This window comes from Agrobacterium sp. 22-3639C2 (genome assembly GCF_053522105.1).
The window spans coordinates 170,702-227,221 of record NZ_JBNWDB010000007.1 but is presented as its reverse complement, the minus strand read 5'-3'; the positions used below and the strand labels follow the sequence as shown (position 1 = coordinate 227,221).

The window sequence follows — 56,520 nt, the reverse complement described above, 5'->3', positions numbered from 1 at the left end:
ACCCACGAGACGCTGCTTGCCTATCTTGTCCGCCGTCTGCTGGAAAACGGCGCGAACTCCTCCTTCGTCAACCGCATAGCGGATCCCGCCGTACCGGTGGCTTCCCTGCTGGAAGATCCGGTCACCGTGGTCAAGGCCTACCCCGTTCCCGGCGCACGGCACGACCGCATTGCTGCACCCGCTGGTCTCTTCGGCCCCGAACGGGCAAATTCCGCCGGCCTCGATCTTTCGAATGAAACGGCACTTGCCGCGCTAGACAACGTCCTTAAGGCAGGTGCGACGACGGAATGGAAAGCCGCAGCACCGCATGCAGGCGGAAAGACACGCCCGGTCCTCAATCCGGGCGACCACAATGATGTCGTCGGTTATGTAACCGAACCGACAGAGGCCGATGTCGAGGCGGCAATGCAACGGGCCGCAGCCTCCAACTGGTCTTCCACGCCGGTCGAGGAGCGCGCCGCCTGCCTGGAGCGCGCTGCCGACCGGATGCAGGCCGAGATGCCGGCCCTGCTTGGCCTCATCATGCGCGAGGCCGGAAAATCCATGCCGAACGCCATTGCCGAGGTGCGCGAGGCGATTGACTTCCTGCGTTATTACGCAGCGGAAGCCCGGAAGACCTTCAAGGCCAACGAGACACCGCTCGGCCCGGTCGTCTGCATCAGCCCGTGGAACTTCCCGCTTGCCATCTTCATCGGTCAGGTAACGGCAGCACTGGTTGCCGGTAATCCGGTACTGGCAAAGCCCGCCGAAGAAACCCCGTTGATTGCCGCGCAGGGTGTGCGCCTGCTGCATGAGGCAGGCGTTCCGCAGGACGCCGTGCAGCTTCTGCCAGGTGACGGCAAGACCGGTGCGGCACTTGTCGGCTCAGCGCTCACGGCGGGTGTGATGTTCACCGGATCCACGGAAGTGGCGCGGCTCATCCAGGGTCAACTCGCAGGCCGGGTTCTCGCAAACGGCCAGCCCGTTCCCCTGATTGCCGAGACCGGCGGCCAGAACGCCATGATCGTCGATTCCTCAGCGCTTGCCGAGCAGGTCGTCGCCGACGTCATCGCCTCTGCCTTCGACAGTGCCGGCCAGCGTTGCTCGGCGCTTCGCATTCTCTGCCTGCAGGAAGATGTGGCCGACCGCACCCTGACGATGCTGAAAGGCGCGCTGCACGAATTGCGCATCGGGCGCACCGATAGCCTTTCCGTCGATGTCGGCCCCGTGATCACCGCTGAAGCTAAAGGCATCATCGAAAAACACGTTGACAGCATGCGCGCACTCGGCCACCGGATCGAGCAGATTTCGCTTGCCGGCGAAACCGGCAAGGGCACCTTCGTGCCACCGACAATCATCGAGATGAAATCGCTCGCCGATCTGAAGAAGGAGGTCTTCGGGCCGGTGCTGCACGTCATCCGGTTCAAGCGCGACAATCTCGACCGGCTGATCGACGAGATCAACGCCACCGGCTATGGCCTGACCTTCGGCCTGCATACGCGTCTTGACGATACCATCCAGCATGTCCTGTCGCGCGTCGCGGCCGGTAATCTCTATGTGAACCGCAACATCATCGGCGCCGTGGTCGGCGTCCAGCCCTTTGGCGGGCGAGGCCTCTCCGGCACCGGCCCCAAGGCGGGCGGTCCGCTCTATCTCGGCCGCGTCACACAAACCGCGCCGAAGATCGACCGCGTTGCCAGCCAGCAGGACCAGGCGGCTGTCGATCTCGCCCGCTGGCTGGATGAAAACGGCCAGAGCGTTGCAGCCGAAGCCGCAAGACAGGCCGCAGCCCTCTCCGGCCTCGGTTTCGAAACCGAACTGGCAGGCCCAGTCGGCGAACGCAACGTCTATGCGCTGCATCCGCGCGGCAAGGTGCTGCTTATTCCGGCCACCGAGCAAGGGCTCTATCGCCAGCTTGCGGCAGCGCTTGCCACCGGCAACTCGGTCGTCATCGATAATGCGTCGGGGCTGGAAAAGTCGATCTACGGATTGCCGGCAACCGTCACCTCGCGCATCACATGGGCTGACAGCTGGGAAAAATCCGCACCGTTCGCCGGCGCGCTGATCGAGGGCGATGCGGAACGTGTCGTTGCGATCAACAAGAAAATCGCCGCCCTGCCCGGTCCTCTGGTTCTGGTTCAGGCCGCCACGACGGAAGCGCTTGACCGTGAAACCCAGCCCTACAATCTCGACTGGCTGGTGGAAGAAGTCTCCGTCAGCGTCAACACAACGGCTGCCGGCGGCAATGCCAGCCTGATGAGCATCGGCTGATTATCTGGTTCCGGTAGGGTCTCGACCCTGCCGGTCCATCACATCACCCACCGATTTCACCACGACCGAAAAGCTGGTTCAGAACCTGCTCTTCAAGCCGCGCGAATTCCGGGGTGCCGTGCCGGCGCGGACGCGGCAGTTTCACATCGAGATCAAGCGCGATGCGCCCCTCATCAATCACGACGATGCGGTCTGCAAGTGCGACGGCTTCCGAAACATCGTGCGTAACGAGAACGGCGGTGAATTTCTGCTTGCGCCAGATGCGCTCCAGCAGAAGCTGCATTTCGATGCGGGTGAGTGCATCGAGCGCCCCGAGGGGTTCATCCAGCGCCAGAATTTGCGGATGCGCCACCAGCGCGCGTGCCAGCGCCACGCGCTGCTTCTGGCCTCCAGACAGGACATAGGGCCACTCGCCCGCCCGGTCCTTTAGCCCAACCTCTTCGAGAATGGCAAGCGCCTGCTCGTTGGCCGCCTCACCTTTGGCGATGCCGGTCAGGCCCACGGATACATTGTTTGCGATCCGCTCCCATGGCAGAAGGCGCGGCTCCTGAAACATCATGCGAGTGCGGCTCGATGCGTCTTTCGAAACGGTGCCGCTTGTGGGCGCATCAAGACCGGCCAAGATACGCAGAAGCGTGCTCTTGCCGCATCCACTCTTGCCGATAATAGCCAGAAACTCGCCTTCCCGCACATCGAGATCGATGCCGCGCAGAACCGGTTTATCGCCAAAGGTCTTGGTCACATTGCGGAAGCTGAAAGCGACCTTGCTGTCGTTCTGCTTGCCGCGCTGTTCAACCTTTGTCTCTGCCCCGGAACGGGAGGATGATGGGGCATCGGGGCGTCTCAACGTCGTAACATTGCTGGTCGACATGGGTTACCTCAGACTTTCTTGAAGGCTGGATGCCACTGCAGGAAGATGCTTTCGAGGAAGCGGGCGAAACTGTCCGCCAGCTTGCCAAGAAGCGCGTAAATAAGGATCGACAGCACGACGACATCGATCAGCAGGAACTCGCGCGCCTGCATGGCCATGTAGCCGAGGCCGGAAGAGGAGGAAATCGTTTCCGCCACGATAAGCGTCAGCCACATGATGCCGAGCGCATAACGCAGGCCGGTGAAAATGGACGGCAGCGCGCCGGGCAGGATCACCCGCCGGAACAGGGTGAAGGGCGACATGCCATAGGTACGCCCCATCTCCACCAGTTGCGGATCGACCCCCTGAATGCCGAGCAGCGTGTTGATGTAGATGGGGAAAAACACTCCGAGTGCCACGAGGAAAAGCTTTGCCTCCTCGTCGATGCCGAACCAGAGGATGACGAGCGGAATGAGCGCCAGATGCGGGATGTTGCGGATCATCTGCAGCGTCGTGTCGGTAAAGCTGCGGGAAAACCGCGACAGTCCGTTGGCCAGCCCGAAGATGAAACCAATCGCGCCGCCAACGGCGAAACCGGCCAGAGCGCGAGCGGAGCTGACACCGATATTGGCGATAAGTTCTCCCGAAAGCAAAAGCCGCCAGAAGGCTTCCGCGACGGCAGAGGGAGCCGGCAGGACGTTTGCCGAAATGAGACCGACGCGGGCAGCAAGCTCCCAGCCGGCAAGAATGATGGCAGGAAGCAACCAGCCCGTGATGCTTCCAGCCTCGATACGCCTTCTGATGCTCATCGCGAAGCCCTCCGTATCCGGGATCAGTTTGTGGCGCCTGACCAGACGGCATCCTTGATGCTGATCTGCTTAGGGATCAGGCCCAGGCGATAAAAGCGGTCGGCAGTTTCCTGCTGGCTGGCAATGATCTTGTCATCGATTTTCGAAATACCGAATTCCGAACGGTTTGCAGCCAGCGTCTGCGCTTCCAGCGGTACACCTGTCACCTCATGCAGGGCTGCTGCAACCTTGTCGCGGTTGGCGGCGGACCATTTGGCCGCCTCGCCCAGGGCATCAAGCGTGATATTGATGGTGTCGGCATGGGATTTGGCATAGTCGCGGTTGGCGAGGAAATAGGTGCTCACGTTGAGAACCTCGCTGGTGCGGGCCAGAGTGACGGGCTTATAGCGGGTCTCGGCAATTGCATAGAACGGATCCCAGACGGCCCAGGCGTCGATCTTGTCGCTGGCAAAGGCTGCCGCCGCGTCAGCCGGGCTGAGATAGACCACGTCGATATCGCTAAATTTCAGGCCGTTCTTCTCAATTGCCGCCACCAGCAGATTGTGGGCGCTTGTGCCCTTGCCGACGCCGACCTTCTTGCCCTTCAGATCGGCAACCGACTTTATACCGCTCTCGGGCTTGGTGAAGATCGCCTCACCCTTACCGTTCGAGGGAAGAGCCGCAACGTAAACGATGGCCGAACCGGCCGCCTGACCGAAGATTGGCGGCGCATCGCCCGTCCAGCCGACATTGATGGAGCCAACATTCAAGGCCTCCACCAGCGGCGGGCCTGCGGTGAATTCGACCCACGAAACCTTGACGCCCTTGGCCTCAAGCGCCTTTTCGATGACGCCCTGTTGCCTCGCGATCACCGGCAGGCCGGTTTTCTGATAACCGATCTTCAGCTCTTCCGCCGCCTGCGCCCGCAAGGGCAGCACGGATAATGCAGCGGCAACAAGAAAACTGGCGAAGAGGGCACGACGGGTAATGGCTGGCATTTTAGCTCCTTGTCGCCGACCCCTGGGGCCGGTTTGCGATATGGAGCAATGCTAGGGTTTTCGATGAAAACGATAGAGAGAGGATAATTCAATATCAGCGATATTGCGGGAATAAAATTCCGCAGAGACGCCTCTTTCCCGTAAATCATCGCAGGAGGCATCATCCAGCCTACTTAACAGACGAATGCCGGTGCGGACTGGCCGCACCGGCATGATGGATCAATATCGCTATCGAACGCGCAAACTTGCGAAGCGATTTACTCGATATCGAAGGAAACGCCCTGCGCCAAAGGCAGCGCCTTGGAGTAGTTGATGGTGTTGGTGGCGCGGCGCATATAGGCCTTCCATGCATCCGAACCGGATTCGCGGCCACCGCCGGTTTCCTTTTCACCACCGAATGCGCCGCCGATTTCCGCGCCCGAGGTTCCGATATTGACGTTGGCGATGCCGCAATCCGAGCCTTCCGAAGACAGGAAACGTTCCGATTCCTGAATGTCACGGGTGAAGATCGACGACGACAGACCAGCGGCAACGGCGTTATGCGCGTCAATCGCCTGATCGAGATCGCTGTACTTCATCACATAAAGGATCGGCGCGAAGGTCTCTTCCAACACCGGCCCTGCCTGTTCAGGCATTTCGACAAGTGCCGGCTTTACATAATAGGCATCCGGCGCACCCGTATCCACTCGCCCGCCGCCATTCACCACGCCGTCATGCGCCTTGGCCGCTTCGAGCGCCTTCTGCATGCCGTCGAAAGCCGCCTTGTCCACCAGCGGTCCTACAAGCGCCGATGTTTCGAGCGGATTGCCGACGGAGACGGAGGCGTAGGCCTTTTTCAGACGCGGCACGAGCTGGTCGTAAACACTGTCATGCACGAAGAGACGGCGAAGCGTGGTGCAGCGCTGGCCGGCCGTGCCCATGGCGCCGAAGGCAATGGCGCGCAGCGCCATGTCGAGATCGGCAGACGGGCAGACGATGCCGGCATTGTTGCCGCCCAGTTCCAGAATGGCGCGGGCGAAGCGCTTCGCCAGACGCGGGCCGACATCGCGGCCCATGCGGGTGGAACCGGTGGCAGAAACTAGGGGAACCTTGGGGTTGTCCACCAACGCTTCACCAACGGCGCGGTCGCCGATCAGAAGCTGCGACAGCCCTTCCGGCGCATCGCCAAAACGGGCTACGGCACGTTCGAAGATGCCCTGAACCGCAAGTGCCGTCAGCGGGGTCTTTTCAGATGGCTTCCAGACCACCGAATTGCCGCAGACCAGCGCGAGCGCCGCGTTCCACGACCAGACCGCGACCGGAAAATTGAAGGCGGAGATAACGCCGACAACGCCGAGCGGATGCCAGGTTTCCATCATACGGTGGCCGGGGCGTTCGGTGGCGATGGTGAGGCCGTAAAGCTGGCGGGACAAACCGACCGCGAAATCGCAGATATCGATCATCTCCTGCACTTCGCCGAGACCTTCGGACGGGACCTTGCCCGCTTCCAGCGAGACGAGCCGACCGAGATCTGCCTTGAAGGAGCGCAGTTCTTCGCCCAGAAGCCGGATCAGTTCGCCACGGCGCGGAGCAGGCACGTTGCGCCAAATCTTGAAGGCGGCATCGGCCTTGTCGACCACGGCTGCGACACCCTCGACCGAAATGGTCTTGAGGCTTGCGATCTGTTCACCCGTTACCGGGCTGAACGACGCCATATCGCCGCCGGTATAAAGATCGCGGGCGACGCCCATTCTGTCGAGCAGGGCCGCGGCTTCCTGTTTCACGTCAAGCTTCGTGGTCGCATCCATGTCAAATTATCCTTTTTGGCTCAAAAGGGAGGAAAGGCCGTTTTTGATACGGCGCTTTCAACTCCCGTCGCTGTTCTTTCCCCGAATTTATCATTTTGTGAAACGGGGCCTCAGTCGAAGCCGGCAAAACACCGTTCCATTCTTTCCCGTAATCATATATGGCCATAATGACCCTTTTCCAATGAGGAAAGCGGGTAAGTTGATGCGAGAATGGTATGGATCCGCGCAGAAGACTGGTCCCTGATATCGTAACCCTGCAAGCATTCGAGTGTGCCGCTAGGCATGGGAATTTTACCCGTGCGGCGGAAGAACTCAACCTCACGCAAAGTGCGGTCAGCCGGCAGATCGGCGAACTTGAGGCGCAGACCGGAATGCAGCTTTTCGAACGCATCCGCCGGCGCGTCGTCCTTTCGGAAGCGGGCCGCAAATTCCTGCCAGACGTGCGGCGCCTGTTGCAGCAATCCGAACAGCTGATGGTGCGCGCGGTCTCGGCCGGAACATCTCATGCATCGCTCTCCGTCGCCACCCTGCCAACCTTCGGCAGCCGCTGGCTAATGCCGCGTCTGCACCGCTTCATCGACGCCAACCCGGAAATGACCATCACCATCGGCTCGCGCTCGCACCCCTTCGATTTCGATGAGGAAGGTTTCGACCTGGCCATCCATTACGGCCAGCCGGTCTGGGCGCACGGCACCTGCACCTTTTTATGCAACGAAGTGATCGTGCCGGTCGCCAGCCCCGCTCTGCTTCAGCGCGCGGGAATGAGAGAGCCGGAGGATTTTAACCGCCAACCGTTGCTGCACGTGACCACACGGCCGAAACTATGGACTGAGTGGCTGGAGATGAATGGGGTAACGGCGGAGAATGCCTATAGAGGCAGCCGTTTCGACCAGTTTTCTATGATCATTGAAGCAGCTATAAGCGGCATCGGCTTCGCCCTTCTGCCGAAATATCTGATCGAGGCGGAACTCGTCTCCGGCCGTCTCGAAATCGTCTTCGACATTCCACTGCAAACCGACAAGAGCTATTACGTCGCCCTGCCGGAAGGGCGGCAGGACAATGTCCTTGCCCGCGCCTTCCAGGCATGGCTTCTCGATCAGGTCGGCAAGCCGGCCTAGATATTCACACAGTGCCGCCGATGGAAACCTCGTCAAGCCCCGGCAGATCGGGGCCGACCGGCACGATCCGGGTCGGATTGAGCGCCTTGATCGAATAATAACCGCGCTTGATGTGGTCGATATTGACCGTGTCACGCACGCCCGGAATGTTCAGCACCCGCATCATATAGGCCTGCAGGGCCCGATAGTCGGCAATGCGGCGAAGGTTGCACTTGAAGAGGCCGTAATAGGCGGCATCGAAACGCACCAGCGTCACGAAAAGCCTGACATCCGTTTCCGTCAGGCGATCGCCGAAGAGGAAGGGACCGCCTGATGCCAGGCGAGTTTCAAGTTCCTGAAGTGTCGCGAAGACGTCGGCAAAGGCTTCCTCATAGGCAAGCTGAGTGGTGGCAAAACCGGTTCTGTAGACACCGTTGTTGAGGCGGGGATAGATATGGTCGTTGAGCGCATCAATCGCGTCCCGCAGATCTTCCGGATAAAGATCGATGCCGTTATCGGCCAGATCGCCGAAGCCGGAATTCAGCATGCGGAGAATGTCGGCGGATTCGTTGTTGACGATGGTTTTCGTCTTCTTGTCCCAAAGAACCGGAACGGTGGCACGGCCGGTATAATGCGGATCGGCGCTGGTATAGGCTTCGTGCATATAAGCGAAGCCGTTCAGCCCGTCGCGGTCCGAACCTGGATAATCGCCGAATTTCCAACCCTCGTCGGAGAGCGCCGGCTCCACAATTGAGACCGAAATGACATCTTCAAGCTTCTTGAGCTTGCGGCCGATCAGCGTGCGTGAGGCCCATGGACAAATCAGCGCGACATAGAGATGATAGCGCCCAGCCTCGGCCTTGAAACCGCCCTCTCCCGTCGGGCCTGCTGAACCATCAGACGTTACCCAGTTGCGGAAGCCGGATGTCTGGCGAACGAAACCACCCTTCTTGTCGGTCGCCTGCACCGGGTGCCATTCGGCGGTCCACTTTCCATCCACGAGCATTTTGGGCTCTCCATTCATCTATCGATGAAAAGCTTATGGGGCCGTCTGCACCCACCCCGCAAGCCGCGCTTCGGTTGACGCACTGTTTCCGATCGATGGATGACTTCAAAGCCGATTGCGGAAAAACGGATTCCAGCGAACTGTGCCGAGCCTGACCCTTTCGCGGATCATCGTCAGAAGTCCCGATGCGGCGATGACACCCAGCCCAAGCACCGCGATCGCATCTGGATATTCGTGGAAGAAAGTCATGCCGATCGCCACGGCCCAGAGGATCTGAGAATAATGCGAGGGTGCAATCTGGCTGGCCGGCGCGATACGTGTTGCGACGAGCAGCGTTATCTGTCCCGTCGCCGTGCAGAGGCCGATGAAGGCAAAGGCGGCGAACTGGTGCAGATTGGGCATGACGAACTCGGGAATAGAGGCAATGCCGTTGAAGGTGAGGCCGTAGACCAAAAGCACGCCCATTATCGAGGTGCGCTTCTCCTTGCCCGCAAGCGAGCGGAGCAGCACGATAGTCATTGCTGCCAGGAATGCGACACCGATGGCTGCGACGTGCCCGAGTTCCAGCGCCTTGAAGCCGGGCCGCACGACGAGCAGAACACCGACGATGCCGGCCAGAACGGCCGCCCAGCGCCATGGCCCTATATCTTCCTTCAATACGACAGCCGACAGCACTGTCACAAACAGCGGTGAGAGAAAGATCAGCGCATAGGCTTCGGCCAGCGGAATGGTGGTGAAGGCATAGATGCCGAGAATACCGGCGAACAGGCCGGAAATCGCCCGCCCGTGCACCGCAAACGGACGGCTCATGCGCCAGAATTCACGCCACCTTTCCTCACGAGGCTTGCTGAAGAAGATGAAAATGCCGGAAAACAGGATGCTGAAAAAGCCGATCTCGAAAACGCTGATCTGTGATCCAAGCGACTTGATCGTGGCATCGCCCAGGGAAAAGGTCGCATAAGCGAACAGACCGAGCAGAAAACCCTTTTGCATTTGAACTTCCCCGAACAGCGACCGCAACGCAAAGCGCACCCCGGCCGCTTAAAGCAACCCGGACGCCCCTTAAGGGACAGACAGTCTGGCAGATTTGATCCTCACCCTATGGCTAGACCCGGCTACCTATGAGTGCAAGCCGCAAAAGCCGCAAAAACATCCGATCCGACCGCATCGATGCAGATGGCCGCAAGGTGCGGCAAATTTGTCCCGCCGACGCCATCATATCACCGTCACGGAAAGAGGTTAGCCCGTGTTGATCGTGGCGCTTGGCGGCAAGCGTGAAGGCGGCTAAACAATGTGGTGTGATTGCACCCGCTGATTTCGCCTGAAGCTTGCTGCGCGAACATCGCCTCACGAACCGAAAGGAAGAAGAATGCGGATAGTGATGATCGGTGCCGGTTATGTCGGCCTTGTTTCCGGTGCGTGTTTTGCCGATTTCGGCCATGACGTGATCTGCGTGGACAAGATGCCGGAGAAGATCGAAGCGCTGAAAAGCGGCCATATCCCGATCTTCGAACCGGGTCTGGAGGTCATCGTTGCCAACAACGCCAAGGCGGGCCGATTGAGCTTCACCACCGATCTCTCCTCCGCGGTTGCCAATGCCGATGTCGTGTTCATCGCGGTCGGCACGCCCTCGCGGCGCGGCGACGGCCACGCCGATCTCGGGTATGTCTATGCGGCGGCGAAAGAAATCGCCCATTCGCTTGACGGCTTCACCGTCATCGTCACCAAGTCTACCGTCCCCGTCGGCACGGGGGACGAGGTGGAACGCATCATCCGCGAAGAAAACCCCTCGGCCGATTTTGCCGTGGTTTCCAACCCGGAATTTCTGCGGGAAGGCGCGGCCATCGAGGATTTCAAGCGACCGGACCGCATCGTCGTCGGTCTTTCCGACGAGCGCGCCCGCCCGGTGATGACGGAGGTTTACCGTCCGCTCTATCTCAACCAGTCGCCTTTGCTCTTCACCACCAGGCGCACTTCGGAACTGATCAAATATGCCGCCAACGCCTTTCTGGCGATGAAGATCACCTTTATCAACGAAATGGCGGATCTGTGCGAAAAGGTCGGCGCCAATGTTCAGGATATTTCGCGCGGCATCGGCCTCGATGGCCGCATCGGCGCGAAGTTCCTGCATGCCGGCCCCGGTTATGGCGGTTCCTGTTTCCCCAAGGATACGTTGGCGCTTGCCAAGACCGCACAGGACTATGACGCGCCTGTGCGGCTGATCGAGACCACCATTGCCATCAACGACAACCGCAAGCGCGCCATGGGCCGCAAGGTCATCAACGCGGTGGGTGGCGACGTGCGCGGCAAGAAGATCGCCGTCCTTGGCCTGACCTTCAAGCCCAATACCGACGATATGCGCGACAGCCCGGCAATTGCAATCATCCAGACCCTCCAGGACGGTGGCGCCAAGGTGGTCGGCTACGATCCGGAGGGAATGGTGAATGCCCGCCATGTCATCGAGGATATCGACTATGCCAGCGGTCCCTACGAGGCTGCCGAAGGCGCCGATGCCGTCGTGATCGTGACGGAATGGAACCAGTTCCGCGCACTCGATCTGCCGCGCCTGAAGGCCATCATGAAAAACCCCGTTCTGGTGGATCTACGCAATATCTACCGCACGGACGAGGTCACCGGGCACGGCTTCGTTTATGCCGGCATTGGCCGCCCGCACGACAGCAGTTCCGACAAGGGCCAATAGCGGTTTCGCCTTCGAAGTTTCATTAAAACGGTTTTTGCGCTTCGGTTCGGCCGCAAACGCACCAACGGATTTGGGATATAGTCATCATGCGTTATCTGGTTACCGGCACCGCGGGCTTCATCGGTTTTTACGTTGCCAAACGGCTGCTCGATGCCGGCCATTTCGTAACCGGTTTCGACGGCATGACGAAATATTACGATGTCAGCCTGAAAGAAAAACGCCATGCGATCCTTTCCCGCTCCAACGGTTTCAGGGCCGAAATCGGCATGCTGGAAGATACGGATGCGCTGAAGCGCGCGGCAGAGGCTGCCGAACCGGAAATCATAATTCACCTCGCCGCGCAGGCGGGTGTTCGCTACAGCCTCGAAAATCCACGCGCCTATATCGATTCAAATCTCATCGGATCGTGGAACATGCTGGAGCTTGCCAAGAACCTGCGTGTCAAACACCTGATGCTGGCTTCGACTTCCTCCATCTACGGCGCCAATGAAAAAATTCCCTTTGCGGAAAGCGACAAGGCCGACGAGCCGATGACGCTTTATGCGGCCACCAAAAAATCGATGGAATTGATGGCGCACAGCTACGCCCATCTTCACAAATTGCCCACCACAGCCTTCCGTTTCTTCACGGTTTACGGACCGTGGGGACGGCCGGACATGGCGCCAATCAAATTCGTCGACGCCATCTCGAACGGCGAGCCGATCGATATTTACGGCCAAGGCAATATGAGCCGCGACTTCACCTATATCGATGACCTCGTTGAAGGTATCGTCCGGCTGAGCCAGGTCATTCCGTCCGAGGAAAACCGGGTAACTGAGGAAGGCGTCACCGACACGCTGTCGCACCACGCACCCTTCCGCATCGTCAATATTGGCGGCGGCCAACCGGTAGAGCTGATGCACTTTGTCGAAACGGTCGAAAAGGCGGTCGGCAGGCCGGCAATCCGCAACATGTTGCCGATGCAGCAGGGAGACGTTCCCCGCACCTTCGCTTCACCCGATCTTCTGAGGGCCTTGACGGGCTATGTGCCGCAAACCCCGGTTGAGGAGGGCATCAAGGCCCTCGTCGCCTGGTATCGTGACATGCAGTCGACGGAGCTGCGCGAATAAATCAAAGCGTCGCCAGCAGACGATTTGAAAGCATACCGCCGGAGGCGCTCTGCATGGCGATCTTGGTTTCCACGGCTTCGATGATCGTATCGCTGAAATCGACATCGGTGAGGTCGCGAATGTTGGAGAGACCGCCGGGCGAAAACACGTTCACCTCCAGTATCTTGTCGCCGACAATATCAAGCCCGACCAGGAACATACCGTCTTCCACCAGCTTCGGCCGCATCATTTCGGCAAGCGCCACAATCTCGTCCGTCACCTTCACGGCCTCGGCAGTGCCCTTGGCGTGAATGTTGGAGCGCAGATCGCCTTTTGCCGGAACGCGGCGCAAAGCCGCATATTGTCCGTCACGCATCAGAGGCTTGCCATTCATCATGAAGAACCGAATATCGCCATCCTTGGCGGCCGGCAGATAGGCCTGTGCGATCAAGTAACCTTCGAGACTGACCGCCTCGAAAATCTGGTTGAGATTGGCCTCCTTGCTGGAGCCGATCTTGAAGACGTTCTTGCCGCCTGAACCCTGCAGCGGCTTGACGATGACACCCTTAGGGTGGGTATCCGCAAATGCGCGTATTTCATCGACATTGCGCGAGATGATCGTGGTCGGGCGTACGATTTCCGGAAAGCTCTGGAAATAGAGCTTGTTCTGCGCCAGCGCCAATCCTTCCGGGTCGTTCAAAACCACAACGCCGCGCTGTTCTGCCAGCCGCCCGAACAGAATGCCGGCATGCACCGCCCATGGCCGCGTCGTCTGATCCAGCGAGGGATCGTTGCGCAGCATCAGCGCGTCGATTTCCTCTACATCCATGGTACGCCGTTCCAGTGCTTTGTCCTGAAGTGCAGCGTGAAAAGCATCGGCTTTCTTGTATTTGGCCTTCGGTAGAACGGTGGCGTGTACGGTCAGGCTATCATCCGAGCGCAAGGTAAAATCGCCAGGCGTCAGATACACCACCTCGTGACCGCGATTGAGCGCCGCTATGGCCAGCAGGCCGGTTGCGAAAGTAGGCCCCTCAGTTTCGATGGAATTGACGAAAAATGCGATACGCATAAGCCCCTCCTGTAATATTACAATGTCGCCAGTTCGGCGATGGATAATCCGGCCCGTATCTTTTCCAGCCGCTCATTGGCCTTGGCCGGCAGCAGAAAAGCGGGACGTACGCCCGGCGGACGCAAGAGGCCGCGCAAGGCAAGCTCCTGCATCACCGGGAAATGGGCAGCGGCAATCTTGCCCATCCAGAACGGATCGAGCGCGCCGCCCTTGCGCAGATGCTCCAGCACCTCCGCAAGCCCACGCAGATAGATCGCGTCCTTGGAAAGACCGCCGCCACGATAGATGCGCAAAACCATGTTGAAGGCGCCAGCCTCGTCGAAACCATGATCGCGGGTCATAGTCCGGAACGTCTCAACAAAAGTCGCGCCGTCCAGCATGGCGGCGCAGCCGACGACACGGCCGGCGATCAGCCGCAGGCGCTCGCGCGTCATGCCGCCGGCCAGATGTTCCGCCAGCACTGCCAGCCCTTCCTGCACGCCCTCGTAACCGGAAAGGCCGGTGCGGAAGAGCCGGAGGCCCTGAAACGAACCGTTGAAATAAGTGAGGAGATGCACGCCGATCTCATGCGACAGCAGCGCTTCGACCCGGCGCTGTTCCATGACGGTGTGGCGAGAAATCAGGAGCTTCTCGCCCGTCACCATCAGGCCAGGCGGCAGGTCATCCCTGATCTCGACACGCGCCTTGAATTCCGGCTCCTCCGCCAGATAGGTCTCGATCATCTCGCGCGATTTTTTGGCGACCGCATAACAATCGACCATGGCGATTTCGCCGCTCTCATCCTTGCGTGGGCAATCGGCAAGCACCTTGAGCGCCAGCGTCAAAAGCGCGGGTTCGACGGCTCCGTAAAGGGCGCGGGAGAAATCGGTGAAAGTACGGCGATGCAGATTGGCGAGCATGGTCAGTTGCAGATCGATCTCCTGCTGTTTCTCCCGGTAGAGATGATAGAGCACCGGGTCTTCCAGATGATCGAAAACGACGGAATAGAGCTTGCGTTTCTGCTCCTCGACGTCAACGCCGAGCGGCCGGTAAAGCAGGCGCGGCGCATATTGGAAGCTGCCGTCGCGAAATTCCTCGAAGGCCCGGCGGGCATTGATCGGCGTCACGGACAGAAGAAAATCAAAGGACGAGACGATGTCGTCTATTGAACGATCGGCACGTCTGACGGCATCAACGAAGGCCTTGCGGCCGAGAGCGCGATGGCTGGTAACCTTGAGTGCTTCTTTACCGGCAGCGAATGACGAGAAGGCCTGAAGGCCGGCATCGAAAATATCCGCAATCATCGTCTCGCGCAGGCCGGGATAATCGGCGCCGGATTCAGGCTGTCGGTAGATCGGCGCGAAACGCACGCTGATGCAAGGAAAATCAAGCCCGGCATTTTGAAATCTGAGGATCGGATCGGCATCCGGTTCCGGACGGGTTATGCGGGGCGTGCGGAAACGCACTTCGGCATCACAAACCGCCTTGATGAAAACACGGCGGGCACTTTGCGTTTCCGGCTCAGATGTTGCAGAGACGGAAACCTCATAATGCGGCAGGAAAGGTGAATCGTCAGCGAGCAGAATGTCGTGTTCCAGTTCGCCGATATCGAGAACCATGAAGGCGCCGAAACGTTCGCGCATGGCCGTGCCGACGGCTGCAATTAGGGGTGCAGCCTCCTGAATGCTCGATGCGATCAGATAAGATGCATGCGCAGAGGCGATATCGCGGGCCGCAAGGTCCTTCGTGCCACCAGTCAGATGCAGGCAAAGAAACGGCAGCGGCCGGTCGATATGCAGCCGGCCGTTCTTTCCGACATCACGACGGACGGCTTTGCCGGCCTCAAGGCAGGCGACGACATCGTCTACCAGCTCGATAACCGGTAACGGTTCACTACGCGCCGAGGAGACGTTCATCGCCGCGCCCTCAGGCACTCTTCGAGTACCGGCTGAAGTGCCGTGATAGCGTCGCGAATATCGGAAACGACGCGCTTATCCGGCTTACCGGTCCACTCGTCCATGAAGAATTTCTTGAACTCCACTGCGATGGCGCAGCCGTTCTGCGCAAAACGCTCGTGAATAAACCGGGTCTGCTCACCCTTGCCCTGAAAGGCGACGTTCTCGCGTACATCAAGGCGGCGTCCGCCGATGGTGGCTGTCGCAAAATGATGGCCCACCGCACTCACGACGTCACTCCAGCGGCTGCGATCCATGGAAAATGTGCCGATATTGATATCAGGCGCTTCCGCCTGGGGCGTTTGCGGCGCTGTAGCGCCCTGCCGGCGATGATTGTAGCTGTGTATGTCCAGCACGACAAAAGCACCATGCCGCCGCTCGACGGTTGAAAGAACTGCTTCGAGCATTGCGTAATAGTCGGCATGAAAATCGAGCGATTGCCGGGTGGCCTCTTCCGGCGGCTCCTGTTTCCAGACCTCCAGCCCCCAGGATTGTTCCGGCTTCAGATAAACTGCCTGATCGGCGGACCGGTTGAGATCGATTTCGAAACGCGAATGGTGAACGACAATGCGGTTTGTCATCCCCGCGATCATCTCGCCGGTAAAAGGGTCTTCCTCTCTCAGCCGCTGGTCGGCGGAAATAGCCATCAGCGAGGCTATGTCCGGGCGAATGAGATGACCATCATGAATGGCCGTGCCGATGATCGGTGAATTGCCGAAGTCGATCGACCAGAAACCCTTGTTTTCGTCGTTGCCGCGGCACTCGCCGTCACTGTGTCTGGCTGTCATGCTGCCTCCCCTGCATCTGGGCTAAAACAGCACGACTTGCCGGTTTGTTCCGATAAAAATTGCGCGCGATACATTTGTCCTTGGCAAGAATCCGCCTGAAAAAATGCGGAACCATACCGGAAAGCTCACGTTGTTCTGGCAGGAGGGCCGCCGTGTCAAACGGACACGATGGCGCTGAAGAACATCGGGATTTTTCCGTTTTCTCCCGGTGGCCAACGAAATGGCAGCCGAGCTTCTTACCCATCCGGCGCCCTCCGTCCCCGCTTTCCACGCACAAGGAACCGCGACATGGAAAAGACCGAAACGCGTAAACTTGCAGAAGAATATCTGCGGCTCGGCGGCACCCGTCAGGTCATGATCGACGACAACAAGACCTTCGTGCGCCAATGGGAAGACGAACCGGCAGAAGCCGAGACCTTCTGGCAAACGAATATCGAAAAGCTCGATCCGGAGCGCCGTGAGGATGTGGAGTTTTTTCTGCCCTCCGTGAATTCGGACAAAGACGAAAACAGATAAACAGGAAGGAAACAGACATGACTGCCATCAACACTGCAAAAATCGTCATTCTCGCAACGGACGGCTATGAGCGTTCGGAACTGCGCGTGCCATATGATCAGCTGAAGGCCAAGGGCGCGGACGTCAAGATCGCCTCGATCAAGGATGGTGAGATCAAGAGCTGGGACGAAAAGAACTGGGGCGACAGCATCGCCGTCGATATGTCCGCGAAGAACGTCAGCGCCAATGATTTCAATGCACTCGTCCTGCCCGGCGGCCAGATCAATCCGGACGTATTGCGTCATGACGAGGATGCAATGCGCGTGGTGCGAGATTTCGTCAAATCCGGCAAGGTCGTGGCTGCCATCTGCCATGCCCCTTGGCTTCTGGTTGAAGCAGATGCCCTGCGCGGTCGTGACGCGACCTCCTATTGGTCGATCAAAACCGACCTGAAAAATGCCGGCGCCAACTGGAAGGACGAAAAGGTTGTGACCGATAAGGGCATCATCACGTCTCGCAGCCCCGATGATCTGGACGCCTTCGTCGCCAAAATCATCGAGGAGGTCGAAGAAGGCAACCACGAGCGCCGCGCTGCCTAAGGGCCGTAAAGCGGAAAAAAACCAGAGCGCATCCGGCCTATCCAAAATGGCCGGATGCGCTCTCTGTCTTTGTTTGTTCGCATTTTCCAGACGTAACCCGCCAGGCGTTTCCACCGTAAATGCCCTGCACCTTTCAGGAAAACTCCATGCCCACATCGGAACTGACGAAGGAACGCGACCTCAGGGAATCGAAACCCCTTTGGGCCGACACGCCACGCATAGGCCTCCGCACCAGAAACACCCCGAGTTCCGACCATTACGATACGATCGTCGTCGGCGCCGGCATCAGCGGCGCGCTTGCCGCCCATGCGTTGCAGAGACCGGGGCAATCCATGCTGATCGTCGACCGGCGTGATCCGGTGATGGGCAGCAGTGTCGCCAGCACTGCGATGATACAGCACGAGATCGACACACCCCTGATCGAGCTCAGAAAGATGATCGGCAAGGATGCTGCTGATCGGGCGTGGCAGCGCTCCGCGCGCGCCGTGCTGCGGCTGGAGGAAATCGTTTCTTCGCTTGGCATTTCCTGCAGCATGGCGCGCAAACAGGCGCTTTATCTTGCCGGAGACGAGATGGGTTTGCGTGCATTGAAGGCCGAAGCGGCAGCGCGCGAAGAGGCCGGGATCGAGGCCCGCTTTCTCGACACCGCAGAACTTAAAAACGACTATGCGATTGAGCGGACAGGGGCGATCCTCAGCGATATCTCCGCTTCCGCCAATCCGGCGCAGCTGACGGCAGGCCTGTTGCGCCACACAGCGGGCGCCGGCGCTGAGATCGTTTCACAACTTGAAATCACCGATCTTCGAAATCTCGGTGACGAGGTGGTCGTCGCCACAGCACAGGGCGAAATCATTTCCGCGCGCAATATCGTTTTCTGCACCGGATACGAATTCCTGAAATCGCTCGAAAGCCCGAAACACCAGATCATCTCCACCTGGGCGCTGGCGAGTGCGAAGGGTATCGATCTGCCGGACTGGCTGAATAGCCACATCCTCTGGGAGGCTTCAGATCCCTATCTCTACCTGCGCACCGACCGGGACGGGCGCCTTATTGCCGGTGGTGAGGATGAAGAGAACTCCACATCCTACCTGTCTGAGAGCAAGCTTGCCTCCAAGGCGGATGCAATCAAACGCAAGATCGAAAAGCTTCTTGGCGTCGACATCGGCGAACCCGAATATCGCTGGGCGGCCGGCTTCGGCACGACCACCACGGGCCTGCCGCTGATCGGCGCGGTTCCCGGCATGAAGAACGTTTATGCCGTCATGGGCTTTGGCGGCAACGGCATCACCTTCAGCCAGATCGCCGCCGAAATAGTCGCCGCCGCCGTTAATGGTGGCAAGGACCCCGACGCCGATCTCTTCCGTTTCGACTGATGCCCCCTCGTCATCCCGTATGCGGCGGAGCGTCTGCTGGAATATAAAACGTTGCGCGCAACAGAGCCGGAACCATAGGGGCTCCGAAAGGTTTGTCTCCAGTGCGCAATGGCGTACATCACGCACTTTCACACGATGGGAGAAGAACCAATGGCCGAGAAAAAACTCGACGACCTGTTTTACGATACGCTGAAGGATATCTATTACGCCGAAAGGCAGATCCTGAAAGCTCTGCCGAAAATGGCGCGGGCAGCGACAGACCCGAAGCTGAAACAGGCCTTCGAAAAGCACAAGGAAGAAACGCAGGGCCAGATCGAACGCCTGCAGGAAGTGTTCGAGATCATCGGCAAGCGGGCGCAGGGTAAGACCTGCGAGGCCATCCAGGGCATCATTGCCGAGGGTGAAGAGATCATGGACGATTTCAAGGGCACAGCAGCTCTCGATGCCGGTCTCATTTCCTCGGCTCAGGCGGTCGAACATTACGAAATCGCCCGTTATGGCACCCTGAAGGCATGGGCCGAAAAGCTTGGTCACGCCAATGCCGTTACCCTGCTGGATGCGACGCTGAAGGAAGAGTCCAAAACGGACGATGCGCTGAGCGCGCTTGCCAAGACATCGATCAATGCCGCAGCACAAAAAAAGGCGGCCTGATCGCCTTTTCCAACTGCACAAGCAAAAACCGGAATGGTCACCCATTCCGGTTTTTTTGTTTGATTGAATCCGCCTCGTTTTACGGCAGGGTATAGGCGATCACATAGTCGCCCGGCTTGGTTCCAACCGAGCCGTGACCACCCGCAACCATCACAACATATTGCTTGCCGCCATCCAGCGCATAGGTCATGGGCGTTGCCTGCCCGCCAGCCGGCAGACGTGCTTCCCAGAGCTGTTTGCCGGTGGTGAGGTTGTAGGCGCGCAGATAGTTGTCGACGGCAGCACCTAGGAAGGCCACACCACCCTTGGTGATCATCGGCCCGCCAATGCCCGGTACGCCCACCTTGAAGGGCAACGGCAGCGGCGTCATGTCATGGACCGTGCCGTTCTTGTGCTTGTAGGCGATATCGCCGGTGCGCAGGTCGGCACCCGCGACATAACCCCACGGCGGTGCCTGGCAGGGGATTTTCAGCGGACCGAGGAACGGTCCCATGAAGACGCCATAGGGCGCACCGTCATTGCGGTTCAGCCCCTGCTCACTGCCCTTCTCGTCCTGGCCCTTCGGCGGGATGTCGGCGCGCGGCACGAGCTGCGAGGTAAAGGCAAGGTATGTCGGCATGCCGAACATGACCTGACGTTCGGGATCGACCGCGACGCTGCCCCAGTTGAACGTGCCAAAATTGCCGGGATAGATGATGGAGCCGTTCAGCGAGGGCGGCGTATAGCGGCCCTGATAGTTCAGCTGATGGAAGCGGATGCGGCAGGCGAGCTGATCGAACATGGAGACGCCCCACATGTCCTTTTCCTTCAGCGGCTCCGGCTTGAACGACAGCGCGGTGGTTGGCTGAGTCGGGGAGCTGAAGTCCTCAGGGATTGTACCGCCCGGTGCCGGTTCTTCCGTAATCGGCAGAAGCGGCTCACCGGTGCGCCGGTCCAGAACGTAGATATCGCCCTGCTTTGTAGGGCCGACGAGTGCAGGAACGCTTTGACCGTTCTTGGTGATGTCGAGCAGCACCGGCTGGGCCGGCACATCCATATCCCAGAGGTCGTGATGAACCGTCTGGCGCACCCAGCGATCCTTGCCGGTATTGATATCGAGCGCCACGATGGAGGAGGAATATTTCTCCACATTCTCGCTGCGACCCATACCGAGCTGGTCCGGCACCTGATTGCCGAGGGGTACGTAAACGAGGCCAAGCCCCTCGTCGTAGCTCAACACGGACCAGCTGTTCGGCGAGTTGGTAGTGTAGGTTTCGCCTGCGGCAATCGGCTCGGTCTTTTCCGGATTGCCGGAATCCCAGTTCCAGATGAGTGCGCCGCTGTTCACATCGAACGCACGGATGACGCCGGACTGTTCCTGCGTGGAGTAGTTATCGTTCACCGCACCGCCGATGATGATCTTGCCCGCCGCGATCACGGGCGGCGAGGTCGAATAATAATAACCGGCAGGATTGTATTTCATGCCCTGTTCCAGATGCAGCACGCCCTGATCCGCAAAGGATGTGCAGATCTGACCGGTCGCTGCATCAAGCGCAATCAGCCGCGCATCCGAGGTCGGCAGGTAAACGCGCTGGGCGCAGGCGGTGCCCTGTGCGGCATTGGGTTCGGCATAATAGGAAACACCGCGGCACGTCTGATGCTGGCGGTCCGGGTTAAGACCGACATTGGGGTCGTATTTCCATTTTTCCTTGCCGGTGGCGGCATCGATGGCGATCGCCCAATTGTGCGGCGTGCAGATATAAAGCGTATTGCCGATCTTGAGCGGCGTTACCTGATAGGTGGTTTCACCCACATCATCCGGTAGCTTCACGTCGCCGGTCTGGTACCGCCACGCTTCCTTCAGCTGCGAAACATTATCGACATTGACCTGCGTCAGCGGCGAATAGCGCTGGCCATAAGGCGTGCGGCCGTATTGATGCCAATCGCCATCCGGCACGTCGCCGCCATAGATCGGAGCTGACGCCACCTTCTCCTCAGGCAAGGACCCTGCCTGGTCATGCGGATCCTGCGCCATCGAATATCCCGCCACCACAATGGAGGCGAGAACCGAGAGCGCGAGTGGCCAGGCATTCGGGCCGTAATTCAGCCCTGTCGGGCTTGAAAAACCGAGAGGCTTCCTGACCCAGGGCACCAGTAACCACAGGCCGATAAGAATGACGATGCCACCCCGCGGCCCAAGCTGCCACCAGTCGAAACCTACTTCCCAGAGTGCCCAGGCGAGTGTCGCGACAATGAAGACGGCATAGACGTGGAGGGCTGCCCGGTTACGCTTGAACAGCAGAATGGCTGTCAACAGGAAAGCCATACCGGAAAGGACGTAATAGAAGCTCCCGCCCAACATGACGAGCTGAGAGCCGAAACCGAACAGCGCAAGGCCGATCAGCGATAGAATAACCGCAGTAACGGTGACTGCCATGAATGAAACCCCCGATTCCTGTCACTTTGCGTGAAATGGAATTGGGGGCAATCTGGTTCCATACAAACTCAACATTCACCGTGAAAAATTTCACGGCATGATGGTTATGGGTTTTGTGGCGCCGGCGCAGTCTCCGTCTGAGCGTTTTGCGGCCGGTTCTCGTCGGGTTCGAAAACCGCATATTCGACGACCGTCCAGACCACCAGTGCGAGGAGCAGACTGACAACCAGAATGACAAGAACTGGACGTCCTTTTACCCCTTGCCGCGCCCGCGTTGCCGTTTCATTTTTCGGATCATGCCGACCGCCAAGATAGCTGGTATTTTCTCTGGCCATGTCTCTCACTCCCTGTAACCCTGATGATTTAATTCACAGGGACACAGTTTGTTCCAGACAGCAAAATCAGCTTAGCCGTACTCTGCGACCGCAAGTCTATCGCAACCGGCACCGTCGAACTCATCGACCGCACTGAAACTTTGCCCAATCCCAAGCCACGAGAATGGTGGCCGGCGATTGACGTCTTCGGTTTCGCACTGGATTTCCGGCGGGTTTTCAGAAATCGACAGCCACAGCGGTGGTCCCGCCGTTTCAAAGTCGCATTGGTCGCCGGCGGCTTCGAGGTATCTCGTCGTGTCGCGGCGACGCACCCGCCATACGGGCAGCATCTCCAGAAAATTGAGAATTCGTATCATCATGATTGTCAGGCGAAATATCTATTAAAAACAACGTCCGTACTGTGGCACGCCCGCCGCGCAAGCGCATCCCTGCGAAGGTACAAGCGGAACGAATGGTCGGATTGTGCCAACATTCCGTCATACAGTGTCAGATCGGCTTCGAAACAATCGCGTCAGCGACCGAGCTGCACGATCCAGCGTGTCCACTCTGCGCTATCCGGTTTGATAATATCCGGTATGGTATCGCGGTTTTCGGATGCGAAATGCCGCATCTGACGCGGCGACAGGCCGAAGGTCTTCTTGAAAACGCGGCTGAAATTTTCCGGGTTGGTGAAGCCATAGGACGCCGCCACCTCAGCTATCGTCATATGGGCCGACTGCGGCGCCCGCAGGAAATCCATTGCCCGTTCGAGGCGCCTATGGGTGATACAGGCCGAAAACCCGCCCAGCGGTTCGAAAAGCCGGTAGACGGTGCGTCGCGATACGCCGAACTCGCCCATGACCTTTTCCACCGACAAGGCCGGATCGAGCAGATGATTGTCGATATAGCGCCTGATGGATGCTCGCAGCGCCCGCTGAACACCCTGCGCATTGTCTTCCCGGACATGATTATTGATGGCAGCCGCGGCAAGCTCCAGCAATGGCGAGACCGTGGCCGCGCCGTCATTGGCGTTCATGACGTCAAAGTGGCGGTAAACGCTGGTCATCGTTTCCCGCAGCAGAGATACCAGCGGCAAACCGGCCGGCAGCACGCGCTCGTGATTATTGCCGGAACCGATGAGCCTGCCTTCCAGCAGCCGGCGCGGCACGACAAGGCTCAGATGATCGTGATCGGTTGTGGCTGTGGCCAGCGGCTGCGCCATGTCAATGATGTAGAGATCGCCCGGGCCGGCAGTCTCGCCCGCTCCGCGCCGCGACATGCTTTGGCCGCTGGCGTAAAATTGCAGGAGAAAGCCGTCCATCCCGTCCCGGGCAATCTTGTGGCGCGAGCGGTCGAAATCCTGCGCCGAGGACTGGGTGCGGCCAAGCGCGACATTGCCGATGAAGGCGGCATCGACACTAGCAAAAAAACCGTCATCCTGCGATCTGCGCAGGCGGGCATCAAAAAGCACGTTGATCGAATCCCGCCACAGCGCCATGGCGTCGCGCTTCGGCACATGGCGTGTATCGAAACGCGAGCGCGCTAACGGAGCTTCCGAAAACCCTGTGTTCATAATACCGCTGTTCCGTGAAAACGGCGCTGACCCCGCCGCACGCAAAACTATACAGTATTGAAATCGCCTCACAATACCGGAAGGACGGCAGATGGTTCGCTTGAGCCGGATGCGCGAAAATTATTTAGCGGTCCAGCCGCCATCGATGGAAATGGTGGTGCCGGTGATGGAGCGCGCCATATCGCCGGTGAGGTAAAGCGCCATCTCCGCCACTTCCTCCGGCTGCACGAAACGTCGCGTCGGCTGCGGCGCAAGCATCACCTTCTTCACCACCTCATCCTCGCCCATGCCATGCAGGCGCGCCTGATCGGCAACCTGCGCCGCGACGAGTGGCGTCCAGACGTAACCGGGGCAGATGGCGTTGCAGGTAATGCCAAGTTCGGCCACTTCCAGCGCCACGCTTTTCGTCAGGCCCACCACGGCATGTTTCGTCGCCACATAGGGACCCTTGAAGGGTGAGGCGCGCAACCCGTGCGCGGAAGCAATATTGACGATGCGCCCCCAACCCCTTTCCTTCATGCCCGGCAGGGCTGCACGGATCGTATGAAAAGCGCTGTCGAGGGAGATCGCGACAATATGGGAGAAATCGGCGAAATCGAATTCGTCGATCGGCGCGACCTTCTGGATACCCGCATTGTTGACGAGCACGTCGATGTGACCGAATTCGGCAATGACGGTTTCCGGCAGATGTGCACTCTCGTCATAATTGGCGAGGTTGGCGGAAAAGTAGACCGGCCGGTGCCGCGCCACCTTCGCAACCGCCTCCAGTGCCTGCGTCGCCGCCTCCACGGTTTCTATGCCGTGGACGGCGACGAGAAATCCCGCCTCGGCAAAACGTTTGGCGATGGCAAGGCCAATGCCGCTGGTGGAGCCGGTGACCAGAACGGTTTTCGGTTGATCCTCCATCATCCTAATCCTTCAGTTGCGGCAGGTTGCGGAAAAGCTCGAGCGCTTCGGGATTGGCGAGCGCGTCGGTGTTTTTCACCGGCCTGCCATGAATGGTGTCGCGAACTGCGATTTCGGAAATCTTGCCCGAGCGGGTACGGGGAATGGCCGTGACGGCAATGATCCTTGCCGGAACATGCCGTGGCGTAGCACCCGAGCGGATGCGCGTACGGATGGTCTTTTCGAGTTCCTCCGTCAGCGCTGCACCCTCTTTAAGGCGCACGAACAGGATAACCCGCTGGTCACCGTCAATGTCCTGACCCACGGCAATCGCTTCCTCGACCTCCGGCACTGCTTCCACCTGACGGTATATTTCCGCCGTACCGATGCGAACCCCACCGGGATTGAGCGTCGTATCCGAGCGCCCGTGGATGACATATCCGCCGGTGGCACGCATTTCGGCAAAATCGCCATGCGCCCAGATGCCCGGGAAGCGATCGAAATAGGCAGCCTGATAACGAGAACCGTCCTCATCGCCCCAGAATTTGACCGGCATGGAAAGATGGGCATTGCGGCAGACGAGCTCACCAGCCACGCCGCGAACGGGATGGCCTTCATCGTCCAGGGTATCGACATCCATACCGAGCATCGCGCCCTGCAGCTCCCCACGGTGAACAGGTTGCAGCGGATTGCCGCCAAGGAAACAGGCGCATATATCCGTGCCGCCGGAAATGGAGGCGAGATGCAGATCGGCCTTCCAGTCGCGATAGATATAATCGAAGGATTGCGGGATGAGCGGCGAGCCGGTGGAAAGGATTGTCCGAAGGGATGAAAGGTCATGGGTTTCGCGCGGTTTCAACCCTGCCTTCAGGCATGCGTCGATAAATTTGGCCGATGTTCCGAAGGTCGCGATCCGTTCGGCGTCAATGAGATCGATCAGCCGCGCGGGCGACGGATAACCCGGGTTGCCGTCATAGGTGACGAGGGTGGCGCCAAGCGCCAGGCCGGACACCTGCCAGTTCCACATCATCCAGCCGCAGGTGGTGAAATAGAAGAAACGTTCGCCTTGCCTGATATCACATTGCAGCTTCTGCTCCTTCATATGCTGAAGAAGCAGGCCACCGCCGGAATGGGTGATGCATTTCGGCTTGCCGGTGGTGCCGGAGGAATAAAGGATCGCCAGCGGCGCCTTGACCGGCAGCCGGTTAAACGCGATTTCACCCGGCTCAAAGGGCGAAACGAAATCATTCAACGTCACGCAGCCGAGATCGGAAAGGCTGGCGGGAACAACGTCACCAATCAGCACGATCTTTTGAGGGGCAGCGCTTTCCACCACCGCGCGGATGGTCGGAGCGACATCGATCCGCTTGCCGGCATAACCGTATTCCGGCACGGCGATGAGGATTTTCGGATCGATCTGCGAGAGCCGGTCGGACGCTCCCGCCGGGCCGAAATCCGGTGAACAGGACGACCAGATGGCTCCGATGGCGCTCGTTGCCAGATAACCGACGATCGCCTCGATATCGTGGGTGACGATAGCGCCGATACGATCGCCTTCCTGCACGCCTGCGTGGACAAGCGCCTGCACCATGCGGGAGACATCCGCATAAAGCTGCCTGCGGCTGATTTCACGCCGCGTGCCATCATCGCGATGGGCGATGATCGCCAACCGTTCATCGGCATCGCGCAGCAGGTTTTCGGCATAATTGAGCCTCGCGCCGGGATAAAACTCGGCTTCCCGCATGGTCGCGCCAGGCTTGAAGGCACTTTCGCCGCGCGTGCCGATGATCCCCAGCTCGTCCCACAGGGCATTGTAAAAGGCATCCGGTGACTCAATGGACCAGCGCAGCAGGCCGGAATAATCATCAGCCGAAAGCCCATGCAGCGATGCGGTCCTTGTGGCAAAGGCAAAAAGCGCCGAGTGCTCCAGCCTTTCCATTGCCGGTACCCACAGAATATCCGACGGCGTGGCGTCCATCATGCCTCGCCTCCGCGTAGCATTTCGACGATTGCGGAGAAATCACGCGCGCCACCGCCCTCACCCACGAAGTTCTCATAAAGCGTCGATGCTGCGGCGCCGAGTGGAGTGGCAACGCCGGCTCCACTCGCGGCCGCCTGCGAGAGTAGCAAATCCTTCAGCATCAGCGCCGCAGCGAAACCCGGTTGATAATCATTGTTCGCCGGTGATGTCGGCACTGGTCCCGGCACCGGGCAATAGGTGGTGAGCGACCAGCATTGACCCGATGAGGTGGAGGCGACATCGAACAGCGCCTGATGCGAAAGGCCGAGTTTTTCGCCCAGCACGAAGGCCTCGGAAACCGCAATCATGGAAATGCCGAGGATCATGTTGTTACAGATCTTGGCCGCCTGGCCGTTGCCGCCCTTGCCGCAATGGACAATCTTCTTGCCCATGGCTTCCAGCACCGGCTTGGCCGCCGAGAAAGCCTCGGCCTCGCCGCCACACATGAAGGTCAAGGTGCCGGCACTGGCACCGCCCGTACCGCCAGATACAGGCGCGTCGACGGAGGGGCAACCGGCGGAAGCGGCAAGCTCGTGTGCCTTCAGGGCACTGTCCATATCCACCGTCGAGCAATCGATGAGAAGCGTTCCGGCAGCTATTTTCTGCACCAGATCGCCATATACCGAAACAACATGTTCCCCCTTCGGCAGCATGGTTACGATCGCTTCCGCCGCATCAATGGCTTCGGCAGAATCCAAAGCGACGGGAATTCCGGCCTCCCTCGCCGCCGCGCGGCATGCCTCGGAAAGGTCGAAACCCCTGACGGCATAACCGGCCTTGACGAGATTGGCGGCCATCGGCAGGCCCATATGGCCAAGTCCGATAAAAGCGACGGTCTTCATGGGAACGCTCCTCTTAGCGATTATCCGCAAGGATCATGTCGGCAGCCTTTTCGGCAATCATGATCGTTGGCGAATTGGTATTTCCGGACGTGATCCTCGGCATGATGGAGGCGTCCGCCACACGCAGCCCTGCAAGCTTGCGGAATTTCAGCCGCGTATCGACAACACTTTCGGCATCGGAGCCCATGCGCAGGGTGCCGACGGGGTGGAATATGGTCGTGCCGATATCGCCCGCAGCGCGGGCCAGATCGTCGTCATTCTCAAAAGTGGGGCCGGGCCGGTATTCCTGCGGTTTGAACCGCGAAAAGGCGGGCTGGTTGACGATGCGGCGCGTCAGCCGCATGGAATCGATGGCTACCCGGCGGTCGCCTTCCGTCGATAGATAATTCGGTCGGATTTCCGGCTGCATGGCGAAATCCGGTCCTTTCACATGCACTGAGCCTCGGCTTTCGGGCCGCAGATTGCAGACACTTGCCGTAATGGCCGGAAAAGTGTGAACCGGATCACCAAACTTGTCGAGTGACACCGGCTGGACATGATATTCCAGATCCGCCGTCTCCTTTTCCGGAGAGGAACGGGTGAAGACACCAAGCTGGCTCGGCGCCATCGACATCGGCCCGGAGCGGGTCAAAGCATATTCGAGGCCGATCCTTGCCTTTCCGAACAGGGTGGAGGCCCTCTCATTCAGCGTCAGGACGCCTGAAACCTTATAGACCATGCGTAATTGCAGATGATCCTGCAGGTTCTCGCCCACACCTTGAACTTCCGTCACTGTGTCGATACCGGCGGCCTGCAACACGTCGCCGCGGCCGACGCCGGAAAGCTCCAGAATGTGTGGTGAACCGACTGCACCTGCCGAAAGCACCGTTTCGCGCCGTGCACGCATCTTTTTCAAGACGCCGTCGTGGTGAAACTCGACGCCGGTGACCAAGCCCTCTTCGACAATGAGACGCTTGACATGGGCCTTGGTCATGACTGTCAAATTCCGGCGGCCAAGCGCCGGTTTCAAAAAGGCCTTGGCCGTGTTCCAGCGCCAGCCCGACCGCTGGTTCACATCGAAATAACCGGCCCCTTCATTGTCGCCCCGGTTGAAATCTTCGGTCGCAGGAATGCCGGCCTCACCCGCCGCCTGCTGAAAGGCATCAAGCACATCCCAGCGCACGCGCGCCTTCTCCACCCGCCATTCGCCGCCGGTGGAATGCATGTCGCCCTTGCCGCGATAAAAATCCTCCGACTTCATGAAATAGGGCAGGATATCATCCCATCCCCAGCCCTCGCAGCCGAGTTGACGCCAGACATCGTAGTCGCGGGCCTGACCACGCATATAGATCATGCCGTTGATGGAGGAGCAGCCGCCGAGAACCTTGCCGCGAGGATAGATCAACGACCTTCCGTTAAGCCCAGGTTCTTCCGCCGTCTTGAAACACCAGTCGGTGCGCGGATTGTTGATGCAATAGAGGTAACCGACCGGAATATGGATCCAGTGATAATTATCGTTGCCACCCGCTTCCAGCAGCAGGACGCGATTGTTCGGGTCTTTCGAGAGGCGGTTGGCGAGAACGCATCCCGCACTTCCCGCTCCGATGACGATATAGTCAAATTCCGCCATGCTATTCTCCATGGGGCGCCCTTGCCGCGTCGCCCCGGACGCGGAGGAGCCTTCCCCCTGTTTCAAAAAATTCTTATCCTCGGTGCTGAAAACCCAGTCTTCGCCCGAGCCGCGAAGCGTAAAATTCACCGATCAGGCCGCGCCGGAACACCAGAACGCAGGCCATGAAAACGAGGCCAGTGATGATGGTGACCGGGAAATCGGATGTCGCGAGATAGTTCTGCAGTGCGACGACAAGCCCCGCACCGAAGATCGGGCCGATCATGGTGCCAATACCGCCGAGCAGGGTCATCAGGATAACCTCGCCCGACATCTGCCAGGCCACATCGGTCAAGGTTGCGAACTGGAACACCAGCGCCTTCAGGCCGCCCGCAAGACCGGCAAGCGCCGCCGACATGACGAAAGCACCAAGCTTGTAACGCTGCACGCTGTATCCAAGAGAAATGGCGCGCTGCTCGTTTTCGCGGATGGATTTCAGGATCATGCCGAACGGCGAGTTGACGAAACGCCAGATGACGAGAAGTGCCAGCACGAAGGCGGCAAGCACCGTGTAGTAAATGTTCAGCGGCGCGTTGAGATCGAGAAGGCCGAAGAGGTGTCCACGGGGCACGCCCTGCAACCCGTCCTCACCATGGGTGAAGGGTGCTTGAAGGCAGAAGAAATAAAACATCTGCGACAAGGCAAGCGTGATCATGGCGAAATAGATGCCCTGCCGGCGAATGGCGAAAAAGCCGATGACGAGGCCAAGAAGGGCGGCACCCGCCATGCCGATGAGGAGGCCGATCTCGGGCGTGACGCCCCATTCCTTCACCGAATAGGCGGTGAAATAGGCAGCGCCGCCGAAAAATGCCGCATGGCCGAAGGAAAGCAGCCCGGTGTAACCGATCAGCAGATTGAAGGCGCAGGCAAACAGCGCGAAGCAAAGCAGCTTCATCAGAAAGATCGGATAAACGAACATCGGTGCAGCGATCAGCACGGCCAGTCCTGCCAGTATCAGCACGGTCTTGATGGTTCCAGCGGTTGCGGAAACCTCGGCCTGCGGCATCGCGCCGGCTGTCGGGTTGTGAGTGGCTTTGGACATATCAGGCGTCCTTTCCGAAAAGTCCGGCGGGGCGGATGAGCAGCACAAAGGCCATGATGACGAAGATGACGATGTTGGACGCTTCCGGGTAGAACACCTTGGTCAGGCCTTCAGCGATACCCAGCATGTAGCCGGTGACGATGGCGCCCATGATCGACCCCATGCCGCCGACCACGACGACGGCGAAGACGACGATGATGAGGTTGGTGCCCATCAGCGGTGAGACCTGATAGATCGGCGCGGCCAGCACGCCGGTGAAGCCGGCAAGGCCCGCACCCAGCGCGTAGGTCAGCGTCAGGAGCACAGGCACGTTGATACCGAAGGCCTGCACCAGTGTCGGATTTTCCGTCGCCGCCCGCAGATAGGAGCCGAGCCGCGTTTTTTCGATCAACGCCCAGGTGGCGATGCAGGCGACAAGCGAGATGACGACAACGAAAGCGCGGTAGTTCGGCAGGAACATGAAGCCGAGATTGGTGCCGCCGGCAAGCTCGCGCGGAACCGAATAAGGTTGACCCGCCGCACCATACAGCCAGCGGAACGTGCCTTCCACCACCAGCGCCAGGCCGAAGGTGAAGAGCAGCCCATACAGCGGATCGAGATCGTAAAGCCGCGACAGTAGCAGGCGCTCGATGATCGCGCCGAAAAGTGCAACGACAAGCGGCGTCACCACCAGTGCCCACCAGAAGCTGATGCCGAAATATTGCAGGCCGAGAAAGGCGACGAAAGCGCCAAGCATATATTGGGCGCCATGGGCGAAATTGATGACGCGCAGGAGGCCGAAAATGACGGCAAGGCCGAGCGACAGGAGCGCATAAAACGACCCGTTGATGAGGCCGATCAGCAATTGCCCGAGCAGGGCCTGAAGCGGAACGCCGAAGAGCATGGTCATCGTTAAACCCCCAGCACTTTATTGAGTTCGCCCATGCGGCCGGAAAGCTCGCCCACCGGAAAATTGCTGACCATCTGGCCATGATCCATCAGGTAGAAACGATCTGCGATGCGGCTGGCGAAGCGGAAATTCTGCTCGACCAGAACCACTGTCATGCCACGACTTTTCAAGGTCTTCAGCACCTCACCGATGCGCTGCACGATTACAGGCGCAAGCCCTTCGGTCGGCTCATCTAGCAGGAGAACCTTGACCCCTGTGCGCAGGATGCGCGCCATGGCCAGCATCTGCTGTTCGCCGCCGGAAAGCTTGGTGCCGGGGCTCGCCCGGCGTTCGTAAAGATTGGGAAACAGCTCGTAGATTTCATCGAGCGTCATGCCGCCGGATGCGACGACGGGCGGCAGTTTCAGATTTTCCTCGACGCTCAGTGTCGCGAAGATGCCGCGCTCTTCCGGCACGAAACCGAGGCCGTATTTCGCCGTGCGATGCAACGGCACCGGCATCAGATCCTTGCCGCCGAGCTTGATCACGCCCTTGCGGTTGCGGATGATGCCCATGATGGTGCGCAGCGTCGTGGTCTTGCCAACCCCATTGCGCCCGAGAATGGTGATGGTTTCGCCTTCGCCGACGGTCAGATCGACACCGTGCAGCGCCTGGCTTTCGCCGTACCAGGATTTCAGGTTGGAGACTTCGAGCATTGCCGCCATATCACGCCTCCTCCGTGCCCATATAGGCCGTACGCACGCGCGGATCGGCGGATACGGTGGCGTAATCGCCTTCCGCCAGAATTTCGCCCCGCTGCAGCACCGTGACCTGATGGCAGATATCCGCCACGACCTTCAGATTGTGTTCGACCATCAGCACCGCGCGCGTTTTGGCCACTTCGCGGATGAGATCGGCGACATGCGCGACATCCTCGCCCCCCATGCCCGCCATCGGCTCATCGAGAAGCAATACCTTCGGGTCGAGCGCAAGCGTCGTGGCGATTTCAAGAACGCGCTTGCGACCGTAGGAAAGATCGGCCGCAAGTGCATTTTTTTCCCGTGTCAGGCCAACCGTTGCGATCAACTCCTCGGCACGTGCATTGAGCCTGTCGAGTGAAGAGAGCGGCAGCCAGAATTGCGTTGAAAGGTTATTCGGCCGCTGCAACGCCACCCGAACGTTCTCAAGAACCGTCAGATGCGGAAACACCGCCGATATCTGGAAAGACCTGACGAGACCGAGCCGCGCCACCTTGTCCGGCGGCGTCTTTGTTATATCCGTTCCCATGAAGGTGATCGCCCCGCCTGTCGGCTGGAGAAACTTGGTCAACAGGTTGAAGACCGTGGTTTTGCCGGCGCCGTTCGGACCAATAAGTGCATGCACGCGGGCATGATGGACGTCGAGATCGACGTTTTTCACGGCCGCGAATGCGCCGAAGGTCTTGGAGAGACCGCGCGCCGAAAGCACGACGCGGGGTTCCGCCTGACCGGCAGGGGCGGGAGCGATCATCATGAAGTTCCCCCTTTTTACTGCGTTACCAGCGGGCAACCGCTTTTTGCGGGGTCCATGAAGGCTTCCTTGCCGGGGATCGTGGCAAGCACCTTGTAGTAGTCCCACGGCTGCTTGCTCTCATCCGGCTTCTTCACTTCCATCAGATACATGTCGTGGATCATGCGGCCATTGGCGGCCACATGGCCATCCTTCGAGAAGACGTCGTTGACAGGCATTTCCTTCATGGCCTTTGCCACGGCGTCAGCATCGTCGGTGCCGGCCTTATCGATGGCCTTCAGGTAATGCAGCACGGCGGAATAGGTACCAGCGTGGACCATGTTCGGCATGGCGCCGGTGCGTTCCTTGAACCGTTCGCCGAATTTGCGCGATTCATCGTCGCGGTCCCAATAGAACCCTTCCGTCAGCGTCAGGCCCTGAGCCGCTTCGAGACCGAGGCCGTGCACTTCGGCAAGCGTAAAGAGAAGGGCCGCCAGCCGCTGCCCGCCCGCAACGATACCGAATTCAGCGGCCTGCTTGATGGCGTTGGAGGTGTCGAGACCGGCATTGGCAAGGCCGATGACCTTCGCGCCTGATGACTGCGCCTGCAACAGGAAGGAGGAATAATCCGTAGAGGCCAGCGGATGGCGCACGGAACCCAGCACCTTGCCGCCATTGGCCTTGACGAAGTTGGACGTGTTTTCTTCCAGCGAATAACCGAAGGCGTAATCCGCAGTCAGAAAGAACCAGCTGTCGCCGCCCTGTTTCACCAGCGCACCGCCGGTGCCGACTGCCAGCGAATAGGTGTCGTAGGCCCAGTGGAAACCATAGGGGCTGCACTGCTTGCCCGTCAGTTCCGTGGTCGCAGCGCCCGTGTTGATGGTGATCTTCTTTTTGTCCTTCGAGAGAGCCTGCACGGCAAGGCCGACCGAGGAAGAGGTCAGTTCCATGATCGAATCGACCTGTTCGGTGTCGTACCACTGCCGGGCGATGTTGGAGGCGACATCCGCCTTGTTCTGGTGGTCAGCCGTTACCACTTCCACCGGCGCGCCCAGCACCTTGCCGCCAAAATCCTCGACCGCCATCTTCGCGGCCTCATAAGAGTATTTGCCGCCAAAATTGGCGTAGACGCCCGACTGGTCGTTCAAGATGCCGATCTTGACCTTGGCGTCCGAAATCTCGGCAGCGTAAGCGGCGGTGCCTGCCGCCAGTGCCATGGCCGTGGATAAAACGATACTCTTGCGCATGACTTCTCCTCCCAGAGATGATTGCGAGCCTCAGATAGGTCTGTGCAACGGTGAACGAAGGCGCATGGCGATCGTCCCACGGTGTTGCATCACAACGGTCGCGCCACCCTCCTCAAAGCAGCGCCTCCCTATGTAGACTTCTCGAATTCGGCCGTTGACACAAGAGCGGGGCATCATCAAATTGCGAACAGGAACTGTTCATTTTTGAACAGACCTCGCAATGGAGACCGAATTGGCCACGCCTTTTACCTGGGACGACCTGCAATATTTTCTGGCGGTGGCCCGCACCGGACAACTTTCATCGGCAGCGCGTAGCCTGCGCACCAGCCACGCCACCGTCTCCCGCCACATCGACCGGCTGGAATTCTCGCTTAAAACCAAGCTGTTCGAGCGAAATCCACGTGGTTACGAACTGACGACGGTCGGGCGGCGCCTGGTCGATACCGTCGAGCGCATCGAGGCGGAAGCGGAAAGATTGCAATCGGATATTTCCGAAAGCGGCAGCCTGCTGCGCGGCGTGGTCAGGCTCAGTGCGCCTGAAGGTTTTTCCAACTTTTTCTTCGTGGAAAGGCTGAAAGACTTCGCCGTCACCCATCCGCACATCATGGTGGAGATGGTTACGATCCAGCAGATCATGGCATTGTCGAAGAAAGAAGCGGATGTGGCGGTCACACTCGATCCGCCGAAAGCAGGCCCCTACATCAACGAACAGATCGTCGATTACACGCTGCATATCTACGCATCGCGTTCCTATCTTGCCAGCCACCCGAAAATCACGCGGCGCGAAGATTTGCCCGATCATTTCTTTATCGGTTACGTGCAGGATCTGATCTTCTCGCCGGGCCTCGATTACATGCGCGACGTGATGCCCGGCCTCCGACCCAACTTCCAGTCATCAAGCATTTTTGCGCAGTTGACTGCAACGCTGAGCGGACGTGGCCTTTGCATATTGCCCAACTTCATCGCCGCACGCTTTCCGGACCTGCAGATGGTGCTGGCAGGTGAAGTGGAACTGCGGCGGGGTTACTGGCTGACAAGCCATCAGGACCTTGCCAATGTGCCGCGCGTGCGCTCGCTGATGGATTTCATTCTCACGACGGCGCGCGCCCACCAAAATCTCTTCATCCTCGACCGCAAGACGATCGCCTGAAACAACCGTCGTTCACATTTCGGCGACACCGTGTCTACGCGTGGCGGATTGGAGAATCCGCACTGCAGCCTATATGACTGACAACAACGATGCCGGCTCAAGTCAGCTGCATCCTAAACATTTGGAAGGTCATCATGAAAAAGATCGGATTTCTATCCTTCGGACACTGGACGCCCTCGCCCCAGTCGCAGACCCGCTCTGCTGCAGACACCCTGCTGCAATCGATAGACCTGGCCGTTGCTGCGGAAGAACTCGGCGCCGACGGCGCTTATTTCCGTGTCCACCACTTCGCCCGCCAGTTGGGATCACCTTTTCCGCTGCTTGCCGCCGTTGGCGCAAGAACGAAAAGTATCGAGATCGGCACCGGCGTCATCGACATGCGTTATGAGAACCCCTTTTACATGGTGGAGGATGCGAGTTCAGCCGATCTCATCGCCGGCGGACGCCTGCAACTCGGCATCAGTCGCGGTTCTCCCGAACAGGTGATCGACGGCTGGCGCTATTTCGGCTACCGCCCTGCCGAGGGCCAGACCGAGGAGGACATGGCGCGCCAGCACACCGAAGTCTTCCTCGAGCTTCTGAAGGGCGAAGGTTTCGCCGAGCCGAACCCTCGGCCGATGTTTCCCAACCCGCCCGGCCTGCTGCGGCTGGAGCCGCACTCCGAAGGGTTGCGCGAGCGCATCTGGTGGGGTTCCAGCTCCAATGCGACGGCGGTTTGGGCGGCAAAGCTTGGCATGAACCTTCAAAGCTCCACCCTGAAAACGGATGAGACCGGCGAACCCTTCCATGTGCAGCAGGCCGAACAGATCCGTGCTTACCGCGCCGCATGGAAAGAGGCTGGACACGCCCGCGAGCCTCGCGTGTCTGTCAGCCGCAGCATCTTCGCTCTCGTCAGCGATCGCGACCGATCCTATTTCGGTTACGGCAGCGAGGGTGACGACAAGATCGGTTACATCGACGACAAGACGCGCGCGATCTTCGGGCGCAGCTACGCCGCCGAACCGGAAGCATTGATCGAGCAGCTAAAAGCCGACGAAGCTATCGCCGAGGCCGACACACTGTTGCTGACCGTGCCGAACCAGCTGGGCGTCGACTACAACGCCCATGTTATCGAGACGATCCTCAAACAGGTGGCTCCTGCACTCGGCTGGCGCTAAGTCTGGCAAAACCTGCATCAAGCCCACACCGTCACCCCGGATTAGATTCTGGGTGACGGTGCGATCAAGTCTTCGATAGCGCACGATTCCTTTGACGACGCCGAAGCCCCGTGGCCGGATGCAATCCGGGCTGAACGCCTCTGTTTCATTTCACCGCTTTGCCGTAGCGGGCGATGCTTTCGGCCAAAGGCGTGGTGCTGGCGCCGGGATGCTCCGGGCGCTTGTAAACACCATCGCGAACATGGATCGGCTCTTCGAAATGGTCCTTGATCCACGGAATATATTCGAGGATGGTCGATGCCGGATGCCAGTAACTCAGATGCACATGCACCTGACTCATCTCACCGGCATGCGGAACGACAGGCAGGCGATTGGCGAGCGCGAGGTCAGCGACCTGGATATATTCGGTGATGCCGCCAAGCCGGGTTACATCCGGCTGGACATAGGCAACAGCGCCCGCGTCGATGAATGACCGGAACGCATCCACCGTATAAAGCTGCTCTCCGAGAGCGATGGGAATGGATGTGTTGCGTGCCAGCCGCGCGTGGCTGGTCACATCGTCGTACCAGAGCGGTTCTTCGAACCAATAGATATCCAGATCCTTTGCCGCCGCGCAGAAGCGCTGGCATGTCGGCAGATCCCACTTGCCGTTGCCATCGATAGCGATGCGTATCGCGGAGCCGAGACGCTTGCGCACCGCCGCGAGGCGTCCGATATCAATATTCGGATCATCGTGCCCGACCTTGATTTTCAGGCGGGTAAAACCTTCCTCTTCAACTGCCCTGGCGCTGCCCGCCAGCAGGTTTTCGAGATTGAAGGAAAGCCAGCCTATATCGGTATTGTAAGCTTCGACCCCTGTGGTGTGCGCGCCGCCGAGGTATTGCCAGAGTGGAACGCCCGCCTTCTTCGCCTTCAGATCCCAGAGCGCCACATCGACCGCAGCCAGCGCCAGATGGGTGATGCCCGCGCGGCCGACCCATTGCAGGGACGGATAACGGGCAAGTTTTGTCCACAGCCGCGAATGTTCGGATGCATCCTCGCCGATCAGCAGAGGCGCATAGCAATCGCTGATGCAGGATGTGATCAACCGGTCGGACGGCAGATGCGCATGGGTGCCGGTGAAGCCGTATCCCTCAAGGCCGTCACTCGTCGTAATTTTTGCGCCGACGACGCCCCAATGGGTGATGCTGTGGGTGGAATCGGAAATGGATTCCGATGTCAGCGGCAGATGCAGGATGAAAGGTTCGACAGCGGTTATTTTCATGATCGGTCAATTCCTCGACGCTTGAGCAGCCTTTGGGGAGGAATAAACGGAAGTTCCGTTCTGATCGAAGCTCTACCGATCAACCAGTGGAATGTCGCCTCGGCCCCGCGATCAATGACCGCAGGAGATGAAGCCTCAGGGGATTGCCCGGCCACCCTCCTCCAGCAGCCAGCTTCCGATGACGGATACAGCTAAAGCAAAATCGACCATTGTAAAATAAAAAATTTTTTATTTTTTATATTCTGTCATTGCCTGTCACTTGCGGTTAGGTGATGGTGTTGCCATGAACACACTGATCAAAGTCACGCTCGCCGACCAAGCGCATCAGGAACTGCGGGCGCGCATCGTCAGCGGCAGATTGCGCGGCGGCGAACGGCTGTTGCCCAACGAACTTGCCGCCGATCTCGGCATCAGCCCCACGCCGGTCAAGGAAGCATGCCTGAAACTCGAGGCAGACGGGCTGGTGGTCAATTCCTCAAGGCGCGGCATGGTGGTGCGCGATTTTACCGTGGAGGATGTGGAAGAACTCTACGCCGCCAGAATGCTGCTGGAAAAAGGCGCTGTGGAAGTGGCCTTCGATGCCGGGCAGCTGGACGAAGCCTTGCATGCGCAGCTTCTGGAAAGCCTTGCGAAACACCGTGAATTTGCCACGAGCGCGACGCTGGACGATCTCTCCAAAGCGCTGTTTCACGATCGCAGCTTCCACACGGCCCTTGTTTCGGCCGCGCGCATTCCGGTCATTTCCGGCACGCATGGGCGCATTCTCGACCAGACCCACACGGTTTTCGTATCGATCCTTGGCGACTACGCCCGCTCTGTCGAGGAACACCAGAACATTGCCGACGCCATAGCCGCCCGCAGCAAGGCCCAGATTATCGACGCCCTATGGCGCCATCTGGAGCGTAGCCGGCAGAATACGCTGCGGCAGGTGCGTCTGCTGAGAGAGGCCGGCGCCTGAGCGTACCCCCGCAATCTTTTGAAGTCCTGAAAAAACAACAGGCCGGAAATCCGGCCTGTTCCACTTATTCATCGGTCAATCGTCGATCTCAAGCAGTCGCAGCCTGCCGTGCCGCCTTGCGGCGCTCCACGCGGGCGCGGATGGCGTCTACATCCGTTACCGGAGTGGCGGCAAAAAGCTGGCGTGTATAGGCGTGCTTCGGATCGGCAAATAGTTCCTCGCGCGTGCCCTGCTCCACGGCTACACCCTTCGAGATAACCATGACGTCATCGGCGATATAGCGAACGACGGAAAGGTCGTGGCTGACGAAGACGTAGGTCAGCTCGAACTCTTCCTGGAGATCTCTCAGCAGGTTTAGCACCTGCGCCTGCACTGAAAGATCGAGTGCCGAGACAGGCTCGTCCAGCACCAGAAGTGCGGGGTTGAGCATCAGCGCCCGCGCAATCGCGATGCGCTGCCGTTGGCCGCCAGAAAACATGTGCGGATATCGGTTGAAGTGTTCGGGACCCAGTCCAACCTTCACGAGCATGGCTTCAGCCCGCTCACGACGCTCGGACGCCGGCATTTTGGTGTTGATGACAAGCGGCTCCATCAACACGTCGCCAACCTTCTGGCGCGGATTGAGGCTACCATAGGGGTTCTGGAACACCATCTGCACCTTGGAGCGCATGTCCGTGCCGGGACGGCGCTTTGCGATATCGACCGGCTGGCCGTCGATCTTCAGCTCGCCACCGGATGCCGGGTCGATCAGCGCGATGATGCGTGCAAGCGTCGATTTGCCGGAACCGGACTCGCCGACGATGGCGAGCGTCTTGCCGCGCTCGACGGCAAAATCGATGCCTTTCAGCGCCTGCACGGTCTTTGCTCCGCCGAACAGGCCGCCCGGAACGTGATAATGGCGGGTAATGCCCTTGCCTTCGACAACGATGCTCATTGAACGCCCTCCTTGCCGAAGAAGTCGGAAACCGTGGGCAGGCGGTCGCCGGTCGCATGTTCCGGCAGCGCGGAAAGCAATGCCTTGGTATAGGGATGTTGCGGGGCCTCAAACAGGCTCAGCACATCCGCTTCCTCCATCTTGCGGCCCTTATATTGCACGACCACGCGGTCTGCTGTTTCGGCCACGACACCCATGTCATGGGTGATGAGGATCAGCGCCATGCCGTATTCTTCCTGCAGATCCATCAACAGATCGAGGATCTGTTTCTGGATCGTCACGTCGAGCGCGGTGGTCGGCTCGTCGGCGATCAAGAGACGCGGTTTGGAAGCGATGGCGATGGCGATCATCACACGCTGGCATTGACCGCCGGACATCTGGTGCGGATAGGCATTGAGCTTGGTTTCCGGATCGGGAATACCGACGGACCGGAACAGCTCCAGTGCGCGTGCACGCGCCGCAGACCGGCCCATGCCGAGATTGAGGCGCAGCACCTCCTCGATCTGGAAACCGACCGTAAAGGACGGGTTGAGCGACGCAACTGGCTCCTGGAAGATCATGGTGATCTCACGGCCGATCAGCTTGCGGCGCTCCTGCGGCGACATGGCCAGCAGGTTTATACCATCGAAGATCATCTCGTCGGCGGTGATCGTCGCCGTATCGGGCAAAAGCCCCATGACGGCGAGCATGGATACCGACTTGCCGGAACCGGACTCGCCGACGATGGCCAGCACCTCATGCTTGTCCACGGAGACGTCGATGCCGTTGACGGCCGTGAACGCGCCGGTGGCGGTGGCGAACTTGACGGTGAGGTTCTTGATTTTCAGCAGGCTCATCGCTTAGCTCCGCTTCAGTTTGGGATCGAGCGCATCGCGCAGCCCGTCACCCATCAGGTTGATGGCGAGCACCGATACGAGAATCGTCAGGCCGGGAAGGGTAACGACCCACCAGGCGCGCAGGATGAACTCGCGGGCTTCGGCCAGCATCGTGCCCCATTCGGATGCGGGCGGCTGCGCGCCCATGCCGAGGAAGCCGAGAGCCGCCGCATCGAGAACGGCAGATGAGAAGGAGAGCGTCGCCTGCACGATCAAAGGTGCAAGGCAGTTCGGCAAAATCGTCTTGAACATCAGCCGGAAATTGCCGGCACCCGCCACACGGGCGGCGGTGACATATTCACGCCGAAGCTCGCTCATGACAGCTGCACGCGTCAGACGCGCGAAATGCGGCTGATAGACGATGGCAATCGCGATCATGGCGTTGGTCAACCCCGGACCCAGGATCGCAACCAGCACCAGTGCCAGAAGCAGCGATGGAAACGCCAGGATGACGTCCATCACGCGCATGATGACAGTGTCCACCCAGCCGCCGAAGAAGCCGGCGACGAGACCGATGACAATGCCGCCGACAAGGGCGATGGAAACAACGACGACGCCGATGAACAGCGAATATTGCGCGCCATAGATCAGTCGGGACAGCATGTCGCGGCCGACAGCGTCGGTGCCGAGCAGGAATGCGGTACGGCCTCCATCCTGCCAGACCGGCGGGACGAGCAACGCGTCTCTATATTGCTGGGTCGGGTCATGCGGGGCAATCACGGCTGCGAAAACCGCGATCAGAACCAGAAGAAGGAAGACGGCAAGGCCGACGACGGCGCCACGGTTCTGGCGGAAGTAGAACCAGAAATCGGCGATCATCCGGCGGCGGATGGCGGCGTCGGAAAGCCTGACGCCGGGAGCTGTGGTCACATCGCTCATTTGTGACGGATCCTTGGATTGATGAGGCCATAGGTGAGATCGACAAGCAGGTTGACGATCATCACCAGACCCGCGATCAGAAGCAGGCCGCTCTGCACGACCGGATAGTCGCGGCGCGAGATGGAATCGATCATCCACTTGCCGATGCCCGGCCAGGAGAAGATGGTTTCGGTCAGGATTGCACCCGCCATCAGCACACCGATCTGCAGGCCGATGGTGGTGATGACCGGGATCATGGCGTTGCGCAATGCGTGAACGCCGACGACACGGGACGGCGACATGCCCTTTGCACGCGCTGTCCGCACATAATCCTCACCGAGGACTTCGAGCATTGCCGACCGTGTCTGGCGGGCAATAACTGCAAGCGGGATGGTGGCAAGCACCACCGAAGGCAGGATGAGATGTGACAGAGCCGAAGCGAAAGCACCCTTCTGCCCTGAAATCAGGCTGTCGATCAGCATGAAACCGGTGACGGAAGGGAAGAAATACATCAACGAGATACGGCCCGACACCGGTGTCCATTGCAGGATGCCGGAGAACATGATGATGAGCAGCAGGCCCCACCAGAAGATAGGCATGGAGAAGCCAACCAGCGCCGTCGTCATGGAGATCTGGTCGAACCACGAGCCACGGCGGATGGCGGCGATGACGCCGACCGGCACACCGATCAGTGTGGCGAGGATGATGGCGACGAGGCCAAGCTCGACTGTCGCGGGAAAGAGCGCCAGGAACTCGGTCAGAACGGGTTTCTTGGTGACCAGCGAATTGCCGAGATCACCCTGAAGCAGCCGCCCCAGAAAATGGAGATATTGCTGCCAGATAGGCTGGCTAAAGCCGAGCTGTTCGGCAAGTTGTGCATGCCGCTCGGGCGAAATGCCGCGCTCACCCGCCATCAACAGCACGGGATCGCCCGGCAGGACGCGAACGAAGGCAAAGGCAACGATGGTAATCCCGAGAAATGTCGGAACGAGATAGAGAAGTTTGCCGAAAATGAACCGGATCATGGTTTTTTCCTGAAAAGACGCGCGAAAGAACCTGAGTTCTTCCGCGCGTCCTGTTGTTTGGGATTACTCAGCGATATCGACGGATTCGAAGGTGAAGTCGCCAAGCGGGCTCATGGTGAAGCCGGAAACCTTGGCGGACATCGGAACGAACTGCGTGGAGTGCGCAAGCGTCGCCCACGGAGCCTGTTCCTTGAAGATCACCTGCGCCTGCTCATAAAGCTTTGTGCGCTCGGCAACGTCAGTGGTCTGCTTTGCCTTGGAAAGCAGTTCGGAGAACTCCTTATTGCACCACTGAGCACGGTTTGCACCGCCTTCGCCGGTTGCAGCGCAGGAAAGCAGAACGCCCATGAAGTTATCAGGGTCACCGTTGTCGCCGGTCCAGCCGAGGATGACGGCACCGTCGCGGTTCACTTCAGTCGACTTCTTGAGGTATTCACCCCATTCGAAGGAGACGATCTCGGCCTTGACGCCAACCTTCGCGAAATCCGACTGGATCAGCTCGGCGGTGCGGCGGGCATTCGGCATGTATGGACGCTGAACCGGCATCGCCCAGATCTTCATCGTCAGATCCTTGACGCCAGCGGCTTCGAGAGCCTTCTTGGCAGCTTCCGGATCGTAAGGATCGTCCTTGATGCTGTCGTTGTAGGACCACATCGTCGGCGGGATCGGGTTCTTGGCAACCGTGCCGGCACCCTGGAATACGGCGTCGATGATGGCCTGCTTGTTCATCGCCATGTTCAGCGCCTTGCGGACTTCCGGCTTGTCGAAAGGTGCAACAGTGGTGTTGTAGGCGAAGTAGGCAACGTTCAGGCCCGGCTGTTCATCGAGCTTGAGGTTGGAATCGGCACGAATGGTGGCGAGGTCGGCCGGGGCCGGATAAGGCATAAGGTGGCATTCGCCAGCCTTCAGCTTCTGCAGACGAACGGCAGCGTCCGGCGTGATCGCGAAGATCAGATCGTCGATCTTCGGAGCTTCGCCCCAGTAGTCGGCGTTCTTCTGGTAGCGGATGACCGCGTCCTTCTGATAGGCGACGAACTTGAACGGGCCGGTGCCGATCGGCAGGTTGTTGAAGTCTTCCTTGGTGCCGGCCTTATCAAGCGTATCAGCATATTCCTTCGAAACGATCGAAGCGAAAGGCATCGCGATATTGGCAAGGAACGGAGCTTCAGGACGGGTCAGCACGAACTTCACGGTGTAATCGTCAACCTTGACGATTTCCTTGATCAGCGACGGCATTTCCATGGAGTTGTAATATTCGTACGTGATGCCTGCGATATACTGGTTCCACGGGTTCTTTGTGTCACCCTGGCGGTTGTAGCTGAAGATCACATCATCGGCGTTGAAATCGCGGCTTGGCGTGAACTTCTCGTTGGAGTGCCACTTTACGCCCTTGCGCAGGTGGAACGTGTATTCGAGGCCATCGCTCGAAACTTCCCACTTTTCGGCAAGGCCTGGCTCAACTTCGGTCGTGCCCTTCTTGAACTCGGTCAGACGGTTGTAGACCGGATGCGCGGAGGCATCGAAGGTGCCGCCGGCGGTGTAAGGCGAAGGATCGAAGCCTTCCGGAGATGCCTCGGAGCAATAAACGAAGGTCTTCGCCATGGCGGGCACGGCGGAAGCCATCGCAAGCGCAGAGGCTATAAGCAAACTGCGGGTCAGCGTTTTCATCTGGTGGTCCTTTCCCTCTTTTTCTGAGTTTATGCGACCCCGTTTTAAGGGGCCTACCTGTCCTGGTCAGCGACGACGCGGAGCCCCGTGTCGCCGTTCGGTCCTGTGCCTCCCGACCAATTACCCGGCGACCGGCTGGAACAGCCGGTCGAGGTTCTTTTCCGGCGGGCAGAACCAGCGTGGTCCCGCCTCCGTCATATAAGCTATATCCTCGAGACGGACGCCGCATTCCCCATAAACGCACAGCATCGGCTCGATGGAAAAGCACATTCCCGGCTGAAGTGCCGTGGCATTTCCTGCAACGATATAGGGTTCTTCGTGAATATCCAGCCCAAGCCCATGGCCGGTGCGATGCGGTAGACCCGGAACCCGATAATCCGGCCCAAAACCGGCCGCCTTCAGGCTGTCGCGCGCGGCCTTGTCCACGTCCGAGCAGGCAGCACCGACCCGGGCCGCGTCAAAGGCAGCAGCCTGCGCGTCCCGCTCGGCGTTCCAGAGAAAACGCTGCCGTTCCGTCGGCTGGCCGAACACATAGGTGCGGGTGATATCCGAACGATAGCCATGAAGGATGCCGCCGAGATCGACCAGCACCATGTCGCCGTCAACAAGCGTCTGCGCATAGGGCACGCCATGCGGATAAGCCGTCGCCTCGCCGAACTGAACCGCCACGAAAAGCGGCTTCATGCCAAGCGCAACATGTGCGGCGTTAACGAAGTCAGCCACTTCCGTGGTGGATATGCCGGGACGCAGCCCCTCGAACACGGCCTTCTGCACGCCGTAGCTCGCATCCATCGCCGCCTGGATGATGGCAATCTCGGCTGCGGATTTGACCTGCCGCTGTGCGACAATCATCGGCTGGGCGGAAATGATGCGGCCTTCCAGACGCTGCATCAGGGCCGATGCGAAAACGAAAGGAGTGGCAGGATCGATCGCGACAAGGTGGCCGGGACAGCCGAGCGCTTCGATGCGCTTTGCCATCAGGTCAAAAGGACTTTCATCCTCTTCCCAGACGGCAACTTCGCCCTCGATACGGATCATCGTCCGTAGTTTCGGCTCCTCAAATGCCGGACTGACATAGACCGGCTTGCCTTTTGCCGGCACCAGGGCGCCGTGAATGCGCTCCGAAAGACCAAGCGACAGGCCAGTATAATAGGTCAGCGACGATGATGCATCGAGCCAGACCGCCTTGATATTTTGCTGGATTAGCTGCGCTTGCAGGCCGCGCAACCGCAACCCGAGCTCGTCTTCAGCGATCGATGAAACCGCGATCGGCTGAAACCGCTTCAGCGCCTCTTGAAAGTCTGCCATTCTCTCCCCGCCGCTTTCAGGCGCACAGACACAAGCGTGTCGGCAACTCCCAAGCGTTCTTTTGCCAATGCTTAAACACAGGCCGGGGCCTAAGCAATGGGCCAACACCATGCACCGCCACAAAACTGTGCATATTCATCTAGACATAACGAAATCGTGATCGACACGCGCCCGATTTCGACAATCATCGCCTTGACGGGAAAATCAGAAATCCCCCGGAAACTTAAGGGGAAAAGCGGGGTATCGGTCATCCGGGCGCAGACGGCGCGCAGAAACCTCACCGCAAGATGCATTGGAAAAAGAAGCCCAGAAAAGGAAAAAGCCTGCCGCGGGAGGAGGTGCGGCAGGCTTCAAACTTGATCGGTGATTGGGAGGAGGAGTACCACCGATCCGCATCGAGCGACACTGGGAGGAGGAGTGCGTCGCTTCGATGTTTTGAATATAGCGGTATCCGCGATTTTTAACAGAGCAAGTCTCGCAATGCAGCATTGCATTTTTGCATAGCTCGAAAATTCCTGCTTTGTTTTTTAGCACTCCCGCAGAAAACGTTGGAAATCAACTTTCCCGATGCACTTGGAAACCGGCAAAGGACTGGTTGACCGGCATGAGTTCGAGGCTGTTGATGTTGATATGTTTGGGCTGCGAGGCGACCCAATGGATCGTATTGGCGATATCCTCGGCCGTGATCGGATTGACGCCCTTGTAAAGATTGTCCGAGGCATCCTGATTGCCGCCGGTGCGAACAAGCGTGAATTCCGTTTCGCACATGCCCGGTTCGATCGAGGTGACGCGCACGCCCTTGCCATGCAGGTCGGAGCGCAGACCGAGCGAGAATTGCCGCAGGAAGGCTTTCGTTCCGGCATAGACATTGCCGCCCGCATAGGGCCAGTGCGCAGCTACCGAGGAAAGGTTGATGACAATGCCCTTGCGGTCGATCAACGTGGGCAAAAGATGGTGGGTGATGTTCAAAAGACCGGTGATGTTGGTGTTCACCATGGTCTGCCAGTCTTTCAGCGGCACCTGCGGTGCAGGTGCGGTGCCGAGCGCAAGCCCCGCATTGTTGACGAGAATATCGATGTCCCGGAAACCTTCCGGCAAAGCCGCAAGTGCCTTTTTAGTGGCATCTTCGTCGGTAACATCGAAGGCAGCGCCGTGAAAGGCGGAGCCGAGTTCTTGCGCCAGGGCCTCCAGCCGTTCCGCCCGCCGACCTGTGCCGATGACCTTCCAGCCTTCCTTGACGAAGCGCCGCGCCGTGGCCTGTCCGAAGCCGGACGTGGCGCCGGTGATGAGGATGGTACCGCTCATGATGATGTCTCCAGTAAATTCGTTCTGTCGGGATCGGTCTGTGTCAGTAATTTTTCAGCGGCGGCCGCCAGGCAGCGCTTATACGCCTCGAGATCCGTATAGAGGGCCTCTGCCGTGGCGTTGCCGACGATTACGACGCCGCCGCGCCGCAAAATTCCGCCGTGCAGCATGAGATTGTCGACCATGTCGAAATTCTCGATCGACAAACCATCCGGACCGCGATAGCGCCCTGTTTCATCGATTACGGCAACACCGTTATATTGCGCCTTAATACGGGTGAAGTGATTGGCCGCGACATTGGTGTAGGCGAAAACCGGCTTGCCCAGCGCGCACATGAACCCCAGTTCGTAGCTCGTTCCCGTATCGGCGGCGATGCCGCGAAACGGCGTGAGATTGGCGATGACCGCATCCGCTTCCAGCATCATCCGCTCGTCTATGGCATTGATGTTGCAGCCGTGGCCGATTTTCGTGTCCGCGGGCGGAATTTCCAAATCGCCCGGCGAAAGCGGCGTAAACCCGGCCTCGCGTGCAAGCGAGGCCTTGAGGTCGAGCATTTCACGGGCATTCGGGAGGAAGACCTCCGGCCCGGCGAGATAGATTTTCTTTGTCATAGGAAATTTCATACAATTTGGAGAAACAGGATTTCCGCAAACCTAACCCGGAGACTTTCGCAAACGCAAGTACCAAGCGGACATGCGCCAAGGCGCGTCGGAGCGACCTACAAAACGGTATCGTCAAACCTGTCTTTCCGTTATAGCCGGAGCAACGAACTGGACATTCCCGGAGCAAGACAATGGCAGCAACCATCCGTTATCACGAAGGCGATATTTCCGCCGCAGATGCCGCACGCTACCTTGGCGCCATCGCAATCGATACGGAAACACTGGGGCTGGTGCCACGCCGCGACCGTCTCTGTGTCGTTCAGCTTTCTCCTGGAGACGGTACGGCGGATATCATCCGCATCGCCGCCGGCCAGAAGGAGGCTCCAAACCTCACCCATATGCTTGCAGACCCTGCCCGGCAGAAGATTTTTCACTATGGCCGTTTCGATATCGCCGTTCTGTTCCACACGTTCGGTGTGACGACGACGCCGGTTTTCTGCACCAAGATCGCCTCCCGCCTGACCCGCACCTATACCGACCGGCACGGGCTGAAGGACAATCTGAAGGAAATGCTTGAGGTCGACATCTCCAAGGCGCAGCAATCGTCCGACTGGGCAGCAGAAAAACTGTCACCCGCACAGCTCGAATATGCTGCATCCGATGTGCTGCATTTGCATGCGCTGCGCGACAAGCTGACACACCGCCTCGTGCGTGATGGTCGCCTCGATCATGCCGATGCCTGTTTCGCGTTTCTGCCGACCCGTGCCAAGCTCGATCTTCTGGGCTGGGACGAAACGGATATCTTCGCCCATAGCTGAGCGGTTTCACGCTTCGTTTAAGGACTGATTTACCGAAACTGCCTATTCTCGGCCGCAACTTTGGGTGGCCGGGGACTTCCAGATGATTACACCGTTGCAGCAGACGGCAAGCATTGCAGTCAGCGACCTCATGCGGTCGATGGTGGAAACCATTGAGGAACGCCATCGCGAAGAGCAGGAAAAAGCGAACGGTACCAAAAAAGACGAGACGATAAAGACCCAGCCGCAGCCGGACCAAAGCCATCGCGTTGCCAATGAAAAGATAAGCGCCTATCTGTTCGGCGCCATGAAGCCTGATGGCGATGCCTTCGCCTCGCTTGTCTCCCGTTTCTCGTCTGCGCTTGGCATCACCCAGGAAAACAATGAATCGAACGCCGCTTTCGCACAAAGGCTTCAGGACGCGCTGACCCTGACCGACGGCTTTGAAAAAACCGATGCGGCAGGAAAAGCCACGACGATTTCGCTGAAATCCTTCGGCGTTTCGGAAGCGCAGGTCGTGGAAGTCCTGAATAACGGCGTAACTGCCAAGACCGCGCCCATGGCAGCACTTGCCGCACGCATTGCCCAAAATGCCGGCCTGAGCGGCAAGGAAGAAGATTTCGGCGTGCAGATGTCGAAAGCAATCATGGCAGTGCGCGCCACCGCACCCAAAAATGTCAATGATCTCGAAGAATCGACTGGCCTCAAGGAACTTGGTATTTCCGCGCAGCAGATGATCGCCGCAATCGCAAACCCATTTGGCGATGCGGCACGCGCCGTGAAGAATGCGCTGAACGATCAGGCGCAGGGCACCCAATTCATGACACGGGAAACCATGAAGGTCATCCAGCGCCTGGAAGACGTTGCCGATCCGAAAACCAAGGAAGAATTGCAGGCCGAACGCGGCAAAAACCGCATGGGCGAAATCAACGATGCCGAAGTTGCGGCGGAGCGGGAAGAGGATATCCAGACCCGAGACGCACAGGGCAAGCTGGAGGATGTGCAAAAACTTCAGGACGTCGTGAAGGAACACATAGACGCTGCCGCCGAAGAAAAAGCGCAAGGCACTGACGGGCAAGGCCCGGTCGATATTTCATCGGAAATCGCCCTTATCTCCGTGCTCGCGGCAACGCCATCAAGCGAAACGGCCCAGGCTGAAAATGACAACGAACCCGCAGAGACAGACGCCGCAACCAAGACGGAAGCCGATCAGAAAGACGACGCCGAAAAACTGCTTGATGTTCAGGCAGTCGTCGATAACGCCCGCAGCGCCATTTTGCCGATCTCGATAGACGACAATGGAATTTATGCACTGCTGAAGAAGAGGGCGGCATGATCTCGCCGCTACCGATAGTCACTTGAGCGAAACATGATGTGAGTTCAAACATGTCTCAAATTTCCGGCATATCCGGCAGCGCCGGCCTCGATGCCGAACCAAATGCGGCGCAAGCGCTGCTCTCCATCGCCGCTCCGCCGCTGGCGCCGAATGACGACAATTTCGTTGCCGCAAGCGAGGAAGACAACCTCATCGCCCCCGTGGAAAATCGCCCCGAGAGAGGTTTTCCCAAGGCAAGCTGGCTCGACGCGATGCCACCGGAAGCCTTTGAGGCAGCGGATAGCGAACCGGACCATATTTCATCGGTCAATTCCGACGATAACGGGCTTTACCGCATGTTCATCAGCGTCTCTCCCTGATTGCCATATCGACACGATTTTTATGGTTAGCGAATTCTTAATATCTACGGCCCAGACTCAGGGTTGATGATTCTGTGTGCATCGCGAAGAGCTGGCATTCCTGCCAGCGACGCACACGGCGCTCCCGCATGAGCGGGCGAGATGACACCTGTACATCACCGGCGCGGCAATCTTTCAACATAGGCCAAATGCGGATCAGAGAGCCAGGGACTGGCCCTTTCGCAGCCAGCGGCGGTAATCGATAGGAACGGAGCGCAGCATGTTACCGCCTGTACCGAAAATTCCGGCAGCCGATGCCGCCTATGGAGCCGCAGCCTCGCAGACGCAGCGCGGGGAGCCGAAGGAGGCCGTGCAGCCGCAGGCAAGCAATCTTGCTCCCGACAATGGCAGCAGTCTTTTCGCCAAAGCCGCAGTCACCTCTCTCGCCAGCGAATATCAGCTTTCCCGCAGCACCGCCGTTCTGGCGGAGGCGCTTGGCAAGCTGATGAACCTCCCAAGGCGCGACGGCGAAGCCATTCAAACCTATGTGATGCGTCTGACGGATGCGCTGCGCGCCCTGCCCGCACCGCAGCGCCTGGCGCTGGAACAACAGGTCAGCAAAGTCCTGCAGGGGTTGAGCCTTTCGATGCTCGCAGAAATCCTGAAACAGCCAACCGGGCCGGATGCCGCAAGGCTTGCGCTGCTGATCGAACTTTCCCGCTACAAGGGAACGGATCTTGCGGCGAAGGCGGTGGTGTCCTCTTATCAGCAGAACAATTCGGCCAATCCGGTGACCGCGCAGCCAGTGCAAGCGAGACAGCAGAACGGCCCGAGCCAGAGTGCTGACGGCCGCCCAAACCCGGCAACGACCACCACAACAACAGCACAACCGGCAACCGCCGCCGCGCCCGGCCGGCTGTTGCCTATGCTCATCGGCCCGCTTGCCCAAAGCGCCGCCGCAATAAAAGCCATGGTTGCGGCGCAGGCAGCGCCGCAAGGCCCGCAGGCCAATCTTCCCGCCCCACCTGCCGACATGTCCGACTCTCCGCACGATGCGGCAAAACCGGAAGGGAAAGCCGCCGAAAGCACCGTACGCTCGCCTCAGCCGCAAACGGGCAGCACAACAAAAGAAGCTTCGACAGATGCCCGCCCGGCGAATCCGCCACGGGCTGAGAACGCCGAGATGCGCCCTGCACTTCAGCATCGGGACACGATGAAGCTGGAGCCGCGGGAAACCCGCACTACCTTGAACCCGCCATCCGGCCAGTCCACGGCTGGCGCCAAGGATATGGAAAACCTGCTCCTTGCTGCAGTGGCCGGCAAACTTCCCGTCAAGGCCACCACCGCTGCCCAGCTTTCCGCCACGCCACCGGGCGCCATACCGCAACCACTCGAAGAGCAGCCTGCCGAAAAAACTGCCCTCGCAACGCCCATCCACCCGACCGGGGAGGATGCGGAGACGATTACCAACCGGCCAGAAGCCCAGCCCATGCCGCGCGCCGCTCTCGACCCGGAAGCAAGAATGGCGATGCTGGAACAAACGGCTTCGCAATCGCTGATCGCTGCGGCTCTGGCAAAAGACGGCACGCCGTTACCGCTCGTCGCATACCCACCGGCGGAAGAGGACCACGAATCGGAAACGCCGCATCGCGGGCGTGGTCCATTTTCCGAGGATGAAGCGAATGGCGAGGCGGAGGGCGAAAATCCCGACGGTCAAGACGAGATGGAAGAGCGGGTGGCCGCCAATGACGAGATTGGCGATGGGGAAAATCCGCGGACAGCGGCTTTCGACGACAGTGCGGAAAATTATTACCTCAAGATGAGTGGCATGCACTGAATTCCGCGCCGCCCATTGGCCTGTGCCACGAACACTGTAGCCAACAAAAAACCCGCCGGAAAATTCCGGCGGGTTCTTTAAATCAAACGATCTCTAGCGATTATTCGCTGCGGTTCTTCAGAGCCGCACCGAGGATGTCGCCGAGCGAAGCGCCAGAGTCGGACGAACCGAACTGTGCGACGGCTTCCTTCTCTTCAGCGATTTCCAGAGCCTTGATCGAAAGCATGACCTTGCGGTCCTTCTTCGAGAAGTTGACGACGCGAGCGTCGAAAACCTGGCCAACTGCGAAACGCTCCGGACGCTGATCGTCACGATCGCGTGCGAGGTCGTTGCGGCGGATGAAGGAGGTGATGTCCTCGTGGTTGACGAGCTTCACTTCCACGCCACCGTCGTTAACGGCGATGACTTCGCACGAAACGACTGCGTTCTTGCGCAGGTCGCCGGACGTTGCGGCTTCACCGACAGCATCCTTGCCGAGCTGCTTGATGCCGAGCGAGATGCGTTCCTTCTCGACGTCAACATCGAGAACGACGGCCTTGACCACGTCACCCTTGTTGAACTCTTCGATGACCTGTTCGCCCGGACGGTTCCAGTCGAGATCCGACAGGTGAACCATGCCGTCGACATCGCCTTCGAGGCCGATGAACAGGCCGAATTCGGTCTTGTTCTTGACTTCGCCTTCGACTTCAGTGCCGGCCGGATGGCTGAAGGCAAATGCCTGCCACGGGTTTTCCAGCGTCTGCTTGAGGCCGAGCGAGATACGGCGCTTGGACGGATCGACTTCGAGAACGACAACGTCAACTTCCTGGCTCGTGGACAGGATCTTGCCGGGATGTACGTTCTTCTTGGTCCAGGACATTTCGGAAATGTGAATCAGGCCTTCGATGCCCGGCTCCAGCTCGACGAATGCACCGTAGTCGGTGATGTTCGTGACCGTACCGGAAATCTTCTTGCCAACCGGGTACTTGGCAGAGATGCCATCCCACGGATCGGACTCGAGCTGCTTCATGCCGAGCGAGATACGGTGGGTTTCCTGGTTGATGCGGATGATCTGAACCTTGACCTGCTGGCCAATGTTGAGGATTTCCGAAGGATGGTTGACGCGGCGCCATGCCATGTCGGTAACGTGCAGCAGGCCGTCGATGCCGCCGAGGTCAACGAACGCACCGTAATCGGTGATGTTCTTGACGACGCCGTCAACAACCTGGCCTTCTTCGAGGTTCTGAACGATTTCAGAACGCTGCTCGGCGCGGGACTCTTCGAGAACCGTGCGGCGCGAGACAACGATGTTGCCGCGACGCTTGTCCATCTTGAGGATTTCGAAGGGCTGCGGGTTGTGCATCAGCGGGGTAACGTCGCGGATCGGACGGATGTCGACCTGCGAACGCGGAAGGAAGGCAACGGCGCCGTCCAGATCGACGGTGAAACCACCCTTGACCTGGTTGAAGATAACGCCTTCGACGCGCTCGCCAGCTTCGAACTTGGCTTCGAGCTTGACCCAGCTTTCTTCGCGGCGAGCCTTCTCGCGCGACAGAACGGCTTCGCCGAGTGCGTTTTCGATGCGCTCGACGTAAACTTCGACTTCGTCGCCGACCTTCAGCGTGCCGTCCTTGGACTTCGCGCCGAATTCCTTCAACGGTACGCGGCCTTCAACCTTGAGGCCAACGTCGACGATGGCAACGTCCTTCTCGATTGCCGTCACGATACCCTTGGCAACATAGCCTTCGGCAAGATCGTTAGAGGCAAAGGATTCTTCGAGAAGCGCTGCGAAATCTTCGCGCGTGGGGGTAGATACTGACATGAAATCTCCTGATTGCATCCGCGCGAGAGCGAATACAAAAGCGCCGGTGGGCTAGCGTTGTTGATACCCGAACCCATGCCCGCCTTTTCAAAAGGCTTCCCGGCGCAAGGACATGTCTTCAGGCAATTCCGGACTAAACGCGGACCGATTCAAGCGGTTCCGCGAAAAACCTGTTTCTTCAGGGCGGCGTCGATAATCATCCGCGCGGCCTGAAACGCCGCCTCTATACTCATTTCCGACGTATCTAGCAAGTGCGCGTCTTCAGCCGGTTTCAACGGGCTGTCGGCTCGGCCCATGTCGCGCTCGTCGCGTTTCTTCACCTCGGCGAAAATGGCGTCGTAGTCTGCAACGCTGCCGTTGGCGACAATTTCATCATAACGCCTGCGCGCCCGCACGTCCGGCGAAGCGGTGACGTAGAGTTTCACCGGCGCATCAGGGCACACCACCGTGCCGATGTCGCGGCCATCCAGAACCGTGCCCGGTTCCTTTGCCGCAAACCGCTGCTGCGCTGTCACGAGCGCGCGCCTCACCGGCGTCATCACCGCAATCCTGGACGCCGCCTCGCCGATATCGTGCCTTGAAAGCACCGCGCGGTCGAGGCCGGCAAGGTCGAGTTGCAGCGCCACCTTTTCAGCGACTTTCTCGTCATCGAGCGACAGGCCGGCGTCAAGAAGTGCCTTGGCCGTGGCTCTGTAGGTCAGCCCGGTGTCGAGATGATGGAAACCATAGGTCTCCGCAATCTTGCGTGACAAGGTCCCTTTGCCCGCCGCAGCTGGCCCATCTATGGCAATCGTAAAGGTCATGAAGCTTTCTGCCTGTGCGTCCATCATTAATACAGTAGAGTGCGTCGGCCTCCAATCTTTATGAGCAGCCTGACATACAAGTCGCATCATGGGAGGGCGGCCTCCAAAGTTTGTCTTTGACACGAAAGACCGCAACGATTAAGGGGACCGGCTAGAAATTTTACCGTCTATGCCGGTTTTACGGCGTACACACCGAAACTCATTCGACAATTTGAGGCTTAGACAGTGGCAAAAGCGGACCTTGGTACCAAGCGCACAGACCCCGATACCGGCAAGAAGTTCTACGATCTGAACCGCGACCCGGTCGTTTCTCCCTATAGCGGCAAGTCCTGGCCGCTCTCTTTCTTTGAAGAAAGCACCGCTCAGGCAAAGCTCGAGCAGGCTGAAGAAGAAGAAGTCGCGGAAGTCGATGCCGAAAACACGGAAGTCGAACTCGTATCGCTGGAAGACGCCGACGGCGACAACAGCGGCGACGATATCCCGGACCTGGGCGACGATGACGACGACGTGGAAATCGGCGACGACGACGACACCTTCCTTGAAGCCGACGAAGACGACGATGACGACGACATGTCCGGCATCATCGGCGTACCGGGCGACGACGAAGAAGCTTGATCTTATTGGATAAACCAGCCCGGCGACAAAAAAATGAAGCCGGGCTGTTTTTTGTGCTTGCACTCTTCGATTAGCCGAAGTAGTAAGCCGCCACCGAACGGAACAACAGCCGCTTCGGTTCCCGGAACCGGACGAAATGCCGGAACCCTTATGGGGCTATAGCTCAGCTGGGAGAGCGCTTGCATGGCATGCAAGAGGTCAGCGGTTCGATCCCGCTTAGCTCCACCAAACCTTCTAAAATACAAATTTCTATCGTCCAGCACGGGCGTTCGTGCGGCATTGTCTGTTCTTCGCGTTGACTATTGCAAGAGCGCCCGCACATCCTGCCCGTTGATCCGACATTCCACCGACGGAACGCCGCCGCCTTCTTCCAGCACCCGGCATTCCAGATATTTGCCGCGCAGGCGGTTCTCCAGCGCCTTGAAGGCGTTCAGGCCGCAGGCATAACGGCGGCCGTCAGGTCCGGCGCAAACCCGGTTGCGGTCGATGTCTTCCACGCCGGCGAGGCGGAACTCCTGTCCTTTGAAGGTGAAGCGATTGTTGGACGCAACGCGCAGGCGCTGATCCGCATATATTTTCAGGGGGTATGGATCGGGCGGGGTCGGAATACGCTCATAATTCTGATGGCGGGGATCGACCCTGACCGGAGAGGTCGTCCACAGCGTTTCCGTGTTTGCGGAGAGGCCAGTCGCTGGATATGCCGCCTCGCCATTCATGAGCGAGGCGATGCGGATGCCGGCTATACCAAGCCCCGTGACCAGCACGATCTGAAACAGCAAAATGAAAACCTGCCGAACCATGTCACCGCACATCAAAACAATCGACAAGAAATAGATCGGCGTTTTTCAAGACAGACCGAACGCGATAAATATTACATCAATAAAATCTTGCGCGAGGTGATGTCTCGCACCGTGCCCATCGCCATGATTGGAATGCGGTCACCATCAAGGATAACCCTGCCCGTTGTCCGCAGCCAGCGAAAATCGCCGGATTTGAGTTCGATGCGGTATTGCTGATCATAGAACACGCCGTTCGTCAGCGAGTTGTAAACCGCCTTGGCCACGCGCGCGCGCGAGCCGCTTTCGATCTGATCTATGAAATCCTCCACGGGAATGCCGCGGGCGGCTTTCTCTTCGGAAAATTCGCGCAGGCGAGCCGCCACAGCATCCAGATAAACCAGATTCTGTCCCACGTTCCAGGTGTAATAACCCACAAGTGTTTCTTCGAGATATATATCCTCTAACATCGGCCTTCTACATTATGGATGCTTTTGACGCGGGTCTTAACATAAAGGACGATACGCGACTAACCACAAGCACTTATTCTTTTGTCTGATCGCTACGTAAAGTTTTACATGCGCGGCGGCATCCGCGTTTCCCCGCCCGCTTGTTGGCGAACAGGCATTCCTGTGCCAAAGAAGGTCGATACCGACGCCATCTACCAGAGGAGCCGCCGTGACCATAGGGCTTGCCCACGCCGAACTCATCGCCGTCGTCACCGCCATCACCACGGACGAGCCGCGGGTAATGACCGTGCGGGCGGGCGCGGCACTTCCATCAGGGCCGTTTGAATTCGGACACAGGACGCTTCAGAGCGGGTTGAGAGAGTGGATACACGAACAGACACATCATCCTGTCGGCTATCTCGAACAGCTCTACACCTTCGCCGACCGGGACCGCAACAATGACATTCTTGGCGGAAGAACCATATCGATCGGTTATCTCGGGCTGGTTCGCGAACAGGAGCCGCCTGGCAATGGCCGCCCTCTCTGGCATGGCTGGTACGAGTATTTTCCCTGGGAAGACCATCGGCAGGGCCGGCCGGCGGTTCTGGACACAATCATCGAGAAGCTGCGCTGCTGGGCGGATTCCGACCCTGCCTGCAAAGGCCAGCGCCATTTACGCGCCGACTTCACCTTCGGCCTTGATGGCGGCGGCTGGAACGAGGAACTGACACTTCAGCGCTACGAATTGCTCTATGAGGCCGGACTGGTCGAAGAAGCCCAGAGTGAGCCTCGGATCAATTTCGGCAGACCGATGTTTGCCGATCACCGCCGCATTCTTGCCACCGGC

53 protein-coding genes and 1 tRNA gene (2 of these 54 only partly in view) are annotated in these 56,520 nt (G+C 59.0%); 18 read left to right on the top strand and 36 right to left on the bottom strand.

Annotated features, from left to right (window positions below; genetic code table 11):
- Positions 1-2,250: the 3' portion of a trifunctional transcriptional regulator/proline dehydrogenase/L-glutamate gamma-semialdehyde dehydrogenase gene (putA, locus tag ACQZ6D_RS26100; RefSeq protein WP_448730409.1), read on the top strand. Its footprint begins 1,437 nt before the window's first position; only the last 2,250 of its 3,687 coding nucleotides appear in the window; its start codon lies off the left edge, out of view; the stop codon is at positions 2,248-2,250.
- A gap of 43 nt (positions 2,251-2,293) precedes the next feature.
- Here the strand turns inward: putA and ACQZ6D_RS26095 are convergent, their stop codons facing one another.
- The 4 genes from ACQZ6D_RS26095 to amaB form a co-directional block, all read right to left on the bottom strand.
- Positions 2,294-3,121, bottom strand: a complete 828-nt coding sequence (locus ACQZ6D_RS26095) for an ABC transporter ATP-binding protein (protein ID WP_448730410.1) — start codon at positions 3,119-3,121, stop codon at positions 2,294-2,296.
- An 8-nt stretch (positions 3,122-3,129) separates the two neighbouring features.
- A complete protein-coding gene (locus tag ACQZ6D_RS26090; protein ID WP_004432039.1) occupies positions 3,130-3,909 on the bottom strand; it encodes an ABC transporter permease subunit in 780 nt (259 codons plus the stop codon).
- 23 nt (positions 3,910-3,932) lie between these two features.
- Positions 3,933-4,886, bottom strand: coding sequence for an aliphatic sulfonate ABC transporter substrate-binding protein (locus ACQZ6D_RS26085; RefSeq protein ID WP_448730411.1), 954 nt, complete (start codon positions 4,884-4,886; stop codon positions 3,933-3,935).
- A 257-nt stretch (positions 4,887-5,143) separates the two neighbouring features.
- Entirely contained in the window at positions 5,144-6,673 is a 1,530-nt protein-coding gene (gene amaB / locus ACQZ6D_RS26080; protein WP_013762124.1) for an L-piperidine-6-carboxylate dehydrogenase, read from the bottom strand.
- Between the two features lie 215 nt (positions 6,674-6,888).
- Between amaB and ACQZ6D_RS26075 the strand changes: the two genes are divergently transcribed.
- On the top strand, positions 6,889-7,791 hold the full coding sequence (locus ACQZ6D_RS26075; RefSeq protein ID WP_004432029.1) for a LysR family transcriptional regulator: 903 nt from the start codon (positions 6,889-6,891) through the stop codon (positions 7,789-7,791).
- A 4-nt stretch (positions 7,792-7,795) separates the two neighbouring features.
- On the opposite strand, the gene ACQZ6D_RS26070 is transcribed toward ACQZ6D_RS26075, so the two are convergent.
- Positions 7,796-8,776 carry a glutathione S-transferase family protein gene (locus tag ACQZ6D_RS26070; protein WP_004432027.1) on the bottom strand — a complete coding sequence of 327 codons (981 nt, stop codon included), beginning with the start codon at positions 8,774-8,776 and terminating at the stop codon, positions 7,796-7,798.
- Between the two features lie 105 nt (positions 8,777-8,881).
- On the bottom strand, positions 8,882-9,769 hold the full coding sequence (locus ACQZ6D_RS26065; protein WP_004432025.1) for a DMT family transporter: 888 nt from the start codon (positions 9,767-9,769) through the stop codon (positions 8,882-8,884).
- 376 nt (positions 9,770-10,145) lie between these two features.
- On the opposite strand from ACQZ6D_RS26065, the gene ACQZ6D_RS26060 reads away from it, so the two are divergent.
- On the top strand, positions 10,146-11,477 hold the full coding sequence (locus tag ACQZ6D_RS26060) for a UDP-glucose dehydrogenase family protein (protein ID WP_035252640.1): 1,332 nt from the start codon (positions 10,146-10,148) through the stop codon (positions 11,475-11,477).
- 86 nt (positions 11,478-11,563) lie between these two features.
- Positions 11,564-12,586 (top strand): NAD-dependent epimerase, encoded by a 1,023-nt coding sequence (locus ACQZ6D_RS26055; RefSeq protein WP_013762120.1) that lies wholly within the window; start codon positions 11,564-11,566, stop codon positions 12,584-12,586.
- 1 nt (position 12,587) lies between these two features.
- On the opposite strand, the gene ACQZ6D_RS26050 is transcribed toward ACQZ6D_RS26055, so the two are convergent.
- From ACQZ6D_RS26050 to ACQZ6D_RS26035, 4 genes are read right to left on the bottom strand one after another with little or no spacing between them, the layout of a single operon-like run.
- Entirely contained in the window at positions 12,588-13,634 is a 1,047-nt protein-coding gene (locus ACQZ6D_RS26050) for a glutathione synthase (RefSeq protein WP_112751868.1), read from the bottom strand.
- Positions 13,635-13,651: 17 nt separating this feature from the next.
- On the bottom strand, positions 13,652-15,529 hold the full coding sequence (locus ACQZ6D_RS26045) for a flavohemoglobin expression-modulating QEGLA motif protein (protein ID WP_080801564.1): 1,878 nt from the start codon (positions 15,527-15,529) through the stop codon (positions 13,652-13,654).
- Positions 15,526-16,356, bottom strand: coding sequence for an N-formylglutamate amidohydrolase (locus tag ACQZ6D_RS26040; RefSeq protein ID WP_019566510.1), 831 nt, complete (start codon positions 16,354-16,356; stop codon positions 15,526-15,528). Before ACQZ6D_RS26040 ends, ACQZ6D_RS26045 begins: the two co-directional genes overlap by 4 nt.
- Entirely contained in the window at positions 16,337-16,600 is a 264-nt protein-coding gene (locus tag ACQZ6D_RS26035) for a hypothetical protein (protein WP_075807788.1), read from the bottom strand. The genes ACQZ6D_RS26040 and ACQZ6D_RS26035 overlap by 20 nt, the downstream gene beginning before the upstream one ends.
- Positions 16,601-16,644: 44 nt before the next feature.
- Between ACQZ6D_RS26035 and ACQZ6D_RS26030 the strand changes: the two genes are divergently transcribed.
- The 4 genes from ACQZ6D_RS26030 (at position 16,645) to ACQZ6D_RS26015 (ending at position 19,474) form a co-directional block, all read left to right on the top strand.
- Complete coding sequence (locus tag ACQZ6D_RS26030; RefSeq protein WP_004431991.1) at positions 16,645-16,872, top strand: hypothetical protein; 228 nt, start codon at positions 16,645-16,647, stop codon at positions 16,870-16,872.
- A gap of 17 nt (positions 16,873-16,889) precedes the next feature.
- Positions 16,890-17,450 carry a type 1 glutamine amidotransferase domain-containing protein gene (locus tag ACQZ6D_RS26025; RefSeq protein WP_004431989.1) on the top strand — a complete coding sequence of 187 codons (561 nt, stop codon included), beginning with the start codon at positions 16,890-16,892 and terminating at the stop codon, positions 17,448-17,450.
- 146 nt (positions 17,451-17,596) lie between these two features.
- Positions 17,597-18,823 carry an NAD(P)/FAD-dependent oxidoreductase gene (locus ACQZ6D_RS26020; protein ID WP_004431988.1) on the top strand — a complete coding sequence of 409 codons (1,227 nt, stop codon included), beginning with the start codon at positions 17,597-17,599 and terminating at the stop codon, positions 18,821-18,823.
- Positions 18,824-18,973: 150 nt separating this feature from the next.
- Positions 18,974-19,474, top strand: a complete 501-nt coding sequence (locus ACQZ6D_RS26015; RefSeq protein ID WP_004431986.1) for a YciE/YciF ferroxidase family protein — start codon at positions 18,974-18,976, stop codon at positions 19,472-19,474.
- A 79-nt stretch (positions 19,475-19,553) separates the two neighbouring features.
- On the opposite strand, the gene ACQZ6D_RS26010 is transcribed toward ACQZ6D_RS26015, so the two are convergent.
- The 13 genes from ACQZ6D_RS26010 to ACQZ6D_RS25950 form a co-directional block, all read right to left on the bottom strand.
- Positions 19,554-21,890 (bottom strand): glucose/quinate/shikimate family membrane-bound PQQ-dependent dehydrogenase, encoded by a 2,337-nt coding sequence (locus tag ACQZ6D_RS26010; protein ID WP_111802023.1) that lies wholly within the window; start codon positions 21,888-21,890, stop codon positions 19,554-19,556.
- Between the two features lie 104 nt (positions 21,891-21,994).
- A complete protein-coding gene (locus ACQZ6D_RS26005; RefSeq protein WP_004431981.1) occupies positions 21,995-22,225 on the bottom strand; it encodes a hypothetical protein in 231 nt (76 codons plus the stop codon).
- A 71-nt stretch (positions 22,226-22,296) separates the two neighbouring features.
- Positions 22,297-22,584, bottom strand: a complete 288-nt coding sequence (locus ACQZ6D_RS26000) for a hypothetical protein (RefSeq protein WP_233283685.1) — start codon at positions 22,582-22,584, stop codon at positions 22,297-22,299.
- Between the two features lie 152 nt (positions 22,585-22,736).
- Complete coding sequence (locus tag ACQZ6D_RS25995; RefSeq protein ID WP_050923926.1) at positions 22,737-23,780, bottom strand: helix-turn-helix domain-containing protein; 1,044 nt, start codon at positions 23,778-23,780, stop codon at positions 22,737-22,739.
- Between the two features lie 117 nt (positions 23,781-23,897).
- The gene (locus tag ACQZ6D_RS25990; RefSeq protein ID WP_025595201.1) at positions 23,898-24,683 is read right to left on the bottom strand and encodes a 3-hydroxybutyrate dehydrogenase; all 786 of its coding nucleotides are present in this window, start codon (positions 24,681-24,683) and stop codon (positions 23,898-23,900) included.
- Between the two features lie 4 nt (positions 24,684-24,687).
- A complete protein-coding gene (locus ACQZ6D_RS25985) occupies positions 24,688-26,643 on the bottom strand; it encodes an acetoacetate--CoA ligase (protein WP_448730412.1) in 1,956 nt (651 codons plus the stop codon).
- Positions 26,640-27,524 carry a 3-hydroxyisobutyrate dehydrogenase gene (gene mmsB, locus ACQZ6D_RS25980; protein WP_112199355.1) on the bottom strand — a complete coding sequence of 295 codons (885 nt, stop codon included), beginning with the start codon at positions 27,522-27,524 and terminating at the stop codon, positions 26,640-26,642. Before mmsB ends, ACQZ6D_RS25985 begins: the two co-directional genes overlap by 4 nt.
- A 13-nt stretch (positions 27,525-27,537) precedes the next feature.
- Positions 27,538-29,133: a GMC family oxidoreductase gene (locus ACQZ6D_RS25975; RefSeq protein ID WP_065658700.1), complete on the bottom strand. Its 1,596-nt coding sequence runs from the start codon at positions 29,131-29,133 to the stop codon at positions 27,538-27,540.
- Positions 29,134-29,206: 73 nt separating this feature from the next.
- Positions 29,207-30,214, bottom strand: coding sequence for a branched-chain amino acid ABC transporter permease (locus ACQZ6D_RS25970; protein ID WP_065658701.1), 1,008 nt, complete (start codon positions 30,212-30,214; stop codon positions 29,207-29,209).
- A gap of 1 nt (position 30,215) precedes the next feature.
- The gene (locus tag ACQZ6D_RS25965; RefSeq protein WP_004431959.1) at positions 30,216-31,103 is read right to left on the bottom strand and encodes a branched-chain amino acid ABC transporter permease; all 888 of its coding nucleotides are present in this window, start codon (positions 31,101-31,103) and stop codon (positions 30,216-30,218) included.
- A gap of 2 nt (positions 31,104-31,105) precedes the next feature.
- Positions 31,106-31,807, bottom strand: a complete 702-nt coding sequence (locus tag ACQZ6D_RS25960) for an ABC transporter ATP-binding protein (RefSeq protein WP_004431956.1) — start codon at positions 31,805-31,807, stop codon at positions 31,106-31,108.
- A gap of 1 nt (position 31,808) precedes the next feature.
- The gene (locus ACQZ6D_RS25955) at positions 31,809-32,594 is read right to left on the bottom strand and encodes an ABC transporter ATP-binding protein (RefSeq protein WP_025595206.1); all 786 of its coding nucleotides are present in this window, start codon (positions 32,592-32,594) and stop codon (positions 31,809-31,811) included.
- 14 nt (positions 32,595-32,608) lie between these two features.
- On the bottom strand, positions 32,609-33,817 hold the full coding sequence (locus ACQZ6D_RS25950; RefSeq protein WP_004431951.1) for an ABC transporter substrate-binding protein: 1,209 nt from the start codon (positions 33,815-33,817) through the stop codon (positions 32,609-32,611).
- 232 nt (positions 33,818-34,049) lie between these two features.
- On the opposite strand from ACQZ6D_RS25950, the gene ACQZ6D_RS25945 reads away from it, so the two are divergent.
- Both ACQZ6D_RS25945 and ACQZ6D_RS25940 read left to right on the top strand, forming a co-directional pair.
- Positions 34,050-34,967: a LysR family transcriptional regulator gene (locus ACQZ6D_RS25945; protein ID WP_025595208.1), complete on the top strand. Its 918-nt coding sequence runs from the start codon at positions 34,050-34,052 to the stop codon at positions 34,965-34,967.
- Between the two features lie 134 nt (positions 34,968-35,101).
- Positions 35,102-36,124 carry an LLM class flavin-dependent oxidoreductase gene (locus tag ACQZ6D_RS25940; protein WP_004431948.1) on the top strand — a complete coding sequence of 341 codons (1,023 nt, stop codon included), beginning with the start codon at positions 35,102-35,104 and terminating at the stop codon, positions 36,122-36,124.
- A 145-nt stretch (positions 36,125-36,269) separates the two neighbouring features.
- Here ACQZ6D_RS25940 and ACQZ6D_RS25935 read toward each other — a convergent pair whose 3' ends face one another.
- Complete coding sequence (locus ACQZ6D_RS25935) at positions 36,270-37,388, bottom strand: mandelate racemase/muconate lactonizing enzyme family protein (RefSeq protein WP_004431946.1); 1,119 nt, start codon at positions 37,386-37,388, stop codon at positions 36,270-36,272.
- Between the two features lie 283 nt (positions 37,389-37,671).
- On the opposite strand from ACQZ6D_RS25935, the gene ACQZ6D_RS25930 reads away from it, so the two are divergent.
- Positions 37,672-38,346 (top strand): GntR family transcriptional regulator, encoded by a 675-nt coding sequence (locus ACQZ6D_RS25930; protein ID WP_004431944.1) that lies wholly within the window; start codon positions 37,672-37,674, stop codon positions 38,344-38,346.
- 88 nt (positions 38,347-38,434) lie between these two features.
- On the opposite strand, the gene ACQZ6D_RS25925 is transcribed toward ACQZ6D_RS25930, so the two are convergent.
- The 8 genes from ACQZ6D_RS25925 to ACQZ6D_RS25890 all read right to left on the bottom strand — a co-directional run bounded on the left by ACQZ6D_RS25925 (position 38,435) and on the right by ACQZ6D_RS25890 (position 46,930).
- Positions 38,435-39,280, bottom strand: coding sequence for an ATP-binding cassette domain-containing protein (locus tag ACQZ6D_RS25925; protein WP_004431943.1), 846 nt, complete (start codon positions 39,278-39,280; stop codon positions 38,435-38,437).
- A complete protein-coding gene (locus ACQZ6D_RS25920) occupies positions 39,277-40,116 on the bottom strand; it encodes an ABC transporter ATP-binding protein (RefSeq protein WP_004431942.1) in 840 nt (279 codons plus the stop codon). The genes ACQZ6D_RS25925 and ACQZ6D_RS25920 overlap by 4 nt, the downstream gene beginning before the upstream one ends.
- Positions 40,117-40,119: 3 nt before the next feature.
- Positions 40,120-41,034, bottom strand: a complete 915-nt coding sequence (locus ACQZ6D_RS25915) for an ABC transporter permease subunit (protein ID WP_004431940.1) — start codon at positions 41,032-41,034, stop codon at positions 40,120-40,122.
- Complete coding sequence (locus ACQZ6D_RS25910) at positions 41,031-42,038, bottom strand: ABC transporter permease subunit (RefSeq protein WP_004431937.1); 1,008 nt, start codon at positions 42,036-42,038, stop codon at positions 41,031-41,033. The genes ACQZ6D_RS25915 and ACQZ6D_RS25910 overlap by 4 nt, the downstream gene beginning before the upstream one ends.
- A gap of 63 nt (positions 42,039-42,101) precedes the next feature.
- On the bottom strand, positions 42,102-43,706 hold the full coding sequence (locus ACQZ6D_RS25905) for an ABC transporter substrate-binding protein (RefSeq protein WP_004431933.1): 1,605 nt from the start codon (positions 43,704-43,706) through the stop codon (positions 42,102-42,104).
- A gap of 120 nt (positions 43,707-43,826) precedes the next feature.
- Positions 43,827-45,014 carry a M24 family metallopeptidase gene (locus ACQZ6D_RS25900; RefSeq protein ID WP_448730413.1) on the bottom strand — a complete coding sequence of 396 codons (1,188 nt, stop codon included), beginning with the start codon at positions 45,012-45,014 and terminating at the stop codon, positions 43,827-43,829.
- A gap of 555 nt (positions 45,015-45,569) precedes the next feature.
- The gene (locus ACQZ6D_RS25895) at positions 45,570-46,319 is read right to left on the bottom strand and encodes an SDR family oxidoreductase (protein ID WP_004431929.1); all 750 of its coding nucleotides are present in this window, start codon (positions 46,317-46,319) and stop codon (positions 45,570-45,572) included.
- Positions 46,316-46,930, bottom strand: coding sequence for a nucleoside 2-deoxyribosyltransferase (locus tag ACQZ6D_RS25890; RefSeq protein WP_149910677.1), 615 nt, complete (start codon positions 46,928-46,930; stop codon positions 46,316-46,318). The genes ACQZ6D_RS25895 and ACQZ6D_RS25890 overlap by 4 nt, the downstream gene beginning before the upstream one ends.
- A gap of 182 nt (positions 46,931-47,112) precedes the next feature.
- On the opposite strand from ACQZ6D_RS25890, the gene ACQZ6D_RS25885 reads away from it, so the two are divergent.
- From ACQZ6D_RS25885 to ACQZ6D_RS25870, 4 genes are all read left to right on the top strand, one after another.
- A complete protein-coding gene (locus ACQZ6D_RS25885; RefSeq protein WP_448730414.1) occupies positions 47,113-47,739 on the top strand; it encodes a ribonuclease D in 627 nt (208 codons plus the stop codon).
- Between the two features lie 82 nt (positions 47,740-47,821).
- Positions 47,822-49,054 carry a hypothetical protein gene (locus ACQZ6D_RS25880; RefSeq protein WP_448730415.1) on the top strand — a complete coding sequence of 411 codons (1,233 nt, stop codon included), beginning with the start codon at positions 47,822-47,824 and terminating at the stop codon, positions 49,052-49,054.
- A gap of 50 nt (positions 49,055-49,104) precedes the next feature.
- Complete coding sequence (locus ACQZ6D_RS25875; protein ID WP_004431913.1) at positions 49,105-49,413, top strand: hypothetical protein; 309 nt, start codon at positions 49,105-49,107, stop codon at positions 49,411-49,413.
- A 259-nt stretch (positions 49,414-49,672) separates the two neighbouring features.
- Positions 49,673-51,229, top strand: coding sequence for a hypothetical protein (locus tag ACQZ6D_RS25870; RefSeq protein WP_448730416.1), 1,557 nt, complete (start codon positions 49,673-49,675; stop codon positions 51,227-51,229).
- Positions 51,230-51,329: 100 nt separating this feature from the next.
- On the opposite strand, the gene rpsA is transcribed toward ACQZ6D_RS25870, so the two are convergent.
- Both rpsA and cmk read right to left on the bottom strand, forming a co-directional pair.
- A complete protein-coding gene (rpsA, locus tag ACQZ6D_RS25865; RefSeq protein ID WP_004431908.1) occupies positions 51,330-53,030 on the bottom strand; it encodes a 30S ribosomal protein S1 in 1,701 nt (566 codons plus the stop codon).
- A 149-nt stretch (positions 53,031-53,179) separates the two neighbouring features.
- The gene (gene cmk, locus ACQZ6D_RS25860) at positions 53,180-53,860 is read right to left on the bottom strand and encodes a (d)CMP kinase (RefSeq protein ID WP_004431904.1); all 681 of its coding nucleotides are present in this window, start codon (positions 53,858-53,860) and stop codon (positions 53,180-53,182) included.
- Between the two features lie 198 nt (positions 53,861-54,058).
- On the opposite strand from cmk, the gene ACQZ6D_RS25855 reads away from it, so the two are divergent.
- Positions 54,059-54,448, top strand: coding sequence for a TIGR02300 family protein (locus ACQZ6D_RS25855; RefSeq protein ID WP_004431900.1), 390 nt, complete (start codon positions 54,059-54,061; stop codon positions 54,446-54,448).
- Positions 54,449-54,600: 152 nt separating this feature from the next.
- Positions 54,601-54,676, top strand: a tRNA-Ala gene (locus ACQZ6D_RS25850).
- 71 nt (positions 54,677-54,747) lie between these two features.
- Here ACQZ6D_RS25850 and ACQZ6D_RS25845 read toward each other — a convergent pair.
- Together ACQZ6D_RS25845 and ACQZ6D_RS25840 are read right to left on the bottom strand one after the other, a co-directional pair.
- The gene (locus ACQZ6D_RS25845) at positions 54,748-55,248 is read right to left on the bottom strand and encodes a hypothetical protein (RefSeq protein ID WP_025595216.1); all 501 of its coding nucleotides are present in this window, start codon (positions 55,246-55,248) and stop codon (positions 54,748-54,750) included.
- 71 nt (positions 55,249-55,319) lie between these two features.
- Positions 55,320-55,694, bottom strand: a complete 375-nt coding sequence (locus ACQZ6D_RS25840) for a PAS domain-containing protein (protein ID WP_004431894.1) — start codon at positions 55,692-55,694, stop codon at positions 55,320-55,322.
- A gap of 208 nt (positions 55,695-55,902) precedes the next feature.
- Between ACQZ6D_RS25840 and ACQZ6D_RS25835 the strand changes: the two genes are divergently transcribed.
- Positions 55,903-56,520, top strand: the 5' portion of a protein-coding gene (locus ACQZ6D_RS25835) for an NUDIX hydrolase (RefSeq protein WP_448730417.1). Its footprint extends 285 nt past the window's final position; the window shows 618 of its 903 coding nt (coding positions 1-618); it begins with the start codon at positions 55,903-55,905; its stop codon lies beyond the right edge, outside the window.

Excerpts from the sequence above, each read along its gene's own strand:
- ACQZ6D_RS25970 (WP_065658701.1), bottom strand. The coding sequence starts at position 30,214 with ATGTCCAAAGCCACTCACAACCCGACAGCCGGCGCGATGCCGCAGGCC.
- ACQZ6D_RS26070 (WP_004432027.1), bottom strand. The coding sequence starts at position 8,776 with ATGCTCGTGGATGGAAAGTGGACCGCCGAATGGCACCCGGTGCAGGCG.
- ACQZ6D_RS25845 (WP_025595216.1), bottom strand. The coding sequence starts at position 55,248 with ATGGTTCGGCAGGTTTTCATTTTGCTGTTTCAGATCGTGCTGGTCACG.
- ACQZ6D_RS26060 (WP_035252640.1), top strand. The coding sequence starts at position 10,146 with ATGCGGATAGTGATGATCGGTGCCGGTTATGTCGGCCTTGTTTCCGGT.
- ACQZ6D_RS26005 (WP_004431981.1), bottom strand. The coding sequence starts at position 22,225 with ATGGCCAGAGAAAATACCAGCTATCTTGGCGGTCGGCATGATCCGAAA.
- ACQZ6D_RS25920 (WP_004431942.1), bottom strand. The coding sequence starts at position 40,116 with ATGAGCCTGCTGAAAATCAAGAACCTCACCGTCAAGTTCGCCACCGCC.
- ACQZ6D_RS26065 (WP_004432025.1), bottom strand. The coding sequence starts at position 9,769 with ATGCAAAAGGGTTTTCTGCTCGGTCTGTTCGCTTATGCGACCTTTTCC.
- ACQZ6D_RS25840 (WP_004431894.1), bottom strand. The coding sequence starts at position 55,694 with ATGTTAGAGGATATATATCTCGAAGAAACACTTGTGGGTTATTACACC.
- ACQZ6D_RS26015 (WP_004431986.1), top strand. The coding sequence starts at position 18,974 with ATGGCCGAGAAAAAACTCGACGACCTGTTTTACGATACGCTGAAGGAT.
- ACQZ6D_RS26055 (WP_013762120.1), top strand. The coding sequence starts at position 11,564 with ATGCGTTATCTGGTTACCGGCACCGCGGGCTTCATCGGTTTTTACGTT.
- ACQZ6D_RS26035 (WP_075807788.1), bottom strand. The coding sequence starts at position 16,600 with ATGGGTAAGAAGCTCGGCTGCCATTTCGTTGGCCACCGGGAGAAAACG.
- ACQZ6D_RS25885 (WP_448730414.1), top strand. The coding sequence starts at position 47,113 with ATGGCAGCAACCATCCGTTATCACGAAGGCGATATTTCCGCCGCAGAT.
- ACQZ6D_RS25965 (WP_004431959.1), bottom strand. The coding sequence starts at position 31,103 with ATGACCATGCTCTTCGGCGTTCCGCTTCAGGCCCTGCTCGGGCAATTG.
- ACQZ6D_RS25875 (WP_004431913.1), top strand. The coding sequence starts at position 49,105 with ATGTCTCAAATTTCCGGCATATCCGGCAGCGCCGGCCTCGATGCCGAA.
- ACQZ6D_RS25950 (WP_004431951.1), bottom strand. The coding sequence starts at position 33,817 with ATGCGCAAGAGTATCGTTTTATCCACGGCCATGGCACTGGCGGCAGGC.
- ACQZ6D_RS25985 (WP_448730412.1), bottom strand. The coding sequence starts at position 26,643 with ATGATGGACGCCACGCCGTCGGATATTCTGTGGGTACCGGCAATGGAA.
- ACQZ6D_RS26010 (WP_111802023.1), bottom strand. The coding sequence starts at position 21,890 with ATGGCAGTCACCGTTACTGCGGTTATTCTATCGCTGATCGGCCTTGCG.
- ACQZ6D_RS25870 (WP_448730416.1), top strand. The coding sequence starts at position 49,673 with ATGTTACCGCCTGTACCGAAAATTCCGGCAGCCGATGCCGCCTATGGA.
- ACQZ6D_RS25915 (WP_004431940.1), bottom strand. The coding sequence starts at position 41,034 with ATGAGCGATGTGACCACAGCTCCCGGCGTCAGGCTTTCCGACGCCGCC.
- ACQZ6D_RS25930 (WP_004431944.1), top strand. The coding sequence starts at position 37,672 with ATGAACACACTGATCAAAGTCACGCTCGCCGACCAAGCGCATCAGGAA.
- ACQZ6D_RS25935 (WP_004431946.1), bottom strand. The coding sequence starts at position 37,388 with ATGAAAATAACCGCTGTCGAACCTTTCATCCTGCATCTGCCGCTGACA.
- rpsA (WP_004431908.1), bottom strand. The coding sequence starts at position 53,030 with ATGTCAGTATCTACCCCCACGCGCGAAGATTTCGCAGCGCTTCTCGAA.
- ACQZ6D_RS26085 (WP_448730411.1), bottom strand. The coding sequence starts at position 4,886 with ATGCCAGCCATTACCCGTCGTGCCCTCTTCGCCAGTTTTCTTGTTGCC.
- ACQZ6D_RS25955 (WP_025595206.1), bottom strand. The coding sequence starts at position 32,594 with ATGATGATCGCTCCCGCCCCTGCCGGTCAGGCGGAACCCCGCGTCGTG.
- mmsB (WP_112199355.1), bottom strand. The coding sequence starts at position 27,524 with ATGAAGACCGTCGCTTTTATCGGACTTGGCCATATGGGCCTGCCGATG.
- ACQZ6D_RS26000 (WP_233283685.1), bottom strand. The coding sequence starts at position 22,584 with ATGATGATACGAATTCTCAATTTTCTGGAGATGCTGCCCGTATGGCGG.
- ACQZ6D_RS25975 (WP_065658700.1), bottom strand. The coding sequence starts at position 29,133 with ATGGCGGAATTTGACTATATCGTCATCGGAGCGGGAAGTGCGGGATGC.
- ACQZ6D_RS26030 (WP_004431991.1), top strand. The coding sequence starts at position 16,645 with ATGGAAAAGACCGAAACGCGTAAACTTGCAGAAGAATATCTGCGGCTC.
- ACQZ6D_RS26050 (WP_112751868.1), bottom strand. The coding sequence starts at position 13,634 with ATGCGTATCGCATTTTTCGTCAATTCCATCGAAACTGAGGGGCCTACT.
- ACQZ6D_RS25895 (WP_004431929.1), bottom strand. The coding sequence starts at position 46,319 with ATGAGCGGTACCATCCTCATCACCGGCGCCACGTCCGGCTTCGGACAG.
- ACQZ6D_RS26025 (WP_004431989.1), top strand. The coding sequence starts at position 16,890 with ATGACTGCCATCAACACTGCAAAAATCGTCATTCTCGCAACGGACGGC.
- ACQZ6D_RS25910 (WP_004431937.1), bottom strand. The coding sequence starts at position 42,038 with ATGATCCGGTTCATTTTCGGCAAACTTCTCTATCTCGTTCCGACATTT.
- amaB (WP_013762124.1), bottom strand. The coding sequence starts at position 6,673 with ATGGATGCGACCACGAAGCTTGACGTGAAACAGGAAGCCGCGGCCCTG.
- cmk (WP_004431904.1), bottom strand. The coding sequence starts at position 53,860 with ATGATGGACGCACAGGCAGAAAGCTTCATGACCTTTACGATTGCCATA.
- ACQZ6D_RS25960 (WP_004431956.1), bottom strand. The coding sequence starts at position 31,807 with ATGGCGGCAATGCTCGAAGTCTCCAACCTGAAATCCTGGTACGGCGAA.
- ACQZ6D_RS26095 (WP_448730410.1), bottom strand. The coding sequence starts at position 3,121 with ATGTCGACCAGCAATGTTACGACGTTGAGACGCCCCGATGCCCCATCA.
- ACQZ6D_RS26040 (WP_019566510.1), bottom strand. The coding sequence starts at position 16,356 with ATGACAGCCAGACACAGTGACGGCGAGTGCCGCGGCAACGACGAAAAC.
- ACQZ6D_RS25880 (WP_448730415.1), top strand. The coding sequence starts at position 47,822 with ATGATTACACCGTTGCAGCAGACGGCAAGCATTGCAGTCAGCGACCTC.
- ACQZ6D_RS26045 (WP_080801564.1), bottom strand. The coding sequence starts at position 15,529 with ATGAACGTCTCCTCGGCGCGTAGTGAACCGTTACCGGTTATCGAGCTG.
- ACQZ6D_RS25990 (WP_025595201.1), bottom strand. The coding sequence starts at position 24,683 with ATGGAGGATCAACCGAAAACCGTTCTGGTCACCGGCTCCACCAGCGGC.
- ACQZ6D_RS26090 (WP_004432039.1), bottom strand. The coding sequence starts at position 3,909 with ATGAGCATCAGAAGGCGTATCGAGGCTGGAAGCATCACGGGCTGGTTG.
- ACQZ6D_RS25890 (WP_149910677.1), bottom strand. The coding sequence starts at position 46,930 with ATGACAAAGAAAATCTATCTCGCCGGGCCGGAGGTCTTCCTCCCGAAT.
- ACQZ6D_RS25940 (WP_004431948.1), top strand. The coding sequence starts at position 35,102 with ATGAAAAAGATCGGATTTCTATCCTTCGGACACTGGACGCCCTCGCCC.
- ACQZ6D_RS26075 (WP_004432029.1), top strand. The coding sequence starts at position 6,889 with ATGGATCCGCGCAGAAGACTGGTCCCTGATATCGTAACCCTGCAAGCA.
- ACQZ6D_RS25900 (WP_448730413.1), bottom strand. The coding sequence starts at position 45,014 with ATGGCAGACTTTCAAGAGGCGCTGAAGCGGTTTCAGCCGATCGCGGTT.
- ACQZ6D_RS25905 (WP_004431933.1), bottom strand. The coding sequence starts at position 43,706 with ATGAAAACGCTGACCCGCAGTTTGCTTATAGCCTCTGCGCTTGCGATG.
- ACQZ6D_RS26020 (WP_004431988.1), top strand. The coding sequence starts at position 17,597 with ATGCCCACATCGGAACTGACGAAGGAACGCGACCTCAGGGAATCGAAA.
- ACQZ6D_RS25925 (WP_004431943.1), bottom strand. The coding sequence starts at position 39,280 with ATGAGCATCGTTGTCGAAGGCAAGGGCATTACCCGCCATTATCACGTT.